General features: G+C 72.8%; 58 protein-coding genes (2 of these 58 running past the window's edge). 38 read left to right on the forward strand and 20 right to left on the reverse strand.

The window, feature by feature from the left end; all coding sequences use genetic code 11:
* From rpsB to PIR53_01975, 9 genes are all read left to right on the forward strand, one after another.
* Positions 1-749: the 3' portion of a 30S ribosomal protein S2 gene (gene rpsB, locus PIR53_01935; GenBank protein ID WZH52767.1), read on the forward strand. It extends 175 nt beyond the left edge of the window; only the last 749 of its 924 coding nucleotides appear in the window; its start codon lies beyond the left edge, outside the window; the stop codon is at positions 747-749.
* 114 nt (positions 750-863) lie between these two features.
* On the forward strand, positions 864-1,676 hold the full coding sequence (gene tsf, locus PIR53_01940) for a translation elongation factor Ts (GenBank protein WZH52768.1): 813 nt from the start codon (positions 864-866) through the stop codon (positions 1,674-1,676).
* Positions 1,677-1,958: 282 nt separating this feature from the next.
* Positions 1,959-2,675 (forward strand): UMP kinase, encoded by a 717-nt coding sequence (pyrH, locus tag PIR53_01945; GenBank protein WZH52769.1) that lies wholly within the window; start codon positions 1,959-1,961, stop codon positions 2,673-2,675.
* 124 nt (positions 2,676-2,799) lie between these two features.
* Positions 2,800-3,354, forward strand: a complete 555-nt coding sequence (frr, locus tag PIR53_01950) for a ribosome recycling factor (protein WZH54385.1) — start codon at positions 2,800-2,802, stop codon at positions 3,352-3,354.
* Between the two features lie 24 nt (positions 3,355-3,378).
* Entirely contained in the window at positions 3,379-4,260 is an 882-nt protein-coding gene (locus PIR53_01955; protein WZH52770.1) for a phosphatidate cytidylyltransferase, read from the forward strand.
* A 70-nt stretch (positions 4,261-4,330) separates the two neighbouring features.
* On the forward strand, positions 4,331-5,056 hold the full coding sequence (locus tag PIR53_01960) for a hypothetical protein (protein ID WZH52771.1): 726 nt from the start codon (positions 4,331-4,333) through the stop codon (positions 5,054-5,056).
* A gap of 70 nt (positions 5,057-5,126) precedes the next feature.
* Positions 5,127-6,272 carry a 23S rRNA (adenine(2503)-C(2))-methyltransferase RlmN gene (gene rlmN, locus PIR53_01965; GenBank protein ID WZH52772.1) on the forward strand — a complete coding sequence of 382 codons (1,146 nt, stop codon included), beginning with the start codon at positions 5,127-5,129 and terminating at the stop codon, positions 6,270-6,272.
* 252 nt (positions 6,273-6,524) lie between these two features.
* Positions 6,525-7,712 carry a glycosyltransferase family 1 protein gene (locus tag PIR53_01970; GenBank protein ID WZH52773.1) on the forward strand — a complete coding sequence of 396 codons (1,188 nt, stop codon included), beginning with the start codon at positions 6,525-6,527 and terminating at the stop codon, positions 7,710-7,712.
* Between the two features lie 21 nt (positions 7,713-7,733).
* Positions 7,734-8,399: an AMP-binding protein gene (locus tag PIR53_01975; GenBank protein ID WZH52774.1), complete on the forward strand. Its 666-nt coding sequence runs from the start codon at positions 7,734-7,736 to the stop codon at positions 8,397-8,399.
* An 89-nt stretch (positions 8,400-8,488) separates the two neighbouring features.
* Here the strand turns inward: PIR53_01975 and PIR53_01980 are convergent, their stop codons facing one another.
* Entirely contained in the window at positions 8,489-8,818 is a 330-nt protein-coding gene (locus PIR53_01980; protein ID WZH52775.1) for a putative quinol monooxygenase, read from the reverse strand.
* A 319-nt stretch (positions 8,819-9,137) separates the two neighbouring features.
* Between PIR53_01980 and PIR53_01985 the strand changes: the two genes are divergently transcribed.
* From PIR53_01985 to ispG, 3 genes are all read left to right on the forward strand, one after another.
* Positions 9,138-10,223 (forward strand): 1-deoxy-D-xylulose-5-phosphate reductoisomerase, encoded by a 1,086-nt coding sequence (locus PIR53_01985; GenBank protein WZH54386.1) that lies wholly within the window; start codon positions 9,138-9,140, stop codon positions 10,221-10,223.
* 39 nt (positions 10,224-10,262) lie between these two features.
* Entirely contained in the window at positions 10,263-11,624 is a 1,362-nt protein-coding gene (locus PIR53_01990) for a site-2 protease family protein (GenBank protein WZH52776.1), read from the forward strand.
* 61 nt (positions 11,625-11,685) lie between these two features.
* A complete protein-coding gene (gene ispG / locus PIR53_01995) occupies positions 11,686-12,837 on the forward strand; it encodes a flavodoxin-dependent (E)-4-hydroxy-3-methylbut-2-enyl-diphosphate synthase (protein ID WZH52777.1) in 1,152 nt (383 codons plus the stop codon).
* A gap of 509 nt (positions 12,838-13,346) precedes the next feature.
* On the opposite strand, the gene PIR53_02000 is transcribed toward ispG, so the two are convergent.
* Together PIR53_02000 and PIR53_02005 are read right to left on the reverse strand one after the other, a co-directional pair.
* On the reverse strand, positions 13,347-13,982 hold the full coding sequence (locus tag PIR53_02000) for a PKD domain-containing protein (GenBank protein WZH52778.1): 636 nt from the start codon (positions 13,980-13,982) through the stop codon (positions 13,347-13,349).
* Between the two features lie 200 nt (positions 13,983-14,182).
* A complete protein-coding gene (locus PIR53_02005) occupies positions 14,183-14,704 on the reverse strand; it encodes a DUF6318 family protein (GenBank protein ID WZH52779.1) in 522 nt (173 codons plus the stop codon).
* A 159-nt stretch (positions 14,705-14,863) separates the two neighbouring features.
* Here PIR53_02005 and PIR53_02010 point away from each other — a divergent pair, with 159 nt between their 5' ends.
* A complete protein-coding gene (locus PIR53_02010; GenBank protein WZH52780.1) occupies positions 14,864-15,712 on the forward strand; it encodes a GNAT family N-acetyltransferase in 849 nt (282 codons plus the stop codon).
* A gap of 9 nt (positions 15,713-15,721) precedes the next feature.
* Here the strand turns inward: PIR53_02010 and PIR53_02015 are convergent, their stop codons facing one another.
* Positions 15,722-16,786: a 2,3-butanediol dehydrogenase gene (locus PIR53_02015; GenBank protein WZH52781.1), complete on the reverse strand. Its 1,065-nt coding sequence runs from the start codon at positions 16,784-16,786 to the stop codon at positions 15,722-15,724.
* Positions 16,787-16,923: 137 nt separating this feature from the next.
* Between PIR53_02015 and PIR53_02020 the strand changes: the two genes are divergently transcribed.
* The 3 genes from PIR53_02020 to PIR53_02030 all read left to right on the forward strand — a co-directional run bounded on the left by PIR53_02020 (position 16,924) and on the right by PIR53_02030 (position 20,675).
* A complete protein-coding gene (locus PIR53_02020) occupies positions 16,924-17,301 on the forward strand; it encodes a DoxX family protein (protein ID WZH52782.1) in 378 nt (125 codons plus the stop codon).
* A 64-nt stretch (positions 17,302-17,365) separates the two neighbouring features.
* On the forward strand, positions 17,366-19,144 hold the full coding sequence (locus tag PIR53_02025) for a proline--tRNA ligase (GenBank protein WZH52783.1): 1,779 nt from the start codon (positions 17,366-17,368) through the stop codon (positions 19,142-19,144).
* 16 nt (positions 19,145-19,160) lie between these two features.
* Positions 19,161-20,675 carry an acetyl-CoA hydrolase/transferase family protein gene (locus tag PIR53_02030; GenBank protein ID WZH52784.1) on the forward strand — a complete coding sequence of 505 codons (1,515 nt, stop codon included), beginning with the start codon at positions 19,161-19,163 and terminating at the stop codon, positions 20,673-20,675.
* A gap of 292 nt (positions 20,676-20,967) precedes the next feature.
* Here PIR53_02030 and PIR53_02035 read toward each other — a convergent pair whose 3' ends face one another.
* Both PIR53_02035 and PIR53_02040 read right to left on the reverse strand, forming a co-directional pair.
* Positions 20,968-21,384: a DUF4439 domain-containing protein gene (locus tag PIR53_02035; GenBank protein ID WZH52785.1), complete on the reverse strand. Its 417-nt coding sequence runs from the start codon at positions 21,382-21,384 to the stop codon at positions 20,968-20,970.
* Positions 21,381-21,983 (reverse strand): hypothetical protein, encoded by a 603-nt coding sequence (locus tag PIR53_02040; GenBank protein ID WZH52786.1) that lies wholly within the window; start codon positions 21,981-21,983, stop codon positions 21,381-21,383. The genes PIR53_02035 and PIR53_02040 overlap by 4 nt, the downstream gene beginning before the upstream one ends.
* Before the next feature lie 115 nt (positions 21,984-22,098).
* Between PIR53_02040 and rimP the strand changes: the two genes are divergently transcribed.
* The 7 genes from rimP (at position 22,099) to PIR53_02075 (ending at position 29,596) form a co-directional block, all read left to right on the forward strand.
* Positions 22,099-22,599: a ribosome maturation factor RimP gene (gene rimP / locus PIR53_02045; protein ID WZH52787.1), complete on the forward strand. Its 501-nt coding sequence runs from the start codon at positions 22,099-22,101 to the stop codon at positions 22,597-22,599.
* Entirely contained in the window at positions 22,599-23,618 is a 1,020-nt protein-coding gene (gene nusA, locus PIR53_02050; protein ID WZH52788.1) for a transcription termination factor NusA, read from the forward strand. The genes rimP and nusA overlap by 1 nt, the downstream gene beginning before the upstream one ends.
* A gap of 83 nt (positions 23,619-23,701) precedes the next feature.
* Positions 23,702-24,058 (forward strand): YlxR family protein, encoded by a 357-nt coding sequence (locus PIR53_02055; GenBank protein ID WZH52789.1) that lies wholly within the window; start codon positions 23,702-23,704, stop codon positions 24,056-24,058.
* A 152-nt stretch (positions 24,059-24,210) separates the two neighbouring features.
* Positions 24,211-27,162, forward strand: a complete 2,952-nt coding sequence (gene infB / locus PIR53_02060; protein ID WZH52790.1) for a translation initiation factor IF-2 — start codon at positions 24,211-24,213, stop codon at positions 27,160-27,162.
* Between the two features lie 102 nt (positions 27,163-27,264).
* The gene (gene rbfA, locus PIR53_02065; protein WZH52791.1) at positions 27,265-27,729 is read left to right on the forward strand and encodes a 30S ribosome-binding factor RbfA; all 465 of its coding nucleotides are present in this window, start codon (positions 27,265-27,267) and stop codon (positions 27,727-27,729) included.
* Positions 27,726-28,616, forward strand: a complete 891-nt coding sequence (truB, locus tag PIR53_02070; protein WZH52792.1) for a tRNA pseudouridine(55) synthase TruB — start codon at positions 27,726-27,728, stop codon at positions 28,614-28,616. The genes rbfA and truB overlap by 4 nt, the downstream gene beginning before the upstream one ends.
* 44 nt (positions 28,617-28,660) lie before the next feature.
* Positions 28,661-29,596: a bifunctional riboflavin kinase/FAD synthetase gene (locus PIR53_02075; GenBank protein ID WZH52793.1), complete on the forward strand. Its 936-nt coding sequence runs from the start codon at positions 28,661-28,663 to the stop codon at positions 29,594-29,596.
* Positions 29,597-29,791: 195 nt separating this feature from the next.
* Here the strand turns inward: PIR53_02075 and PIR53_02080 are convergent, their stop codons facing one another.
* The 4 genes from PIR53_02080 to PIR53_02095 are packed head-to-tail and all read right to left on the reverse strand — an operon-like array spanning position 29,792 to position 33,993.
* Positions 29,792-30,049, reverse strand: coding sequence for an HPr family phosphocarrier protein (locus tag PIR53_02080; GenBank protein ID WZH52794.1), 258 nt, complete (start codon positions 30,047-30,049; stop codon positions 29,792-29,794).
* A 31-nt stretch (positions 30,050-30,080) separates the two neighbouring features.
* Positions 30,081-32,228, reverse strand: a complete 2,148-nt coding sequence (locus PIR53_02085) for a fructose-specific PTS transporter subunit EIIC (protein WZH52795.1) — start codon at positions 32,226-32,228, stop codon at positions 30,081-30,083.
* Positions 32,225-33,202 (reverse strand): 1-phosphofructokinase family hexose kinase, encoded by a 978-nt coding sequence (locus PIR53_02090; protein ID WZH52796.1) that lies wholly within the window; start codon positions 33,200-33,202, stop codon positions 32,225-32,227. Before PIR53_02090 ends, PIR53_02085 begins: the two co-directional genes overlap by 4 nt.
* Complete coding sequence (locus PIR53_02095) at positions 33,199-33,993, reverse strand: DeoR/GlpR family DNA-binding transcription regulator (protein WZH52797.1); 795 nt, start codon at positions 33,991-33,993, stop codon at positions 33,199-33,201. The genes PIR53_02090 and PIR53_02095 overlap by 4 nt, the downstream gene beginning before the upstream one ends.
* A gap of 73 nt (positions 33,994-34,066) precedes the next feature.
* Here PIR53_02095 and ptsP point away from each other — a divergent pair, with 73 nt between their 5' ends.
* The 4 genes from ptsP to PIR53_02115 all read left to right on the forward strand — a co-directional run bounded on the left by ptsP (position 34,067) and on the right by PIR53_02115 (position 40,134).
* On the forward strand, positions 34,067-35,770 hold the full coding sequence (gene ptsP, locus PIR53_02100; GenBank protein WZH52798.1) for a phosphoenolpyruvate--protein phosphotransferase: 1,704 nt from the start codon (positions 34,067-34,069) through the stop codon (positions 35,768-35,770).
* Positions 35,771-35,917: 147 nt separating this feature from the next.
* The gene (rpsO, locus tag PIR53_02105) at positions 35,918-36,193 is read left to right on the forward strand and encodes a 30S ribosomal protein S15 (protein ID WZH52799.1); all 276 of its coding nucleotides are present in this window, start codon (positions 35,918-35,920) and stop codon (positions 36,191-36,193) included.
* Positions 36,194-36,559: 366 nt separating this feature from the next.
* Positions 36,560-38,803 (forward strand): polyribonucleotide nucleotidyltransferase, encoded by a 2,244-nt coding sequence (locus tag PIR53_02110; protein ID WZH52800.1) that lies wholly within the window; start codon positions 36,560-36,562, stop codon positions 38,801-38,803.
* Positions 38,800-40,134 (forward strand): pitrilysin family protein, encoded by a 1,335-nt coding sequence (locus PIR53_02115; protein WZH52801.1) that lies wholly within the window; start codon positions 38,800-38,802, stop codon positions 40,132-40,134. Before PIR53_02110 ends, PIR53_02115 begins: the two co-directional genes overlap by 4 nt.
* A 54-nt stretch (positions 40,135-40,188) precedes the next feature.
* Here PIR53_02115 and PIR53_02120 read toward each other — a convergent pair whose 3' ends face one another.
* Positions 40,189-40,719, reverse strand: a complete 531-nt coding sequence (locus tag PIR53_02120; GenBank protein ID WZH52802.1) for a class I SAM-dependent methyltransferase — start codon at positions 40,717-40,719, stop codon at positions 40,189-40,191.
* An 83-nt stretch (positions 40,720-40,802) separates the two neighbouring features.
* Here PIR53_02120 and dapB point away from each other — a divergent pair, with 83 nt between their 5' ends.
* Entirely contained in the window at positions 40,803-41,585 is a 783-nt protein-coding gene (gene dapB, locus PIR53_02125; protein ID WZH52803.1) for a 4-hydroxy-tetrahydrodipicolinate reductase, read from the forward strand.
* A 3-nt stretch (positions 41,586-41,588) separates the two neighbouring features.
* On the opposite strand, the gene PIR53_02130 is transcribed toward dapB, so the two are convergent.
* The 5 genes from PIR53_02130 to PIR53_02150 all read right to left on the reverse strand — a co-directional run bounded on the left by PIR53_02130 (position 41,589) and on the right by PIR53_02150 (position 44,155).
* Complete coding sequence (locus PIR53_02130; protein ID WZH52804.1) at positions 41,589-41,903, reverse strand: AzlD domain-containing protein; 315 nt, start codon at positions 41,901-41,903, stop codon at positions 41,589-41,591.
* Positions 41,900-42,625: an AzlC family ABC transporter permease gene (locus PIR53_02135; protein WZH52805.1), complete on the reverse strand. Its 726-nt coding sequence runs from the start codon at positions 42,623-42,625 to the stop codon at positions 41,900-41,902. Before PIR53_02135 ends, PIR53_02130 begins: the two co-directional genes overlap by 4 nt.
* Positions 42,626-42,742: 117 nt before the next feature.
* Entirely contained in the window at positions 42,743-42,934 is a 192-nt protein-coding gene (locus PIR53_02140) for a hypothetical protein (protein WZH52806.1), read from the reverse strand.
* A 97-nt stretch (positions 42,935-43,031) separates the two neighbouring features.
* The gene (locus tag PIR53_02145) at positions 43,032-43,547 is read right to left on the reverse strand and encodes a GNAT family N-acetyltransferase (protein ID WZH52807.1); all 516 of its coding nucleotides are present in this window, start codon (positions 43,545-43,547) and stop codon (positions 43,032-43,034) included.
* Entirely contained in the window at positions 43,544-44,155 is a 612-nt protein-coding gene (locus PIR53_02150) for a DUF3043 domain-containing protein (GenBank protein ID WZH52808.1), read from the reverse strand. The genes PIR53_02145 and PIR53_02150 overlap by 4 nt, the downstream gene beginning before the upstream one ends.
* Before the next feature lie 244 nt (positions 44,156-44,399).
* Between PIR53_02150 and PIR53_02155 the strand changes: the two genes are divergently transcribed.
* Genes PIR53_02155 through PIR53_02175 form a run of 5 tightly spaced genes read left to right on the forward strand, consistent with a single transcriptional unit; the run spans position 44,400 to position 48,242 of the window.
* The gene (locus PIR53_02155; protein WZH52809.1) at positions 44,400-45,191 is read left to right on the forward strand and encodes a PspA/IM30 family protein; all 792 of its coding nucleotides are present in this window, start codon (positions 44,400-44,402) and stop codon (positions 45,189-45,191) included.
* Entirely contained in the window at positions 45,188-45,466 is a 279-nt protein-coding gene (locus tag PIR53_02160; GenBank protein ID WZH52810.1) for a hypothetical protein, read from the forward strand. Before PIR53_02155 ends, PIR53_02160 begins: the two co-directional genes overlap by 4 nt.
* 13 nt (positions 45,467-45,479) lie before the next feature.
* Entirely contained in the window at positions 45,480-46,406 is a 927-nt protein-coding gene (gene htpX, locus PIR53_02165; GenBank protein WZH52811.1) for a zinc metalloprotease HtpX, read from the forward strand.
* 11 nt (positions 46,407-46,417) lie between these two features.
* Positions 46,418-46,990, forward strand: coding sequence for a hypothetical protein (locus PIR53_02170; GenBank protein ID WZH52812.1), 573 nt, complete (start codon positions 46,418-46,420; stop codon positions 46,988-46,990).
* A gap of 52 nt (positions 46,991-47,042) precedes the next feature.
* Positions 47,043-48,242, forward strand: a complete 1,200-nt coding sequence (locus PIR53_02175; GenBank protein ID WZH52813.1) for a GAF domain-containing sensor histidine kinase — start codon at positions 47,043-47,045, stop codon at positions 48,240-48,242.
* A 3-nt stretch (positions 48,243-48,245) separates the two neighbouring features.
* Here PIR53_02175 and nadA read toward each other — a convergent pair whose 3' ends face one another.
* Positions 48,246-49,430, reverse strand: coding sequence for a quinolinate synthase NadA (nadA, locus tag PIR53_02180; protein WZH52814.1), 1,185 nt, complete (start codon positions 49,428-49,430; stop codon positions 48,246-48,248).
* A gap of 39 nt (positions 49,431-49,469) precedes the next feature.
* Between nadA and PIR53_02185 the strand changes: the two genes are divergently transcribed.
* Positions 49,470-50,567, forward strand: coding sequence for a glycerate kinase (locus tag PIR53_02185; protein ID WZH52815.1), 1,098 nt, complete (start codon positions 49,470-49,472; stop codon positions 50,565-50,567).
* Positions 50,568-50,714: 147 nt separating this feature from the next.
* Complete coding sequence (erpA, locus tag PIR53_02190) at positions 50,715-51,080, forward strand: iron-sulfur cluster insertion protein ErpA (GenBank protein WZH52816.1); 366 nt, start codon at positions 50,715-50,717, stop codon at positions 51,078-51,080.
* Between the two features lie 87 nt (positions 51,081-51,167).
* On the opposite strand, the gene PIR53_02195 is transcribed toward erpA, so the two are convergent.
* Positions 51,168-51,410, reverse strand: a complete 243-nt coding sequence (locus tag PIR53_02195) for a hypothetical protein (GenBank protein ID WZH52817.1) — start codon at positions 51,408-51,410, stop codon at positions 51,168-51,170.
* An 84-nt stretch (positions 51,411-51,494) separates the two neighbouring features.
* Here PIR53_02195 and PIR53_02200 point away from each other — a divergent pair, with 84 nt between their 5' ends.
* Positions 51,495-52,481 carry a carbohydrate kinase family protein gene (locus tag PIR53_02200; GenBank protein ID WZH52818.1) on the forward strand — a complete coding sequence of 329 codons (987 nt, stop codon included), beginning with the start codon at positions 51,495-51,497 and terminating at the stop codon, positions 52,479-52,481.
* A 25-nt stretch (positions 52,482-52,506) separates the two neighbouring features.
* Here PIR53_02200 and PIR53_02205 read toward each other — a convergent pair whose 3' ends face one another.
* Together PIR53_02205 and PIR53_02210 are read right to left on the reverse strand one after the other, a co-directional pair.
* Positions 52,507-52,788, reverse strand: coding sequence for a sulfurtransferase TusA family protein (locus tag PIR53_02205; protein WZH52819.1), 282 nt, complete (start codon positions 52,786-52,788; stop codon positions 52,507-52,509).
* Positions 52,785-53,960: an aminotransferase class V-fold PLP-dependent enzyme gene (locus tag PIR53_02210; GenBank protein WZH52820.1), complete on the reverse strand. Its 1,176-nt coding sequence runs from the start codon at positions 53,958-53,960 to the stop codon at positions 52,785-52,787. The genes PIR53_02205 and PIR53_02210 overlap by 4 nt, the downstream gene beginning before the upstream one ends.
* Before the next feature lie 138 nt (positions 53,961-54,098).
* On the opposite strand from PIR53_02210, the gene coxB reads away from it, so the two are divergent.
* Complete coding sequence (gene coxB, locus PIR53_02215; protein ID WZH52821.1) at positions 54,099-55,025, forward strand: cytochrome c oxidase subunit II; 927 nt, start codon at positions 54,099-54,101, stop codon at positions 55,023-55,025.
* Positions 55,026-55,108: 83 nt separating this feature from the next.
* Positions 55,109-56,553, forward strand: partial view of a cytochrome c oxidase subunit I gene (gene ctaD, locus PIR53_02220; protein ID WZH54387.1) — the 5' portion only. Its footprint extends 268 nt past the window's final position; only the first 1,445 of its 1,713 coding nucleotides appear in the window; the start codon lies at positions 55,109-55,111; the stop codon falls past the right edge of the window.

Below are 56,553 nucleotides of genomic sequence, written 5' to 3' on the forward strand. Positions count from 1 at the left end.
AGACGGTCGCCAAGGGCGGCACGATCCTCTTCGTCGGCACGAAGAAGCAGGCGCAGGAGGCCATCGCGGAGCAGGCCACGCGCGTCGGCCAGCCCTACGTGAACCAGCGCTGGCTCGGTGGCATGCTCACCAACTTCCAGACGGTGCACCAGCGGATCAACCGCCTCAAGGAGCTCGACGAGCTCGACTTCGAGAACGTCGCCGGCTCGGGCCGCACCAAGAAGGAGCTGCTGCAGCTCAAGCGCGAGCGGGACAAGCTCGACAAGACGCTGGGCGGCATCCGCGAGATGAGCCGCACGCCCTCCGCCGTGTGGATCGTCGACACCAACAAGGAGCACCTGGCGGTCGAGGAGGCGCGCAAGCTGCGCATCCCGATCATCGGCATCCTCGACTCCAACTGCGACCCCGACGAGGTCGACTTCCCGATCCCGGGCAACGACGACGCGATCCGCGCCGTCGGTCTGCTGACGCGCGTCGTCGCCGACGCCGTCGCCGAGGGCCTCATCGAGCGTTCGGGTGGCAAGGCCGGCGCGACCGCCGAGGAGCCCCTGGCCGCCTGGGAGCGCGAGCTCCTGACGGGCGACGCCGAGCAGGCTGCCGTCGCCGCGACCGGTGGCGAGGCGGGCGACACCCCGGCCGCCGAGGCCACGGGTGCCGCGTCCGAGGCCGCCCAGGCCGACGCCGCTGTCGAGGCCGTCAAGACCGAGGCCGCTCCGGCCGAGTCGACCGAGGCTCCCGCCGAGGCCTGAGCCTCAGCTCGACCTGACCAGCACCGACGTCGCGCCGGGCTCGTGGACGCGTTCCGCGGGCCCGGCGCGACGTAGCGCCACCCCCCACCCCCGAAGCCAGAGGAAGAAGACACCATGGCCAGCTTCTCTGCCGCTGACGTCAAGAAGCTCCGCGAGCTCACCGCCGCGGGCATGATGGACTGCAAGAAGGCACTGACCGAGACCGACGGCGACTTCGACAAGGCCGTCGAGCTCCTCCGCGTCAAGGGCGCCGCCAAGGCCGCCGCGCGCGGCGCCGAGCGCGAGACCTCCGCCGGCCTCGTCGCCGCGTCGGGCAACGCCCTCATCGAGCTCAAGAGCGAGACCGACTTCGTCGCCAAGAGCGAGGACTTCGTCGCCGCCGCCCAGCAGATCGCGGATGCCGCCGCGCAGGCCAAGCCGGCCGACGCCGAGGCGCTCAAGGCCGTCCCGCTCGGCGACGGCACCGTCGGTTCGCTCGTCGAGGGCCTCGCGGTCAAGATCGGCGAGAAGATCGAGCTCGGCCAGGTCGCCGTGTTCGAGGGCGACACCGTCGTCTACCTCCACCGCCGCTCGGCCGACCTGCCGCCCGCCGTGGGCGTCATCGTCGAGTACTCGGGCGACGCCGAGGCCGCCCGCGGCGCCGCCATGCAGGCCGCCGCGATGCGTCCGCAGTTCCTCACGCGTGACGAGGTCCCCGCGGACGTCGTCGAGAAGGAGCGCGAGATCGCCCAGGCGCAGGCCCAGGAGGAGGGCAAGCCCGAGCAGGTCGCCGCGAAGATCGCCGAGGGTCGCCTCAACGCCTTCTTCAAGGACGTCGTGCTCCTCGAGCAGCCCTCGGTGACGGAGAACAAGAAGTCGGTGAAGCAGATCCTCGACGCCGCCGGCACGACGGTGACGCGCTTCGCGCGCTTCGAGGCCGGCGCCTGATCCGAGGCGTCCCCTCCGGGCACGCGGGCCAGTAAGGTGTGGCCCGCTGTCCACCGGCAGCACAGACCCCGGCGGTGGTCCTCGTGATCCATCGCCACACGAGGAGGCCGGTCCGCATGACGAGTGCACCACGCCGTCACGCGGGCCGGCCTTCGTCGTGCCCGGACCACCCCCGGACCGACGCCGACCGCACCGACGCCGACCGCGTCGTCGCGAGTGCAGCCACCGCCTGACCGAGCCGCTCACGCCCACCCGCCGCAGCGCCGTACCGAAAGGAACCCCGTGCCCGCATACCGCCGCGTCCTCCTCAAGCTCTCCGGTGAGGTCTTCGGAGGAGGGAGCGTCGGCGTCGATCCCGACGTCGTGCAGGAGATCGCCGCCGAGATCGCGTCGGTCGTCGAGGCCGGCGTGCAGGTCGCCGTCGTCACGGGTGGCGGCAACTTCTTCCGCGGGGCCGAGCTGCAGCAGCGGGGCATGGACCGCTCGCGCGCCGACTACATGGGCATGCTCGGCATCGTCATGAACTGCCTGGCTCTCCAGGACTTCCTCGAGAAGCTCGGCGTCGACACGCGGGTGCAGACCGCGATCACGATGGGCCAGGTCGCGGAGCCCTACATCCCGCGCCGCGCGATCCGCCACATGGAGAAGGGCCGCGTCGTCATCTTCGGCGCGGGCATGGGCATGCCGTTCTTCTCCACCGACACCGTGGCCGTGCAGCGCGCGCTCGAGAACAAGTGCGACGCCGTGCTCGTGGCCAAGAACGGCGTGGATGGCGTCTACTCGGCCGACCCGCGCCTCCACCCCGACGCGGTCAAGCTCGACACGGTGACCTACGACGAGGCGATCAGCCAGGGCCTGCGGATCATGGACCAGACGGCCTTCGCCCTCTGCGGCGAGAACAAGCTGCCGATGGTCGTCTTCGGCATGCAGCCGCAGGGCAACATCCTGCGCGTCGTGCAGGGTGAGAAGATCGGGACGCTCGTCAGCGCCGAGAGCTGAGCTGAGTCCGCCCTGACCGGCCACGGCCCGGTTGCGGCGGGTACCGAACGTAGACCAGAGTCGCTGGGCGTCAGCCCGACGCGCGACGCGCGCAGATGATGCAGATGATGAGGAGCTAGCAGTGATCAACGAGGTCCTGAACGAGGCCGACGGCAAGATGGACAAGTCGGTCGAGGCGACCCGCGAGGAGTTCGCCGCCATCCGCGCCGGCCGTGCCCACCCGAGCATGTTCAGCAAGATCGTCGTCGACTACTACGGCTCCCCGACGCCGTTGCAGCAGCTCGCGTCGTTCACCGCCCCCGAGGCCCGCGTCATCCTCATCTCGCCCTACGACGTGGGCGCGATGAACGGCATCGAGAAGGCGATCCGCGACTCCGACCTGGGCGTCAACCCGTCCAACGACGGCAAGGTGCTGCGCTGCGTCTTCCCCGAGCTGACCGAGGAGCGCCGCAAGGAGTTCATCAAGGTCGCCCGCACGAAGGCCGAGGAGGGCCGCGTCGCCGTGCGCAACCTGCGCCGCACCGCCAAGCAGAACCTCGAGCGCCTCGAGAAGGACGGCGAGGTCGGCAAGGACGACGTCACCGGTGCCGAAAAGCGCCTCGACGGTCTCACCAAGAAGCACGTCGACGCGATCGACGAGATGCTCAAGTCGAAGGAGTCCGAGCTGCTCGAGGTCTGAGCAGCCCGGAACTACAGCGTGAGCGTGACTCCCCCCGACACCGGCGCCCCGGCAGCACCCCCCGTGAAGGACCACGGCCGGGCAGGCCGCAACCTGCCCGCCGCGGTCGCGTCCGCGGTGGTGCTCCTGGGGGCGATCGCCGCGTCCCTGGCGTTCTACAAGACGGCCTTCATGGTGATCGTGGCGGTCGCCGTCGTGGTCGCCGTGTGGGAGCTGCACCAGGGCTTCGCGGCGAAGGACATCGACCTCCCCGAGCAGCCGCTGATGGTGGGCGGCGTCGTCATGGTCGTCGTGGCCTACTTCTTTGGCCCCCCGGCGCTCGTCACCGCCACGGCGGTAACCGGTCTGGCGATCATGCTGTGGCTGCTCCACCGAGGCGTGGACGGCTACGTGCGCAACGCGTCGGCCGCGATCTTCGCCCTCATCTACATCCCGTTCCTCGGTTCCTTCGTCGCGCTGCTGCTCGCCGAGGGCGGTGCGACCGGCTTCGAGGGCTACGACGACGGGGTGCGTGGCGTCATCGTCTTCGTGCTGGTGACGATCGCCTCCGACATCGGGGGGTACGTCGCGGGGGTGCTCTTCGGCAAGCACCCGATGGCCCCCGTGATCTCCCCGAAGAAGTCGTGGGAGGGCTTCGCGGGCTCCGCCGTCGCCTGTGTGGTCGTCGGCTGGCTCCTCGTCGCGTACCTCCTCGACGGCGACTGGTGGGTCGGCATCTGCCTCGGCCTCATCACGGTCGTCATGGCGACGCTGGGCGACCTGTGCGAGTCCGTCATCAAGCGTGACCTCGGCATCAAGGACATGAGCCAGGTCATCCCCGGCCACGGCGGCCTCATGGACCGGCTCGACTCGCTCCTCGCCACCGTCGCCCCGACGTGGCTGCTCCTGCACTACCTGGTGTTCTGACCCCCGGCGCGCCGTGCGCCCGCCGCTCGCGCCGCCACTAGGGTGAGCGCCGACGAGAGGGGGCCGCACCGTGCGAGCCAAGTGGGTGGCGGTCGCCGTGGCCGGCGCCGGAGCGGCGTACGCCGCGGAGCGTGCCCGCCGCGGACGCGAGGTCGTGACGGTCGGCGCGGCAGCCCCGGTCGGGACCCCGTCGTCGGCTCCGTCGTCGGCTCCGTCGTCGGCTCCGTCGGCGACGCCGGTCGCGGCCCGTGATCCTGAGCCCGTGGCTCCGCCCGAGCCCGTGGCTCCACCCGAACCCGTCGCGGAGGAGGTGCTGACCGCCACCGGGGCGCTCGAGCCGGTCCGCGACGTACCGCCCGAGCCCGAGCCCCAGCCGGGGCCTGCGCCGGAGCCCGTCGCGCCTCCGACGGTCGAGGTGCCGGTGGCCCGCGTCGTACCGGAGCCCGAGCCGGAGCCCGAGCCCGAGCCCGAGCGGTCACAGGATCTGGAGGACCCCGACGAGGACGACGATCCGGGGTCGACGAAGGTCGCGCTCAGTGGGTTCTACGTCGGTCTGGTCTGCATGCTCTTCGCGCCGGTCCTCTACTTCAGCGCCACGGACTGGCTGTTCGACGCGGAGACCTCGGCGGAGCTGACGCCGTTCGTGCTGCTGCTCCTGGCGGTGCCCGCGATCCTCGTGGCGGTGCCGCGCACGCGGCGGTTCGGGCTCTACATGGTGCTCGGGCTCGCCCTCACCGGGGTCGTGGTGGCGGCCACCGCGATCGTCGTGCTGTACCTGCTGGTCCGCGCCGGCTGACCCCGCGAGCCTGCCGCGGGCCGCTCACGTTTCGGCGCAGGCGTGGCCGCGGTGGGATGATCGGGGGGCGATGTCCGAGAACACCCCCACGCCCGAGCCCCAGCGCACCTCCCTGCCCCTCGTCATGGAGGCCCCGCGGGGGCGCGCGAAGCCGCCGCGCCACCTGGCCGACCTCGACGAGGCCGGGCGCAAGGCGCTGCTCGAGGAGTCCGGCCTGCCGGGTTTCCGGGCCAAGCAGCTCTCGCACCACTACTTCGGGCGCCTGACCTCCGACCCGGCCGAGATGACGGACCTGCCGGCGGCCCAGCGCGAGGAGCTGGCGGCGGCGCTGTTCCCGCGCCTGCTGACGCCGGTGCGCACGATGGAGGCCGACAAGGGCACCACCCGCAAGACGCTCTGGCGGCTCTTCGACGGGGCGCTCGTGGAGTCGGTGCTGATGCGCTACCCCCAGCGGGCCACCATCTGCGTGTCGAGCCAGGCCGGCTGCGGCATGGCGTGCCCCTTCTGCGCCACCGGCCAGGGCGGCCTGCAGCGCAACATGAGCGCGGCGGAGATCGTCGACCAGGTCGTCGACGGCGCGCGGGCCATGGCGCGCGGTGAGATCGCCGGCGGTCCCGGCCGCCTCTCCAACGTCGTCTTCATGGGGATGGGCGAGCCGCTGGCCAACTACAAGGCGGTCGTGGCCGCCGTGCACCGGCTCACCGACCCGGCGCCGGCAGGCCTCGGTCTCTCGGCCCGCAACGTCACGGTCTCGACCGTGGGCCTCGTGCCGCGCATCCTGCAGCTGGCGGAGGAGGGCGTGCCGGTCACGCTCGCGCTCAGCCTGCACGCCCCCGACGACGAGCTGCGCAACGACATCGTGCCGATCAACACCCGCTACTCCGTGGCGGAGACCGTGGACGCCGCCTGGGAGTTCGCGCGTCGCACCAAGCGTCGCGTGTCGGTCGAGTACGCGATGATGCGCGACGTCAACGACCAGGCGTGGCGGGCGGACCTCCTCGCCGACGTGCTCAACGCGCGCGGCGACTGGGGCTGGGTGCACGTCAACCTGATCCCGCTCAACGAGGTGCCCGGATCGCGCTTCACGCGGTCGCGGGACGCCGACACCGCCGAGTTCGTGCGCCGGCTCGAGGCCAAGGGCATCAGCACGACGATCCGCGACACCCGCGGCGACGACATCGACGCCGCCTGCGGCCAGCTCGCCGCCGCGGAGTAGTCCGCCCGACCTCCGGTTCACCAGCGCGGTGGATCGCTGAGCACCCGCCTGCTCAGCGATCCACCGCGCTGTCGTTCCCGCCCAGGTGAACGCCGCATGACGCGGAGGCAGCGGCGTCCCGTGGAGGTTCCCGCCCGGTTCAACTGGCGTCCACCGGCACCGCCCCCCACCGTTCCGGCCCGCTCCTAGCGTCCGACCCGTCAGTGAGCGCACAGCGACGACGACTGTGCACCGACGGAGGAGGACCGCCGCATGCGGCTGCACCGTTCGAGCCCCAGCACCGTCACGCACCTCCCGCGCCGCGGCGACCGCCTGCGGGTGCTGGTCGTCAGCGAGTCGTTCCTGCCGCAGGTGAACGGGGTGACGAACTCCGTGCGCCGGGTGCTGGAGCACCTCGCGGCCGAGGGGCACGAGGCGGAGCTGGTCGCGCCGACCGGGCCCGCGACGTACGCGGGGTTCCCCGTCACGACCTGCCGCGGCGCGCACCTGCCGTTCTATCGCGACTTCCGCATCGGCCTGGAGAGCCAGCGTCGGCTGCGGGCCGCGATGGAGCGCTTCCGCCCGGACGTCGTGCACATCGCCTCGCCCGCGACGCTCGGCTACCAGGCGGCGCGGGCCGCGGCCGACCTCGGCATCCCCACGGTCGCGATCTACCAGACGGACCTCGTCGGGTTCGCGGACCGCTACGGCATTGCGGGCGGCACGCGCGCGATGTCCTACCTCACGCGCCGCATCCACACGAGCGTCGACCGGACGCTCGCCCCCTCGACCGCCAGCCTCCGTCAGCTCGAGCAGATGGAGGTGCCCGGTCTGGGCCGCTGGCCACGCGGGGTCGACCTCACGCAGTTCGACCCCGCGTGTCGCGACGACGAGCTGCGCCGCCGGCTCGCGCCGGACGGCGAGCTGCTGGTCGGCTACGTCGGTCGCCTCGCGCCGGAGAAGGAGCTGGAGCTCCTCACCCACGTCGACCGTCTCGCCGGTGTGCGCGTGGTCATCGTGGGCGGCGGCCCGGAGGAGGAGCGCCTGCGGACGCTGCTGCCCGGAGCCGCGTTCCTCGGCGTGCTGCACGGCGCGGAGCTCGCCGCGGCGTACGCCAGCCTCGACGTCTTCGTGCACACCGGTCGCCACGAGACGTACTGCCAGGCCGCGCAGGAGGCGCTGGCCTCGGGGGTGCCGGTCGTCGCGCCGCGGGCCGGTGGACCGATCGACGTCGTCGACGACGGCACCGCCGGCTACCTCTACGAGCCGGGCAACGGGGCCGCGATGGCGACCTACGTGCGGATGCTCCACGAGAACGCGCCCCTGCGCCGCCGCGCCGCGCTGGCCGCGCGCCGCAGTGTCGAGGGACGGTCCTGGGCGGCCGTGAACGCACTGCTCGTCCGGCACTACCGCGAGGTGCTCGCGGACCGCCGCGCCGTGCGGGCGGCCCGCGCGGCCTGAGCCGCCACTAGGCTCGGGAGGGTGACGAACCTCGCCTTCGACGCCCTCGACCTCCACGTCATCCGCGGCCACGCCGAGGCGCCGGCCGTCGCCACCCCCGACCGCGAGCTCGACTTCGCGACGGTGCTGGAGGAGGTGGGCGCCCTCGCGGGTGCGATGCGGGCGCTCGGCGTGACGCCCGGGGCGTCGGTCCTGGTGGCGCTGCAGGACGAGTACGACGAGCTGCTGGCCTTCCTCGCCGTCCTGCGCCTGCGGGCGGTCCCCGTGCTGGTGGACCGGGTGCACGCGGCGGTGGCGCCCGAGGTGGCTCCGGCCGCGCACCTCCCGTCGGCGGCGACCCTCGCCGTGCGGCACCGCCCCCACCTGGTCGTGTCGGCGGCGCCGTGGCCCGGCCACGTGCACCGCCCGGCGGCCGTGCTCTACCGGGGACCCGAGCCGCAGGACCCGGAGACCGAGGTCGCCTGGGAGCTGGCGCTGCGGGCCGGCCGCACCGACCCGGCGCCCGCAACCCGTGCCGAAAAGGCCGACGGGCCTGCGGCCGACGCCCACGAGGCGGCCGCCGAGGCGTGCGCGTACGTCGTCGGAAACCGCGCCGTCCTGCACCGCGAGGTGCCCGAGGTGGGCACCCAGGTCGGTCGACGGCTCGGCGGGCTGCTCGCCGGGCGCCCCGTCACGCTGGGGCGCTGACGCGGGTCCGGCGGTAGTCCCTGACGTTTCGGTCGTCCTGGATCGTTTCAACGGTCGAAAACGTCAGGGACCACCCGGAGCAGGCCGGATCAGCCCCGGTCGACGGCCATCTCGCCGAGCTCGGACCAGCCGTCGGCGTCGACGTCCTGGCTCACGATCCGCGGAGTCGACGCGAGGTAGCGCGGGAGCTTCTCCTGCGCCGCCTTGAAGTGGTCGGACTGCACGTGGGCCGCGCCGGCGTCGCCGTCGTCGAAGGCCTCGACGAGCACGTACTGGTGGGGGTCGGTCACCGAGCGCGACCAGAAGAACCACTTGCAGCCGGGCTCGGCGTTGCAGGCCTCGGTGAACTCGCGGGAGATCTCGGGCCAGTCGTCGGCGTGCTCGGGCAGGACGTCGAACACGGCGGTGATGAAGATCAAGAGGGGCCTCCTCCGGTCGGGTCTGGATCGTCGCCAGTCTGCCGGGAGACCGAAGCCGGGACGGACCCACGGGCGGTCGATCCACGGTCCGATCAGGAGGCGGTGCGGACGGACGCGCCCCAGTGCGTCCGTCCGCCCCGTGCCATGCTTGCAGATTCCTTGAAGATTCGTGGAGATCTGCTTGAGGATGTCAACGATCCCCGGCGCCGGAGGTCACGTGCCGCGGGCGGCCTGCCAGACTCCGCCCGTGACCTCGACGACCTCGTCCTCGCCGTCCGCACCCCGCACGGGGGACGGTTCCGCCCCGCGCCGCCGTGACGTGGTCGTGCTCGGATCCACCGGATCGGTCGGCACCCAGGCGCTCGAGCTGGCCCGTCGCCACCCGGACCGCTACCGGGTCGTGGGACTGACGGCCGGGGGATCCAACCCGGAGCTGTTCGAGCAGCAGGTCGCGGAGTTCGCGCCGGCGTACTCCGGGCTGGGGGAGGAGGCCTCCGTCGAGGCGGCCGGGCTCGAGGCCGATGTCGTGCTCAACGCGATCACCGGCGCGGTGGGCCTGCGCCCGACCCTCGCGGCGCTCGAGGCCGGGTCCACGCTCGCGCTGGCCAACAAGGAGTCGCTCATCATCGGCGGTCCGCTCGTGGTGGGGGCGGCCGCGCCCGGTCAGATCGTGCCCGTCGACTCGGAGCACTCCGCGGTCGCCCAGTGCCTGCGCGGCGGACGCGCCGAGGAGGTGCGGCGGCTCGTGCTGACCGCCTCGGGCGGGCCGTTCCGTGGCCGCTCGCGGGCAGAGCTGGCGGACGTCACACCCGCCGAGGCGCTGCAGCACCCGACGTGGGCGATGGGGCCGGTCATCACCGTCAACTCGGCCACCCTCGTCAACAAGGGGCTCGAGGTGATCGAGGCGCACCTGCTCTTCGGCCTGCCGTTCGAGCGCATCGACGTGGTCGTGCACCCGACGAGCGTCGTGCACTCGATGGTGGAGTTCGTCGATGGCTCGACCCTCGTGCAGGCGAGCCCGCCGACCATGATGATCCCCATCGCCCTGGGGCTCAGCTGGCCCGACCGCGTCCCCGACGCGGCGCCGGCCGTCGACTGGTCGCGGCCCGAGACCTGGGAGTTCCACCCGCTCGACGACGAGGCCTTCCCCGCGGTCGACCTGGCCCGCCGGGCCGGCACGGCGGGGTCGACCGCCCCGGCCGTCTACAACGCCGCCAACGAGGTGTGCGTCGAGGAGTTCCTGGCCGGTCGCCTGCCGTTCGTCGACATCGTGCCGACGGTGGCCAACGTTCTGGGGCGGCACGACGTACCCTCGATCGAGCCGCTCACCGTCGACGCCGTCCTGGACGCCGATGCCTGGGCTCGCGAGACCGCCCGGTCCCTGCTCGGGACGGCCTCGGCCTAGCAGACCCGCACGACCCGCTCCGCACACCGAAGGACCGTCATGACCGCCGCCCTGCTGTACACCCTCGGTGTCGTCGTCTTCGTGGTGGCGATCCTGGTCTCGATCGCCCTGCACGAGCTCGGCCACATGATCCCGGCGAAGGCGTTCGGCGGGAAGGTGACGCAGTACTTCGTCGGCTTCGGCCCGACGGTCTGGAGCAAGCAGGTCGGCGAGACGGAGTACGGCGTCAAGGCGATCCCGCTCGGCGGCTACGTCAAGATCGTGGGGATGCTGCCGCCCGGCGCCGACGACCTCGCGGAGCAGGCCGGGGTGGACCCCGGCGGCGAGCCCGTCTACCGGGTCCGCAAGTCCAACACCGGCATGTTCACGCAGCTCGTGAGCGACGCGCGGGCCGCCGAGTGGGAGACCATCGGTCCGGAGGACGCCGACCGGCTCTTCTACAAGATGCCGCCCTGGAAGAAGATCGTCGTGATGGCGGCCGGCCCGACCGTCAACATCGCGATCGCCTTCGGCATCTTCGCGGGCGTCTTCGCGACGTACGGCAACCCCGACGACGTGCGCACCACCACGACGGTGGGGGCGATCTCGCAGTGCGTCGTGCCCTACGCCGAGTCCGGTCGCGAGTGCACGGCGGACGACCCGGTCACGCCGGCCGTGGCCGCCGGGCTCCAGCCCGGCGACGAGATCGTCGCCTTCAACGGCACCCGGATCCGCGACTGGCGCCAGATGCAGGACCTCATCCGCGGCAACTCCGACGGGCAGGCGCAGATCGTCGTCGAGCGCGACGGCCGCGAGCTGACGCTGACGACGAACACCACCGTCACGGCGCGCCCCAGCAACGACGAGGACGCGGACCCGGCGGCGACCACGGAGGTCGGCTTCCTCGGCGTGACGCCGACCACCGAGCTCGGGACCGGCGGGCCGCTCTACACGGTGGACCAGATGGGCACGATGGCGGTGCGCACCGTCGAGGCGCTCGTGCAGCTGCCGGCGAAGGTCTTCGGGGTCGGCAAGGCCATCGTCGGTCTCCAGGAGCGCGACCCGGAGAGCCCCGTCTCGATCGTGGGCGGCGGCCGGATCGCCGGCGAGACCACGGCGCTGGAGCAGTTCCCGGTGCAGGAGAAGGTCGTCTTCCTGCTCCTGCTCATCGCCGGCTTCAACTTCTTCATCGGCATGTTCAACTTCATCCCGCTGCTGCCGCTCGACGGCGGCCACATCGCGGGCGCGGCGTACGAGGGCGTCCGTCGCCGGCTCGCCCGCCTGCGGCGTCGCCCCGACCCCGGGTACGTCGACGTGGCCCGGCTCCTGCCGGTGGCGTACGTCGTCGGGTCCGCCATCCTCGTCATGGGCATCGTGCTCATCGTCGGCGACCTCGTGGTGCCGCTCAGCCCGTACTCGTGAGCGCGGCCCACAGCACCTTGCCGAGTCGGTGGGGTGGGGGAGTGCCGCGTAGCATCGAGCCATGAGCTCTGTCGCCCTCGGCATGCCCGAAGCCCCGCCGCCGGTGCTCAGCCCGCGCCGCACCACCCGTCAGATCAAGGTCGGTTCCGTCGGCGTCGGCAGCGACCACCCGATCTCGGTGCAGTCGATGACGACGACGCTGACGTCCGACGTCAACGCGACCCTCCAGCAGATCGCCGAGCTGACCGCCTCGGGCTGCGACATCGTGCGCGTCGCGTGCCCGAGCCAGGACGACGCCGACGCACTGCCGGCGATCGCGCGGAAGTCGCAGATCCCCGTCATCGCCGACATCCACTTCCAGCCGAAGTACGTCTTCGCCGCCATCGAGGCCGGCTGTGCCGCCGTGCGCGTCAACCCCGGCAACATCCGGAAGTTCGACGACCAGGTCAAGGAGATCGCGCAGGCGGCCACCGACCACGGCACGTCCATCCGGATCGGCGTCAACGCGGGCTCGCTCGACAAGCGCCTGCTGGAGAAGTACGGCAAGGCGACTCCCGAGGCCCTCGTGGAGTCGGCCGTCTGGGAGGCCTCGCTCTTCGAGGAGCACGGCTTCCGCGACTTCAAGATCTCGGTCAAGCACAACGACCCGGTCGTCATGGTGCGCGCCTACGAGCTGCTCGCCGAGGCCGGCGACTGGCCCCTGCACCTCGGTGTGACCGAGGCCGGCCCGGCCTTCCAGGGCACCATCAAGTCGGCGACCGCCTTCGGTGCCCTGCTCAGCCAGGGCATCGGCGACACGATCCGCGTCTCCCTCTCCGCCCCGCCGGTGGAGGAGGTCAAGGTGGGCCTGCAGATCCTCGAGTCGCTCAACCTGCGCCCCCGCCGGCTCGAGATCGTCTCCTGCCCGAGCTGCGGCCGCGCGCAGGTGGACGTCTACACGTTGGCCGAGCAGGTCACCGCGGGCCTCGACGGCCTCGAGGTACCGCTCCGCGTCGCCGTCATGGGCTGCGTCGTCAACGGGCCCGGCGAGGCCCGGGAGGCCGACCTCGGCGTCGCCTCGGGCAACGGCAAGGGCCAGATCTTCGTCAAGGGCGAGGTCATCAAGACCGTGCCCGAGAGCCAGATCGTGGAGACCCTCATCGAGGAGGCCATGCGGATCGCGGAGAGCATGGAGCCTGTCGAGGGCTCCGGCGCCCAGGTCTCCGTCTCCTGACCCGCTGGTACGGCGCGCGTCCGCGCCGGTCGCCGTTCTAGCGGCACACGTCGAGGGACGGGCCGGAGTCGGCGGATCGGGGCCCAGCACGGGTGTCGACCGGGGCGGGATCGCCGTGGCGCCCGGAACTGGGACGTTGGTGCGTCCGTCATGGAGCCGAACCTGTCCCATCCGCACATCTCGCGTGGCCGCGGTGGGGCGGGGTTGAGCCTAGGCCGCGTCCGCGTCCGCGATCGGTTCGGATGAGGTGGGCCAGCCCAGCCCAGCGCAGTCGCCCTCGCGCGCTGTGCCCCGAGCGCCGAGCGCCGAGTCCCGAGCCCAGAACTGGGACGTTGGTGCGTGCCCGATGGGGTGGATGGGTCTCCAGCTGCACAGTTCGCGCGGGCGGGCCTGGGCCTCGGCTTGGGGGTCTCCGTGGAAAGGGTCACGAACGACGGTGCTTCGGTGGGGATGGGTGTCGTTGGTGACCCTTTTCGGGGGTGGTGGGCGTTCTGGTTCTGGTGGGTGGCCTATCCGGTGAGGACGGGGGTGGCTTGGCGGACCTGGAGGTCGAGGGTGGGGCTGGTCATGTCGACGGTGCCTTGGACGCGTTGCCAGGGGCGGTCGGCGACGCGGAAGTCGGCGGACCAGGTGGTGGTGAGGCGGGTGGGGTAGGTGCCGGTGCGGGTGTAGGCGTGGGTGATGTCGAGGTGGGGGTAGGGGGCGCCGGGGGTGGTGGTGGTCGTGGTGGTGCCGTCGCCGAAGTCCCAGGTGTAGATGGTGGGGGTGATGTCGAGGTCGACGGTGTAGCCCAGGACGGTGAGGGTGGTGGTGAAGGGTTCGGCGGTGGTGAAGAAGTTGGTCTCGAGGTTGACCAGGGTGGTGCCGTCGGGGGGTTGGATGTGCAGGACGGTCTCGGGGAGCGGTACCTCGCGGAAGGCTTGGTAGACGGCGGCGTTGACGACGGCGGCGGGGTCCTCACCGGGGGTGGGGGTGCAGTTGGTGGGGCGTCCGGTGCCGGTGGCGAGGTAGGGGTTCTGGAGGTAGCGGCCGAGGGTGTTCTCGTCGCAGGCGGTGCGTCCGGCGCAGATGTTGCCGAGTGTGAGGCCCGCGATCGAGGAGGGCAGGCAGATGGAGGCGTCGACGTAGGACTGCCGCGCAGCCATGACCTGAGCCTGGGAAGGTCTACGGGAGTCGGACCCCCTCGGTGCTGCACCCTCAGCGCGAACGGCGTCTGAGCGCTCGACGGTGACGAGGAAGTGCTGTTGCCTCGCTGCGACCGGCGAGTCGTCTTCGTCTGCGACCGCGGAAAGGCCAGAGGCCAGATCGGATCCGCCGAGAACGAGAATCGCGGCCGCCAGGGCTGTCAGTACTGCTCGGTGAGAAGCCACGAGACGCTCCAGCCGTTCTCATCCTGCGTGAGCCCCAATGCGAGCGAGCCGAATGGCGAGGACTCTGAGCCGCTGATGTCCACGTCCCCAGTGACCACTAGATCGGACGGGACAGGGTCGTCGGGAACCGGCCCACGGGTCTCGAGGTCAACCGTCGACCATGCGCCGTCAGTCGATGAAAGCGGTTGACCGTCCATCGACGCGTACAGCGACTGGCAGACCTCGCATTCGGCGCCGGTGATTTGTTCGATAGCAGACACGTCCCCCGAGATAGCTGAGTAGTTCACCAGCTCCACCCAGTGCTCCACGAACGCCACGGCGGCCGCGTCGTCGTCGCCCCGCGCCTCGTCCGGCAGCACCGGAACGGCCGCCTCCGACGAAGAAGACACCACCGGCGACGACGGCGACGACGGCGCCTCCGACGCACCCTCTTCCGCACCACCCCCGCCCCCGGTGCACGCCGCGAGCAGCGACGTACCGACGACGAGTCCGACCAACCTGCCTCCACGGCCCTGCATGCGGTCCTCCGACGAGCCCGGGTCGACGCGCCCGATCGCGTCGACAACCGCGCCCAATCTAGGACAGCCCCGACCTACTCGACCACCCTCGTGCGGCCGACCTGTGGACGACGGGGCGGACTCGCCTAGGCTCGCATCGTGGTGCTGACGAAGCAGGGGGTCCGGGTGCTGGGCCCGGCCGACCTCGACGAGTTCCTGGCACTCGTCGAGCGCGACCCTGTGATCAACGTCTTCGTCGACCACCGGGCCCGCACGACGCGCCTCCAGCCGCGCTGGTTGGGCGGTGAGGTGTGGGGCCACTACGACTCCGGCGACCTGGTCGCGGCGTGCCACGTCGCGGCGAACCTGGTGCCGGTCAACGCCGATGCGGAGGCGGTCCGCGCGTTCGCGGCCCACGCCCCGCAGCGCATCCGCTCCGTGTCGACCATCGTGGGTCCGCAGCCCGCGGTGGACGCCTTCTGGAGCAGCGTCTCCCCCCGCTGGGGGGCTCCGCGCGAGATCCGCTTCGCCCAGCCGCACCTGGAGATCGGCGACGCTCCCCTCGTCGCGCCCGACCCCGAGGTGCGCCGCACGACGACGGAAGACATGGACGCGCTGTACCCGGCGTGCGTGGCGATGTACACCGAGGAGGTCGGCGTCTCGCCCGAGCGCGGGGGAGGCGCGGAGCTCTACCGCGCGCGGGTGGCCCAGCTCGTCGCGCGCGGCTGGTCCTTCGCCCGCTTCGACGACCGGGGCCGCGTCATCTTCAAGGCGGAGGTGGCGTGCACGTCGCCCCACGCCGCGCAGGTGCAGGGGGTCTGGGTGGCGCCCGAGCACCGGCGCGCCGGGCTGGCGACGGCCGGCATGGCGGCCGTCGTGGAGAGGGTCCGCGCCGAGATCGCCCCGGTGGTCTCGCTCTACGTCAACGAGTGGAACACCGGGGCGCGGCTGGCCTACGAGCGCGTCGGCTTCGTCGAGACGGCGCGCTTCACGACCGTGATGTTCTGAGGAAGCCGCTCAGCGCCGCGGGTCGACGAGGATCTTGACCGCGGTCTCGTTGCGGTGGATCAGCGTGTCGAAGCCGGCGTCGACGAGCTCGTCCAACCCGATGACGCCGGTGATGAACGGCTTGAGGTCGACCTTGCCCTCGCGCGCCAGCGCGATCGTGGCCGGGTGGGAGTTGACGTAGGCGATCGTGCCCCGCAGGTCGAGCTCCTTGAGCACCAGCTTCTGCACGTCCAGCTCGCCGCGGTGGCCCCAGATCGAGACCACGACGACGACGCCCCGCGGCTTCGTCGCCTCGACGAGCGTGTCGAGGGCCGGCTGCACGCTCGTCGCCTCGAAGGAGATGTCGGCCCCGACCCCGTCCGTGAGGGCCAGCACCTCGGCGACGACGTCCTGCGCCGTCGGGTCGAGCACGTGCTGGGCGACGCCGGTCTCGAGGGCCTTCTGCCGGCGCAGCGGGCTGGGCTCCGAGACGATGACGGTGGTGCCCTCGGCCCGCAGCACGGCCGCCGTCAGGAGCCCGATCGGGCCGGCGCCGGTGATGAGGGCGACGTCGCCCCGCTGCCCGCCCGAGCGCTGGAAGGCGTGGTAGCCCACGGCCAGGGGCTCGATGAGCGCCGCCTCGTCGAGCGGCAGGTCGCCGACGGGGTGCACCCAGCGCCGCTCCACCACGATGCGCTCCGCCAGGCCGCCGCCGCGGCCGCCGAGCCCGATGAAGTTCATGTCGGGGGAGAGGTGGTAGGAGTCGTTGGCGCTGCTCGTGTCGACGTCGTCCCGCACGATGTAGGGCTCGACCACCACGCTGTCGCCGACGGCGAGGTCCTCGACGCCCTCGCCGAGCGCGTAGACCGTCCCCGACATCTCGTGCCCCAGCGTGATCGGCGCCGCCTCGCCCGAGATTGGGTGCGGGTGGCCGTGCGGGGGCACGAAGATCGGACCGTCGAGGTACTCGTGCAGGTCGGTCCCGCAGATGCCGCAGAACGCGACCTCGATGCCGACCGTGCCCGGCGCGACCGCCGGTTCCGGCACCTCCTCGATGCGGATGTCGCCCCGGTCGTGGTAGCGCGCTGCCTTCATCTCGGTGCCCTTCGTCGCGGGTGGGTGGGGATCACCGACGCACGCTAGGTACGCCGCGGTGCCGGCGACAGCGCTGCGCGACGTTGCACGGGATCGGTCCCGGTGGCCGCTGGTGACCCACCGGTAACCTCCGGGCCATGACCTCGACCGACGTCCAGCCGCTCAGCCCGACCGCCCGCGGGCTCGCCGCCGCCTTCGCCGTCTCCGGCGTCGTCCACCTCGTGCGCCCCGAGACCTTCGCGCCGCTGATGCCGAAGGCCCTGCCCGCGCACACCGAGCTCATCAAGGGGTCCGGCGTGGCCGAGCTGGCGTGCGCCGCGGGGCTGCTCCACCCCCGCACGCGGCGGGCGGCCGGCCTGGCCAGCGCGGCGCTCCTGGTCGGCGTGTTCCCGGGCAACGTCACGATGGCCTGGCGGGCCCGCCGGAGCCGCAACGCGGCGTACCGCTGGGGCACCGTCGCGCGCCTGCCCCTGCAGGTGCCGCTCGTGCGCGCCGCCCTGCGCGCCGGGCGCTGACGCCGCGGGGCGGCTGTGGAAACCCGTGCGCGCCGCCGCCGCACCCGCCAGTAGCCTTCGTCCCATGATCCTGCGCATGTCCCAGCTGTTCGTCCGCACGCTCCGCGACGACCCCGCCGACGCGGAGGTGCCGAGCCACCGGCTGCTGGTCCGCGCGGGTTACATCCGTCGTGCCGCGCCGGGCATCTACACCTGGCTGCCGCTGGGCCTGCGCGTCTACCGCAAGGTCGAGCAGATCGTGCGCGACGAGATGGACGCCATCGGTGCGCAGGAGCTGCAGTTCCCCGCGCTGCTGCCCAAGGAGCCCTACGAGGCGACGAACCGGTGGACGGAGTACGGCGACGGCATCTTCCGCCTGCAGGACCGCAAGGGCGCCGATTACCTCCTCGGTCCCACCCACGAGGAGATGTTCACCCTCACGGTGAAGGACCTCTACTCGTCCTACAAGGACCTGCCCGTCTGGCTCTACCAGATCCAGACGAAGTACCGCGACGAGGCGCGTCCCCGCGCCGGCCTCATGCGCGGCCGCGAGTTCGTCATGAAGGACTCCTACTCCTTCGACGTCGACGACGCCGGCCTGGAGCGGTCCTACGAGGCCCACCGCTCGGCGTACGTCCGCATCTTCGACCGCCTCGGCTTCGACTACGCGATCGTGAAGGCGACGTCCGGCGCGATGGGCGGCTCGCGGAGCGAGGAGTTCCTCGCGCGGCTCGACGTGGGCGAGGACACCTACGTGCGCAGCCCCGGGGGGTACGCCGCGAACGTCGAGGCCGTCACGACCCCGGCGCCCGACCCCCTGCCGTACGACGACGTGCCCGCCGCCCACGCCGAGGACACGCCCGCGACCCCGACCATCGCGACGCTGGTCGACCACCTCAACGAGGCGTTTCCCCGCGAGGACCGGCCCTGGACCGCCGCGGACACGCTGAAGAACGTGCTGCTCATGCTGACGCACCCCGACGGCACCCGGGAGCCGCTCGCCGTGGGTCTGCCCGGTGACCGCGAGGTCGACCAGAAGCGGCTCGAGGGCCAGCTCGAGCCGATCGAGGTGGCCCCCATGACCGACGAGGAGCTGAAGGAGTTCCCGGCGCTGGTCAAGGGCTACATCGGTCCCGCGCACGAGGGCCGCACCATCCTGGGCGAGGAGTCCGAGTCGGGGATCCGCTACCTGGTCGACCCCCGCGTCGTCACGGGCACGCGCTGGGTGACCGGCGCGAACGTCGAGGGCCAGCACGTCATCGACCTCGTCGCCGGCCGTGACTTCACCCCCGACGGCACCATCGAGGCCGCCGAGGTCCGCGCCGGCGACCCCGCCCCCGACGGGTCCGGTCCGCTCGAGCTCGCCCGCGGCATCGAGATGGGCCACGTGTTCCAGCTCGGCCGCAAGTACGCCGAGGCCCTCGGCCTCAAGGTGCTCGACGAGAACGGGAAGCTCGTGACGGTGACCATGGGCTCCTACGGCATCGGCGTCTCCCGGGCCGTCCCCGTCATCGCGGAGTACAACCACGACGAGGCCGGTCTCGTGTGGCCCCGTGAGGTGGCCCCGGCGGACGTGCACGTGGTCGCGGCGGGCAAGGGCGAGGAGCTCTTCGCCGCCGCGGAGCGGATCAGCGCCGAGCTGTCGGCCGCGGGGCTCGACGTCGTCTACGACGACCGGGCCGGCAAGGTCAGCCCCGGCGTGAAGTTCAAGGACGCCGAGCTCATCGGCATCCCGACGATCGTCGTGGTCGGCAAGGGCCTGGCGGACGGCGTGGTGGAGATCAAGGACCGCCGGAGCGGCGACCGCGAGGAGGTCGCGATCGACGCCGTGGTCGAGCGCACCCTCGCCGCCGTCCGCGGCTGACGCCGGGAGTCGCTCGATGGGCCACTCGGACCGCATCACCTGCCCCGTCCTGTCCACGCGCGTCACGACGGCCGAGGAGGCGGCGCGGCACGTCGAGCACGGCATGTCGGTCGGCATCAGCGGCTTCACCGGCGCCGGGCACCCCAAGGCCGTGCCCGGTGCGCTGGCCGACCGGATCGCGGTCGCCCACGACCGCGGGGAGGACTTCCGCATCGGGCTGTGGTCGGGGGCCTCCACCGCGCCCGAGGTCGACGGACGTCTCGCCGAGGTGCACGGGCTCGACAAGCGGCTGCCCTACAACGGCGACCCGACCCTGCGGCGGCTCATCAACTCCGGCGAGGTCGACTACGTCGACGCCCACCTCTCCCACACCGCCCAGCAGGCGTGGTTCGGCTTCTACGGTCCGCTGGACCTCGCGATCGTCGAGGTCGCGGCCGTGCTGCCCAACGGGCTCCTCGTCCCCGGCAGCTCGGTCGGCAACAACAAGGCGTGGCTGGAGCGGGCCGAGAAGGTCGTGCTCGAGGTCAACCACTGGCAGCCGCGGGACCTCGAGGGGTTCCACGACGTCTACTACGGCACCGCCCTGCCGCCGCACCGGCTGCCGATCCAGATGACGCACCCCATGCAGCGGATCGGCGACCCCTACCTGCGGGTCGACCCCGCGAAGGTGGTCGCGGTCGTGGAGACGAACGCCCCCGACCGCAACTCCCCGCTCAGCGCGCCCGACGACGCCTCGCGCGACATGGCGGGCTTCCTCGTCGACTTCCTGCGCCACGAGGTCGCCGCCGGCCGCATCCCGCCGAGCCTGCTGCCGCTGCAATCGGGGGTGGGCAACGTGGCCAACGCGGTGATGGAGGGCCTGCTCACGGCGGAGTTCACCGGCATGACCGCCTTCACCGAGGTCATCCAGGACGGGCTGCTCGACCTGCTCGACGCCGGCAAGCTCGACGCGGTGTCGGCGACCTCCTTCGGTCTGTCCGAGGACGGGGCCCGACGCTTCCTCGCCGACCCCGGGCACTACAAGGGCCGGATCCTGCTGCGCAGCCAGGAGATCTCCAACCACCCGGAGCTCGTGCGCCGGCTCGGGGTGATCGCGATCAACGGGATGATCGAGGCGGACGTCTACGGCAACGTCAACTCCACCCACCTCATGGGCAGCGCGATCATGAACGGCATCGGGGGCAGCGGGGACTTCGCCCGCAACGCCTACCTCAACTTCTTCGTCTCGCCCTCGACGGCAAAGGGCGGCAGCATCTCGTCGATCGTCCCGATGGTCAGCCACGTCGACCACACGGAGCACGACGTGCACGTGCTCGTGACCGAGCGCGGCCTGGCGGACCTCCGCGGGCTCTCGCCGACCGACCGGGCAGACCGCGTCATCGAGCACTGCGCGCACCCGGACTACGCCGATCGGCTCCGCGACTACGTCGACCGGGCGAAGGCGTCCCGGCCCGAGGCCCGGCACACCCCCCACCTGCTGGACGAGGCCCTGGGATGGCACCGGGCGTTCCTCCGCGACGGCCGGATGTGAGACCGGAGGCACCTTCACATTCTCGCAATGCAGAAAGTTGCAACGCATCAGCCGTTTACGGGAGGCGGCGGCGCGTTACAAACTTCTGCAGACGGAACGAACTGACGGACGTTTCGCAGCAACGACGGACTCGGCTCCTTCGGGGGAGATCTCGGGACTTCCTCGGAGGAGCCGAGTCCGACGTCGCACTTCTCGGGGAATCTCGCGGATCGGGCCGCGAGTCATGAAGGGCCTCGGCCAGCTGGCCGAGGCCCTTCGTGCGTCTCCGAGCACCCCAGCCGGGCCGTCGGGCTCAGTCCGCGCCGGGCAGGTCCTCGGCGCCGCCGCCGAAGCCGAGACCGCGCACGGCGGCGTCCCGCAGCGCGGCCACGGCCGTGCGGCGCCGCTCGCCGCTGGTGCTCGCCACCACGAACCCGTACGTCGCGGCTGCGGCCCCCTCCGCAGCGACGGCCGCCGCCCGTACCTCGTCGGACGTCGTCAGGGGTGTCGGCGCGACGTACGAGGCGGCGGCCGCCACAGGCTCCGCCCCGTCGTCGAGCACGAGGGCGGCGAGGGTGTCGCGGCGGGCGCGATGGGCGACGTACGCGCTCGTGAGGGCGGTGTGGAGCTCCGGCTCGGCCGAGGCGGACGTCCGCGCGCCGAGCAGGGCGTAGAGCCAGACGGCCGCGTGCTCGGCCTCGAGGGCGGTCTGGAGCGCCTCGGTCGTCATGCGGACGCCCGGGCGAGGAGGAGCAGCTGCTGGTCGACGGCGGCGGCCATCGCGGCGAGGGTACGGGCCAGCGGGCCGCTGTCGGCCGCGACCGCGAGCTCCGTGAGCGTCGCGGCGAGGTCGTTCTCGGCCGTGCGCACCTCCGCGAGCGCGGCCGCCGGGTCGAGCACGGGGTCCGCGGAGGTCCCCGCCCCCTCGGTCGTGCCCGCACCGGTCGGCGCGCCGGTGTCGTCGGTGCGGTCGTCCGAGCCGGCCGCCTCGGCGAGCAGGCCGAGGTGGACGTCGTGGACGTCGAGCAGGGGCGTCAACGCGGGCGCGAGGGTCGCGTGGGTCGCGCGGGCGGTCGCGGCCAGGTCTCGCGCCGTACCTATCGCTGCCACGGCCTCGTCGACCCGCTCCACGTCGGCGGACGTGCCGTCCTCCGTGGCGGTCACCACACCGTCGGGCGTGCCGGGGTCGCCGTCGCAGGCGGCCAGCAGGGGCACGGCGACCAACGCGGCGGGCGCGGCGACCACGGCCCGGCGCGAGGTGCGCCGGGCGGCCGGCGCCAGGGCCGGAGACAGCGCCGGGGCCGACGGACGGGACGGGGCAGGGACCACGCGGGGAGGTTAGCGTCCGCTCCGTTTCGGGGGGCGCCCCGGCTGCCTTATGGTGGTCGACGGCGCGCATGCGTGTGCGCCGGGCAGCACGACAACAGCACAGGAGGCAGCAGGCGTGAGCAGCAAGCAGGACGCCGTCGTCGGCGCCGTGGAGTCGGCGATCGCCGGCCCTCTCGCGGAGCTGGGGATGGACCTGGAGGCGGTGGAGCTGACGCCCGCCGGCAAGCGCAGGGTGCTGCGGATCGCGGTCGACAAGGACGGCGGGGTGGACCTCGACGAGGTCGCTGCCGCCACGAAGGCCATCTCCACGGTGCTGGACGACGCGGACGTGCTGGGCGAGCAGCCCTACACCCTCGAGGTCACCTCCCGCGGCGTGGACCGGCCCCTGACCCACCCCCGCCACTGGCGTCGCAACGCGGACCGGCTGGTGCGCGTCTCGCTCGTCGAGGGCGGCGACCTGGTCGGGCGCATCGTCGGCAGCGACGAGACCGGCGCCCTCGTGGACCCGGAGACGAAGGGCGCGGAGCCCGCCCGCGTGGAGTACGCCGACATCGCGCGCGCCGTCGTGCAGATCGAGTTCAACCGGCGGCGTGCCGCCGAGGAGGAGAACGCCTGATGGACATCGACATGAGCCTCCTGCGCGTCCTCGAGCGCGAGAAGGAGATCCCCTTCGACGTGCTCGTCGAGGCCATCGAGCAGGCCCTGCTGACGGCCTACCAGAAGTCCCCGGGCGCGAGCTCCAAGGCGCGGGTCGACCTCGACCGCAAGTCCGGCCGGGCCCGCGTGCTCGCGACGGAGCTGGACGACGAGGGCAACCCGGTGGGCGAGTTCGACGACACCCCCGCCGGCTTCGGTCGCATCGCTGCGACGACGGCGAAGCAGATCATGCTGCAGCGCCTGCGGGACGCCGAGGACGAGATCAAGTTCGGCGAGTTCTCCGGCCGTGAGGGCGACATCGTCTCCGGCGTCATCCAGCAGGGCCGCAACCCCGACGACGTGATGGTGGACCTCGGACGCCTCGAGGCGCTGCTGCCGCCGGGCGAGCGGGTGCCGGGGGAGCGGTACGTGCACGGCGAGCGCATCAAATGCTTCGTCGTCTCGGTGCGCAAGGGCATGCGCGGCCCGCAGGTCACGCTGTCGCGGACCCACCCCCACCTCGTCACCAAGCTGTTCGCCCTCGAGGTGCCGGAGATCGCCGACGGCACCGTCGAGATCGCGGCGATCGCCCGCGAGGCCGGTCACCGCTCCAAGATCGCGGTGCGCACCACCGTGCCCGGCGTCAACGCCAAGGGCGCCTGCATCGGCCCCGTCGGCCAGCGCGTGCGCAACGTGATGTCGGAGCTGAACGGCGAGAAGATCGACATCGTCGACTGGGCCGACGACCCCGCGCGTCTCGTGGCCAACGCCCTGTCGCCCGCCCAGGTGACGAGCGTGACCGTCGTCGACGCGGCCGCGCGCGCCGCCCGTGTGGTCGTGCCCGACTTCCAGCTCTCCCTCGCCATCGGCAAGGAGGGGCAGAACGCCCGGCTCGCCGCGCGGCTGACCGGCTGGCGCATCGACATCCGCTCCGACGAGGAGACCCCGGAGGACGCACCGGAGATCGCTCCGGAGAGCGGCTCCGCGACCGAGGACTGAGGTCCGCGGGCCCGCCCGCGCCTCGTCCGCTGCTCCCCGACGCGGTTTCGGTCCGCGAGCGGCGGAGGAGTAGAGTGTGACGAGTGGCTCGCGGTCGGGATGCTGACGCGGGTACGGACGGAGCGCTCGACCCCCTCGAGGGGACGGGCCCGGTCCGGACCTGCATCGGGTGCCGGCGACGGGCCACGAAGAGCGAGTTGTTGCGGGTGACCGTGCGGCTCGGCGCCGACGGCCAAGAGGTCGTGGCGCCGGATCCGTCGGCGACCGCACCCGGGCGGGGCGCCCACCTGCACCCCGTGCGCGAGTGCTACGACCTCGCGGTCCGGCGGAAGGCATTCTCCCGTGCCCTGCGGCGCGGAGGGCTGCCCGTCGACGCCGTGGGGGAGCACCTCGACACGCTCGCCACCACCCCCTCGCGGAGCGGTGGAAGCACGACCTGACCGACCGACGAGGTCGCCCGCCGTGGGCGACCGCGACCAGAAGCTGGAGCAAGCAGCTCATGAGCACTCGATGAGTAACTCGCAATGAGTTTGCAACACCCACCAACGGTCTGAGACCCCCCGGAACCGGGTCGCAGGCCAGAAGGAGAAACGTGGCCAAGACCCGAGTTCACGAGCTCGCCAAGCAGTACGGCGTCGAGAGCAAGTTCGTTCTCGACAAGCTCAAGGAGATGGGGGAGTTCGTCAAGTCGGCTTCCTCGACGATCGAGCCGCCTGTCGAGATGCGGTTCAAGAAGCAGTTCGGCAACGAGCTGAAGACGGCCGGCGGCGCTGCCCCGGCCGCCCCCGCGCAGCCTGCGGCCCGCCCGGCCGCGCCCGGTCCCCGCCCCTCCGGCGGTGCCCCGGCGACCCCCGGCCCGCGTCCCGCGACGCCGGGTCCCCGCCCTGCGCCCAAGCCGGCGACCCCGGCGCCCGCCGCGCCTGCTGCTCCGGCGGCCCGTCCTGCGCAGCCCGCTCCCGCGGCGCCCGCGCAGCCGGCGGCCCCTGCCCAGCCTGCCCAGCCCGCTGCCCGTCCGGCAGCGCGCCCGGCCGCCCCGGCCCAGCCGTCGGCTCCGGCCGCGCGTTCCGGTGGCTCGGGTGCCCCGACGCCGGGTCGTCCCGGCCCGTCCGGCGGTGCCCCGTCCGGCGGTGCGCCGCGTCCCGGTCCGGCCGGTGGCGGTTCCCGCCCGGGTCCGAAGGGTCCCGGCCCGCGTCCCGTCGGTCGCCCCGGCTCGCCCCGTCCGGGCAACAACCCGTTCGCTTCCAACCAGGGCATGGGCCGTCGGCCCGCCGCCCCGGCTGCCGGCGGCGGTGCGCCTGCCGGTGCGGGCAACGACCAGCGTCCCCCGCGGCCGCCGGCCGCCCGTGAGGGTGGCGCTCCGGGTCGTCCGGGCATGCCCCGGCCCAACCCGGCGATGATGCCGAAGTCCCCGGCTGCGTTCGGCTCGGGCCCCGGCGCCCGTCCGGCCCCCGGTCGCGGAGGCCCCGGCGGTCGTCCCGGTGGTCCGGGTCGCCCCGGCGGTCCCGGTCGTCCGGGCGGTGCTCCCGGCGGCGGTGCCCCGGGTCGCGGTCCCGGCGGGTACGGCGGTGGCCCCGGTGCCGGTCGTCCCGGCGGTGGTCGTCCCGGCCAGCGCGGTGGCACGCAGGGCGCCTTCGGTCGTCCCGGTGGCCCGTCGCGTCGCGGTCGCAAGAGCAAGCGCGCTCGGCGTCAGGAGTTCGAGGCCATGCAGGCCCCGACGCTCGGCGTCAAGGGCGTGCGCAAGGGCAACGGAGAGACGATCCGTCTCTCCCGTGGCGCCTCGCTGACCGACTTCGCCGACAAGATCGGCGTCGACGCGGCCCAGCTCGTGCAGATGCTCTTCCACCTGGGCGAGATGGTCACGGCCACCGAGTCGGTCAACGACGACGTGCTGCAGCTGCTCGGCGACGAGCTCAACTACGAGGTCCAGGTCGTCTCCCCGGAGGACGAGGACCGCGAGCTGCTCGAGTCGTTCGACCTCGAGTTCGGCAGCGACGAGGGCGACGAGGGCGACCTGGTTGTCCGCCCGCCGGTCGTCACGGTCATGGGTCACGTCGACCACGGAAAGACCAAGCTGCTCGACGCGCTCCGCAACGCCAACGTGGTGGACAAGGAGGCCGGTGGCATCACGCAGCACATCGGCGCCTACCAGGTCGCCACGACGGTGGACGGCGCCGACCGTCGCATCACCCTCATCGACACCCCGGGTCACGAGGCGTTCACCGCCATGCGTGCCCGTGGTGCGCAGGCGACCGACATCGCGATCCTCGTGGTCGCGGCGGACGACGGCGTGATGCCGCAGACGGTGGAGGCGTTCAACCACGCCAAGGCCGCCGGCGTGCCGATCGTGGTCGCGGTGAACAAGATCGACAAGCCGGACGCCGACCCGACCAAGGTCCGTGGCCAGCTCACGGAGTACGGCCTCGTTCCCGAGGAGTACGGCGGCGACACGATGTTCGTCGACGTCTCGGCCAAGGCGGGGCTCAACCTCGAGGGTCTGCTCGAGGCCGTCGTCCTCACGGCCGACGCCTCGCTCGACCTGCGGGCGAACCCGACGCAGGACGCGCAGGGCCTCGTGGTCGAGGCGCACCTCGACCGCGGTCGCGGTCCCGTGGCCACGGTCCTCGTGCAGCGCGGAACGCTCCGCGTGGGCGACTCGATCGTCGCCGGTCCGGCCTACGGCCGCGTCCGGGCGATGCTCGACGAGCACGGCAACGAGCTCACCGAGGTCGACCCCGCCCGTCCGGCGATGGTCCTGGGCCTCTCGGCGGTGCCGGGTGCGGGCCAGAACTTCATCGTGGTCGAGGACGACCGGATGGCGCGTCAGATCGCCGAGAAGCGTGAGGCCCGCGAGCGGGCGGCGCTGCAGGCGAAGCGTCGCGTCCGTCGCACGCTCGAGGACTTCATGGCCTCCATGGAGAAGGGCGAGAGCCAGGAGCTCAACCTCATCCTCAAGGGCGACGTGTCCGGTTCGGTCGAGGCCCTCGAGGACGCCCTCGCGAAGATCGACGTGGGCGACGAGGTCAACCTGCGGGTCATCGACCGCGGTGTCGGTGCGATCACCGAGACCAACGTCGACCTCGCGGCGGCCTCCGACGCGATCATCATCGGCTTCAACGTCCGCCCGCAGGGCAAGGCGACCGAGATGGCCGACAAGGAGGGCGTGGAGATCCGGTACTACTCGGTGATCTACCAGGCCATCGAGGAGATCGAGGCGGCCCTCAAGGGCATGCTCAAGCCGGAGTACGAGGAGCACACGCTCGGCCAGGCGGAGATCCGTGCGATCTTCCGCAGCTCCCGCATCGGCAACATCGCGGGCTGCATGGTCACCAGCGGGTCGATCCGTCGCAACGCCAAGGTGCGCGTGCTGCGCGACAGCAAGGTCGTGGCCGACAACCTCGACCTGGCGTCGCTCAAGCGCGAGAAGGACGACGCGTCCGAGGTCCGCGAGGGCTTCGAGTGCGGTCTGGTGCTGCGCAACTTCCAGGACATCAAGGAAGGCGACATCGTGGAGGCGTTCGAGCTCCGCGAGATCCCGCGCGGCTGACACCAGCGGCGTACAGGCACGACACGATCGCGGGCCGGAGCCCGGGGCGACAGCCCTCGGCCCCGGCCCGCGGTCGGTTTCCACGACACAGGAGAGAACGAGATGAGCAACCCCCGATCGCGGCGGATCGCGGACCGGGTCCAGGTCGTGGTGGCCCAGATGCTGGAGCGCCGGCTCAAGGACCCGCGCCTCGGCTTCGTCACCATCACCGACGTCCGGGTCACGGGCGACAACCAGCACGCGAGCGTCTTCTACACGGTGCTCGGCGAGCAGGACGACCTCGCGGGCACGGCGGCGGCGCTCGAGTCGGCGAAGGGCCTGATCCGCTCCGAGCTCGGCAAGCAGCTCGGGATGCGCCACGTCCCGACGCTCGAGTTCATCGCCGACGCGCTGCCCGAGTCGGCGCGCCAGCTCGACGAGGTGCTCGCCCGCGCCAAGGCGCAGGACGAGGCCGTCGCGGCCGCGCGGGGCTCGGCGTACGCCGGCGAGGAGGACCCGTACAAGAAGCCGCGGGACGAGGACGACGACCTCGAGGACGACCTCGACGGGGACGACGCCGCGCGATGACGGAGCCCGCTGCCGGTCTCGTCGTCGTCGACAAGCCGGCGGGCCTCACGTCGCACGGTGTCGTCGCCCGTGTGCGGCGGCTGGCCGGCACGCGCAAGGTCGGGCACGCCGGCACCCTGGACCCGATGGCGACCGGCGTGCTCGTGCTCGGCATCGGGCGCGCCACCCGGCTCCTCGGCCACCTCATGCTGACGGAGAAGGGGTACGCCGCGACGATCCGTCTCGGCGTCGCCACCACCACCGACGACGCGGAGGGCGAGGTGACGGCCACGGCGGAGCCCGGCGCCGTCGCGGCGGTCGACGAGTCGGCGGTGCGCTCGGTCCTCGCGGGCTTCATCGGCGAGATCGACCAGGTCCCCACCGCGGTCTCGGCGATCAAGGTCGACGGCAAGCGGGCCTACCAGCGGGTGCGGGACGGCGAGGAGGTCGCCCTGGCCGCGCGCCGGGTGACGGTCCACGAGCTGGTGGTCGGCGACGTGCGGCGTCTGCACGCGGACGGGGTGGACGTCGTCGACGTCGACGTCACGCTGCGGTGCTCGAGCGGCACCTACGTCCGCGCGATCGCGCGCGACGCCGGGGCGGCCCTCCGGCTCGGCGGGCACCTCACGGCCCTGCGCCGCACCGCGGTGGGGCCCTACGGCCTCGCGCAGGCGCGCACCCTCGAGCAGCTCGAGGAGGACTACGTCGCGCTGCCCCTCGCCGACGCGGCCCGGGCCGCGTTCCCGGCTCGCGACCTCGACCCGCGCGAGGCCGGGGCGGTCCGCGTGGGCCGCGCGCTCGACGTACCGCTGGAGGGGTTGACGGCGCTGTTCGCGCCCGATGGCGAGTTCCTGGCGCTCTACGAGCCGCGCGACGGGGCCGCGCGCGCCGTGGCGGTGTTCTGTTGAGCGCGCTCGCGGGCGGCGAGGGCGCGCGGTCTAGGATCGGCGCCGTGACGACGTGGCGATCGTGGAGCGAGGTCCCGGCGGACATCGGTCCCACCGTGGCGGTGATCGGCAACTTCGACGGGGTCCACCTCGGGCACCGGCAGGTCGTGCGTCGCGCCCGCGAGCTCGCGGCCGAGCTGGGGGTCGAGGACGTCGTGGTCGTCACCTTCGACCCGCACCCGATGGCCGTGCTGCGTCCCGAGCACGCGCCGCTCGCCCTCACCACGGTCGACGAGCGGCTCTCGCTGCTCTTCGCGGCCGGGGTGGACCACGCGCTGGTGGTGCCCTTCGACCGCTCCGTCGCCGCGTGGACGCCCGAGGAGTTCGTGCAGCGCGTCCTCGTCGACGCGCTCCACGTGAAGGGTGTCGTCGTCGGGGCGAACTTCCGCTTCGGCGCGCGCGCCGCGGGCGACGTGGCGAGCCTGCGCGCCCAGGGCGAGCAGGACGGCTTCGTCGTCGAGGGCATCGCGCTGGACGGGGGCCCGCAGGTCTGGTCCTCCACCTACATCCGCACGTGCCTCGCCGCCGGCGACGTCGAGGGGGCCGCCGAGGCGCTCGGCCGGCCCTTCACGGTCCGTGGCGTCGTGGTGCAGGGCGACCAACGTGGCCGCGAGCTGGGGTACCCGACGGCGAACGTCCCCACCTCGGCCCTCGTCGCGGCTCCCGCCGACGGCGTGTACGCCGGGCGCCTGCGCCGCGTCGACACCGGCGAGGAGCTGCCCGCGGCGATCTCGGTCGGGACCAACCCGACGTTCGAGGGGGACCGGGAGCGGCGCGTCGAGTCGTACGTGCTCGACCGCCACGACCTGGAGCTGTACGGCGTCGAGGTGGAGGTCTCGTTCGTCGCGCACCTCCGCGGGATGGTGCGGTTCGACGGCGTCGACGCCCTCGTCGCGCAGATGGCCGACGACGTCGAGCGCGCCCGCGCCCTGCTGGGCTGAGCGGGGCCGACACTTTCCCCGGTCAGCCGGGGAACACGCCGCTTTGACCATCAAATTTGATGGTCAAAGTGGTCGGTTCCCCGGCTGACCGGGGAACCGACCGCTGTGGACGTGAACCGACCAGGGGGCCCGGACGGGCCCGCACGACGAACGGCCCGCACCCGAGGGGTGCGGGCCGTTCGCGTCAGGCGCGGATCAGGCGTCGAGGTCCTTCTCGACCAGCGCGACGATCGCGGCGACGGCCGCCTCGTCGTCGCCGGCGACCTCGACGGTGTCGCCCTTGCCGGCGCCCAGCGTCATGATCATCAGGGCGGAGGCGGCGTCGACGGGCTCGTCGCCCGGGAGGCCGATCGTCAGGTCGGCGTCGAGCTCGTCAGCGGCGTCGGCGATGAGGCCGGCGGGGCGGGCGTGCAGTCCGTCGGCGGAGCCGACGACGGCGGTCACGGTGGGCATGTCGTTCCCTTCCTGGGTGTGCTCGGTCGGTTCAGGCCGAGGCGGTGGCCCGGCGGGACCGGGCGGTCTCCGGGCTGGTGAGCGGGATGGCCGGGTCGGTGTCGACGTCGCCCGCGACGGCGGCCGGGGTGGCGCCGAAGAAGGTCTTCGCCGCGAGGACGGCCAGGGCCGCGACGACGGTGCCGGCGGCCAGCGAGATCAGGAAGCCGAGCACGTTGCCGACCGCGAAGAGCACGAAGATGCCGCCGTGGGGCGCACGGACCGTGACGTCGAGGGCCTGCGAGAGACCACCGGTGACGGCACTGCCGAGCATGATCGAGGGGATGACGCGCAGCGGGTCGGCCGCGGCGAACGGGATGGCGCCCTCGGTGATGAAGGAGGCGCCGAGCAGCCAGCCGGCCTTGCCGTTCTCGCGCTCCGCCTGCGTGAAGAGGCGCGGGCGCAGCACCGTGGCGAGGGCCAGGGCGATCGGGGGCACCATGCCGGCCAGCATGACGGAGGCCATGATCTTCAGCTCGGGGGCGTCGCTGGCGAGGCTCGCGGAGCCGACGCCGACGGCGGCGAAGCTGTACGCGACCTTGTTGAGCGGGCCGCCCATGTCGAACGCCATCATGAGGCCGAGGATCACGCCGAGCAGGATCGCGTTGGAGCCGGAGAGCGAGTTGAGGCCGTCGGTTAGGTTCGTCATGAGCCAGTTGATCGGCTTGCCGAGCACCATGATCATCAGCAGGCCGGCGACGACCGACGTGACGAGCGGGATGATCAGCACCGGCATGAGGCCGCGGAGCCAGCTGGGCACCTTGCGCACGGCGAGCCAGTGGGCGATCACGCCGGCGAGCACACCGCCGACGATCGCGCCGAGGAAGCCGGTCGCGGGGAGCGACGTGGCCTGCTCGGCCCCGTCGGTCACGTTGAAGATGTTCATCGCGAGACCGCCGACGATGAAGCCGGGGGCGATGCCCGGGCGGTCGGCGATCGCGTAGGCGATGTAGCCCGACAGCGCCGGGATGAAGAACATGAAGGCGGTCTTGCCGATGATGAAGAGCAGGGCGCCGAGGTAGGCCATGAGGCCCGAGTCGAAGAGCACGTGCTCGAGGCCGTAGTCGGCCGGGTTCGGCAGGTTGGTGAGGGTGTGGTCGACGGCGATCGCGCCGTACGCGTTCGTGATGTCGTAGCCGCCGAACAGGAAGCCGAGCGCGATGAGCAGGCCGCCGGCCGCGACGAACGGGATCATGTAGGACACACCGGTCATGAGCACGCGGCGCGTGCGCCCGCCCCACGACTCGGTCGCCTGGTCGTCGTCGCCGGCGGAGCTGCCGGAGCCGCCCTCGACGCGGCGCGCGGACGGGTCGCTGGCGGCGCGGAGCGCCTCGGCGATCATGGCGTCGGCGTCGTCGATCGGCCGCTTGACCGAGGAGCGCACGAGGGGCTTGCCCGCGAAGCGGCCCTGGTCGCGCACCCCGACGTCCACCGCAAAGATCGCGGCGTCGGCGGCGGCGATGACCGAGGAGGCCAGCGGCGTGGAGCCGGCGGAGCCCTGCGTCTCGACGTGGATGGTGACACCGGCGCGAGCGGCGGCGGCCTCGAGGGCCTCGGCCGCCATGTAGGTGTGCGCGATGCCGGTCGGGCAGGCGGTGACCGCCACGATCGAGGGCGGCGTGGACGACGCGGCGGCAGCGGCCGGGGCGGCGGCAGGAGCGGCGGCCTCGGCGGGCAGCGTCACGGCGGACTCGACGGCGGCCACGACCTCCTCCGGCGTGGTCGCGGCGCGCAGCGCCTGCGTGAACGCCGGCTTGGCGAGCGCGCGGGCGAGCTGCTGCAGGATCTTCATGTGCAGCGAGCCGCCGCCCTCGGGCGCGGTGATGAGGAACGCCAGGTCGGCGGCGCCGTCCTTCGCGCCGAAGTCCACGGGCGGCGCCAGCCGCGCGAAGGTGAGCGTCGGGTGCTCGACACCCGCCGTCCGGCAGTGGGGGATGGCGATCCCGCCGGGCAGGCCGGTGCTCGACTTGGCCTCGCGGGCCATGACGTCGTCGAGCACGACGGCGGCGTCCCGGGCGCGACCTGCGTCGGCCAGGACCGTGACGAGCGCACGGATGGCGCCGTCCTTGTCCGTCCCGAGGTCGGCGTCGAGCCGGACCAGGTCGGGCGTGATCAGCGCGGGGCTGGTGTCGTGGGTCATGCGTCACCTCGGGTGAACTGGACGGTGCGGGTGATGACCAGGTCCGGGCGGACCTGGTCGGGGTGGGGGATGGTCGTGCCGGGGAGCCCGGCGGCGGCGCTGCCGTACGCGACGGCGAGGGCCAGGCGCTCCTGCGGGGGCAGGGAGCGCCGGTGGCCGAGCAGGTAGCCGAAGAGGCTGGAGTCGCCCGCGCCCACGGTGCTGACCACGGTGGTCGGCGGTGGGGACGCGTGCCAGGCGCCGACGGTGCCGTCGACGCCCCGTTCGAGGAGGACCGCGCCGTGGCCACCGAGGGTGGCGAGCACGGTGTCGACGCCGCGGTCGAGCAGGTGGCGCGCGGCTCCCGCCGCGGCCTCCGGCTCCGCCTCGAGCGTCGTTGCGTCGAGCCCGGTGAACGAGGCGAGCTCGTCCGCGTTGGGCTTCATCAGGTGGGGAGCGGAGCCCGGGAGGGCCGCGACGAGCGCCTTCAGCGGGGCGTCGCTCGTGTCGACCGCGACGCGGGTGCCGCGGGCCCGGAGCCGGGCGGCGAGCGCGGCGTACCAGTCGACGGGCGCCCCCGGCGGCAGGGACCCGGCGAGCACGGTCCAGTCGGCGGTGGCCGCCAGGTCCTCGAGCTCGGCGGTGAGCCGCTCGAGCACGGCGGTGGAGATCTCCGTGCCGGGGCTGTTGAGCTTGGTGGTGGTGCCGTCGGGCTCCGCGATCGTGACGTTGACGCGCACGGCGCCCCCGGTCGGCACGGCGCGCAGCTCGATGCCGCTGGCCGCGAGCTCGAGCACGAACGGGTCGTCGGCGTCGGCGGGCAGCACCGCGACCGACGGCTCGCCGGCCGCGACCGAGGCGCGCGAGATGTTGACGCCCTTGCCGCCGGACTGCGACGTGGTGGTCGCGACGCGGTGCACGGCGCCGCGCTCGAGGTGCTCGGAGAGCGCGATCGTCTCGTCGACGCTCGGGTTGGGGGTGAGGGTGAGGATCATGCGAGGTCGATCTCCAGTCCGCTGGCGCGCAGGGCCTCCAGCTCGTCGTCGTCGGCGTCGCCGGTGGTGACCAGCGTGTCGACGTCCTCGATCGCGGCGAAGCGGCGGATGTGCTCCTCGCCGATCTTGCTGCCGTCGGCGAGCACGACGACCGAACGGGTCGCGCCCACGATGGCGGCCTTGACGTGCGCCTCGTCCGCGTCGGGCGTCGAGAGACCGTGGTCGGTCGACACCCCGTTGGTGCCGACGAAGGCGACGTCGACCCGCAGCTGGTCGAGGGCCCGCACCGTCTCGGTGCCGACGGCGGCGAGCGTCGTGGGGCGCACCCGCCCGGGCAGCACGTGCAGCTCGACCTGCGCCAGCCCGGCGAGGCGGGCGGCGATCGGGACCGAGTGGGTCACGACGGTGAGCCGGTGTGCCGGCGGGAGCGCCGCGGCGAGGGCCGCGGTGGTGGTGCCCGCATCGAGCAGGATCGTGCTGCCGGGCGCCGGGAGGTAGCGCAGCGCCCGCTGGGCGATCGCGTCCTTCTCCGTGGGCCGGGTGCGTGCCCGGTCCTGCACGCCCGCCTCGATCACGTGCAGCGCGCTGGACGGCACGGCGCCGCCGTGGACCCGGCGGATGAGGTCCTGGCGCTCGAGCGAGGTGAGGTCGCGCCGAACGGTCTCGGTGGTGACGTCGAACTCCTTCGCCAGGGCCGCGACCGAGAGCCGACCCTCCGTCGCGATGCGCTGGGCCATCGCGTTCTGACGTTCCTCGGCGTACATGTTCACCTCCTGGCGATCTTGGTTCATGTGGCTGAAACCTGTGTTTGTGTTGTTCTATGCCCGATTGTGTTGACTGTCAAGGGGGGTAGGGGGGTAATTTGTGAGCGTGCTCACCGCTGCTGACTCCACCGACGCCCCCGTCCTCCGCGGCACCCCCGTCGTCCCGGGTGTTGCCCACGCGCCCGTGCTGCGGGTCGCGACCGAGGTGGACCCCGCCGCCGTGGCCCGGTTCCGGGCCGCCGCGCCGGCCGACGAGGAGGGCGCTCTCGCGGCGTACGACGCGGCAGCCGCCGCCGTCGCCGACGGGTTCTCCGAACGGGCGGGGCGCGTGGAGGGGGCCGCGGCCCAGGTGCTGACCGCCAGCGCGGGCCTCGCCCGTGACCGCGGTCTGCGCTCCGCGGTCCGCAAGCAGCTGCGGGCGGGGGCCGACCTCCTCGGTGCGGTCGAGGCCGCGGTCGACACGTTCGTCGCCCTCTTCGAGCAGCAGGGCGGGCTCATGGCCGAGCGGGTCACCGACCTGCGCGACATCGAGCGCCGCCTGGTGGCGCGGCTCGCCGGCGCGCCGGAGCCGGGCGTGGTCATGCCGAGCAGCCCCGTGGTGCTCGTCGCCGCGGACCTCGCCCCCTCCGACACGGCCGGGCTCGACCCGACGGTCGTGGTGGGCCTGGTGACCGAGCGCGGCGGCGCCACCAGCCACACCGCGATCATCGCGCGCCAGCTCGGCATCCCCTGCGTGGTCGGCGTCGCCGGGGTGCTCGCCGTCGAGGCGGGCGTCGACGTGCTGGTCGACGGCACGGCCGGCGTGCTCGAGGTGCGGCCCGACCCCGCCTCCGCCGAGCGCCGGGTGCGCGACGACGCCGAGCTCCGCGCCACGACCGCGGCCTGGACCGGGCCGGCGGCGACCAGCGACGGCGTGCGCGTCAAGCTCCTCGCCAACGTCGCGGACCCGGCGTCCGCCCGGGCGGCGACGGAGGAGCCCGTCGAGGGCGTCGGCCTGTTCCGCACGGAGCTCTCCTTCCTCGACCGCCCGACCGAGCCCACCACCGCGGAGCAGGCGGAGCTCTACAAGGCCGTCTTCGCGCCGTACGCGGAGGCCGGCCACCACGTGGTCGTCCGCACGCTCGACGCGGGCTCCGACAAGCCGATCGCCTTCGCGACCCACGAGGGGGAGGAGAACCCGGCGCTCGGCGTCCGCGGCCTCCGGCTCGCGGCCGACAACCCCGGCCTCCTCACCCACCAGCTGGACGCCGTCGCCGACGCGGCGGCCGCGACCGGCGTGGAGGCGTGGGTGATGGCGCCGATGGTCGCGACCCGCGACGAGGCCGAGGCCTTCGCGGAGCAGGTCCACGCCCGCGGGCTCAAGGCCGGCGCCATGGTCGAGGTCCCGGCCGTCGCGGTGCTCGCCCACCGCGTGCTCGAGGTCGTCGACTTCCTCTCGATCGGCACCAACGACCTGACGCAGTACACGATGGCCGCCGACCGGCTCGCCAGCGACCTCGCCCACCTCACCGACCCCTGGCAGCCCGCTGTCCTGCACCTCGTCGCCATCACGGCGGCGGCGGGCCAGCAGGCCGGGAAGCCCGTCGGCGTCTGCGGCGAGGCGGCGGCGGACCCGCTGCTCGCCTGCGCGCTCGTCGGCATGGGCATCACGTCGCTGTCGATGGCGCCCAGCGCCGTGCGCGCGGTCGGGGCGCAGCTGGCGCGGGTGACGGCGGAGCAGTGCCGGGAGGCGGCCGACGCGGTGCTCGGGGCGGTCGACCCGACGGCGGCGCGGGCCGCGGCCCGCGCGGTGCTCGTCGGCTGATCCCGGCTGATCCCGGCTGGTCCCGGCGTTTTGGGGGGCCTCCCCGGGGGCTGCTACCTTTCTGCGGTTGCCGTCAGAACGGCCGCGGATCGTAGTGCCCGGGTGGACAGGCCCCGGCGCGCCGCGCAACGAGCGAGAGGAGCCCGCATGTCGATCGGAACCGATGCGGAGACCAAGAAGAAGATCATGGCCGAGTACGGCACGACGCCCGGTGACACGGGCTCGCCCGAGGTCCAGATCGCACTGCTGAGCCACCGGATCTCGCACCTGACGGAGCACCTCAAGCAGCACAAGCACGACCACCACAGCCGTCGTGGTCTGCTGCTGCTCGTCGGCCAGCGTCGCCGCCTGCTCAACTACCTGAACAAGACGGACATCAACCGTTACCGCTCGATCATCGAGCGCCTCGGCCTCCGTCGTTGATCGCGCCAGGAGCGGTCGCCCAGCCCGGGCGGCCGCTCCTGCTGCATCCGGCCTGCTCCACTTCGGCGGGACGACCCGCTAAGGTCGGAGCCGGTGCACCACCGCACCACCTGCACCACTGATCGACTGAGTTCCATCCACACCAGGAGCGGCCCGCACCGTCCGGCCCGGTCCTCGGTAGTGGCCCTCGGATCCCCGGTGGCCTCCTCACGGAGGCCGCCCGGATGCTCCGCGGGCCTCGATCGAAGACCGGCACGCAGCACCGCGGGAACCACTACTACCGGCCCCGCCGTGCGCGGACGGCCACCACGCGGCGAGTGCCGGGTGGGCATCGCGGCTCGCTCCGCACACAGAACAGGGATCTCCTTGACCGAGACCACTCCTGCCGGCCCCGTCATCTCGGCGGTCGAGACCGTCCTCGACAACGGCCGCTTCGGCAAGCGCACCATCAAGTTCGAGACGGGCCTGCTGGCCCGTCAGGCCGCCGGCTCCGTGACGGCCTACCTCGACGACGACACGATGCTGCTGTCCGCCACCACCGCGGGCAAGCACCCCAAGGACCACTTCGACTTCTTCCCCCTGACGATCGACGTCGAGGAGCGGATGTACGCCGCGGGCCAGATCCCCGGCTCGTTCTTCCGCTCCGAGGGGCGCCCGGGCGAGGACGCGATCCTCGCCTGCCGGCTCATCGACCGCCCGCTGCGCCCGACCTTCAAGAAGGGCCTGCGCAACGAGGTCCAGGTCGTCATCACCGTCATGGCGCTCAACCCCGACGCGCCCTACGACGTGCTCGCGATCAACGCCGCGTCGATGTCGACGCAGCTCTCGGGCCTGCCCTTCTCCGGCCCCGTCGGCGGCGTGCGCGTCGCCCTCATCGAGGGCCAGTGGGTCGCGTTCCCGACGCACACGCAGCTCGAGGACGCGGTCTTCGACATGGTCGTCGCCGGCCGCGTCACCGAGACCGGCGACGTCGCGATCATGATGGTCGAGGCGGAGGCCACCGAGGGCAGCTGGAACCTGGTGCGCAGCGGCACGCAGGCGCCGACCGAGGAGGTCGTCGCCGGCGGTCTCGACGCGGCCAAGCCCTTCATCAAGCAGCTCGTCGAGGCCCAGGCGGAGCTCGCCAAGGCCGCCGCGAAGCCGGTCGTCGACTTCCCGATCTTCCTCGACTACGAGGACGACGTGTACGCCGCGGTCGAGGGCGCCGTCTCCGAGCAGACCGCCGCCGCGCTGACCATCGCCGGCAAGCAGGAGCGCGAGGAGCGCCTCGACGCCGTCAAGGCCGAGCTCGTCGAGAAGATCGGTGCGGACTTCGAGGGTCGTGAGAAGGAGGTCGGCGCCGCGTTCCGCTCGCTGACCAAGCAGCTCATGCGCGAGCGCGTGCTGCGCGACAAGGTCCGCATGGACGGGCGCGGCCTCGCCGACATCCGGCCGCTGCACGCCGAGGTCGGCGTGATCCCGCGCGTCCACGGCTCGTCGCTCTTCGAGCGCGGCGAGACCCAGATCCTGGGCGTCACCACCCTCGGCATGCTCAAGATGGAGCAGCAGCTCGACACGCTGTCGCCGGAGAAGCACCGCCGCTACATGCACAAGTACGTCTTCCCGCCGTTCTCCACCGGTGAGACGGGCCGCGTCGGCTCGCCCAAGCGCCGCGAGATCGGCCACGGTGCGCTCGCCCGCCGCGCGCTCCTGCCGGTGCTGCCGTCGCGCGAGGAGTTCCCCTACGCGATCCGCCAGCTCTCCGAGGCCATGGGCTCCAACGGCTCCACCTCGATGGGCTCGGTCTGCGCCTCGACGCTCGGCCTGCTCCACGCCGGCGTGCCGCTCAAGGCGCCGGTCGCGGGCATCGCGATGGGCCTCATCTCCGGTGAGGTCGACGGCCAGACGCAGTACGTCGCGCTCACCGACATCCTCGGCGCCGAGGACGCGATGGGCGACATGGACTTCAAGGTCGCCGGCACGCGCGAGTTCGTCACGGCGCTGCAGCTCGACACCAAGCTCGACGGCATCCCGGCGCAGGTCCTGGCCGGCGCCCTGACGCAGGCCCGCGACGCCCGTCTCGCGATCCTCGACGTCATGGCCGGCGCCATCGAGGCCCCGGCGGAGATGTCCTCGACCGCGCCGCGGATTATCACCGTGAAGATCCCCGTCGACAAGATCGGCGAGGTCATCGGCCCCAAGGGCAAGGTCATCAACCAGATCCAGGACGACACGGGCGCCCAGATCTCGATCGAGGACGACGGCACGATCTACATCGGTGCCAACGAGGGCTCGGCCGCCGAGGCCGCCCGCTCCGCGATCAACGCGATCGCCAACCCGACGATGCCCGAGGTCGGCGAGCGCTACCTCGGCACCGTCGTGAAGACGACGAACTTCGGTGCGTTCGTCGCCCTGATGCCGGGCAAGGACGGCCTGCTGCACATCACGAAGCTGCGGGCTCTCAACGACGGCAAGCGCGTCGAGTCCGTCGACGACGTCGTCTCGGTCGGCCAGAAGATCCAGGTCGAGATCGGCGAGATCGACGACCGCGGCAAGCTGTCGCTGGTCCCGGTCGTCGAGGACGCGGACGCTCCCGCGGCGGACGCCGAGGGTGGCGACTCCGCCGAGTGACCTCGCTCCACGAGCACGCCCCGGCCGGTCAGCAGCTCCCTGCTGACCGGCCGGTCGCGTTGCAGCCGCTGCCCGCGGGTGTGCGACGCACGGTGCTCCCCAGCGGGCTGAGGATCGTCACGGAGCACGTGGCGGGCGTGCGGTCCGCCGCGATCGGCGTCTGGATCGGCGTGGGCTCTGCCCACGAGACCCCGGCGCTCCACGGCGGCTCGCACTTCCTCGAGCACGTGCTCTTCAAGGGCACCGACACGCGGTCGGCGCTCGACATCTCGGTGCAGCTCGACGAGGTGGGCGCGGAGGTGAACGCCTTCACGGCGAAGGAGTACACGTGCTTCCACGCGCGGGTGCTCGACACCGACGTGCCGCTCGCCGTCGACGTGCTCGGCGACATGCTCACCTCCTCGGTGATCACGGACGAGGACGTCGAGGCGGAGCGCGAGGTGATCCTCGACGAGATCGCGATGCACGACGACGACCCGGACGACGTGGTGCACAACCTGTTCGCCGAGCAGGCGTGGGGGGACACGCCGTACGGCCGGCCCATCGCCGGGACGGAGGACTCGATCGCCGCCCTCACGGCGGAGCAGGTGCGCGACTTCTGGCGCACGCACTACCGGGCCCCCGGGATCGTCGTGTCCGCGGCCGGCAACGTCGACCACGACGAGGTGGTGCGCCTCGTGCTCGCAGCCTTCGGCCGCCGCGGGTTCCTGGACCAGGTCGCCGACCCGGTCCCGGCGCCGCTCCTGCACGCGCCCGCGCGGCCGGCGGCGCAGCCCGTCAACGCCGGCACGATCGTCGCCGAGCGGGGCTTCGAGCAGGTCAACGTGGTGCTCGGTCGCCGCGGCCTGGCTCGCGGCGACGAGCGCCGCTTCGCGATGGGCATCCTCACCACCGGGCTCGGCGGCGGCACGTCGTCGCGGTTGTTCCAGGAGGTGCGCGAGCGCCGCGGCCTGGCCTACTCGGTCTACTCCTTCACGACCCAGCACGTCGGCGCAGGCCTCGTGGGGGTCGGCGTCGGGGTGCTGCCGTCCAAGCTGGACGCCACGCTCGACGTGGTGCGCCGCGAGCTCGAGGTCGTCGCCGAGCGTGGTCTCGACGCCGACGAGGTACGCCGCGGGGCCGGCCAGCTGCGGGCCGGGCTCGTCATGGGGCTGGAGGACACCGCCTCCCGGATGCACCGCCTCGGCAAGGCCGAGATCATCGGCGACCGCCTGCTGGACGTCGACGCCGTCATCGCCCGCATCGACGCGGTCACGCCGGAGGACGTCGCCGCGCTCGCGGCGGAGGTGCTGCGGGGGCCCGAGGTGCTGGCGGTCGTCCGCCCCGGCTGAGACCCGTGCCGGTGCTGGAGCCGGGGCCGGTTCGCCGGTCCCGGCTCAGCCCGCTCAGTCCTGGGCCGTCACGCGCTGGCCGATGACGGCGAACGCGGCGGGCTGCTGGCTCTGCAGCACCGACACGCGGAACCCGCCGTCGGCCAGCGCGGTCGTGGCGGCCTCGATGACGCGCGCCCTGCCCTCGGGCATGGTCGCCTCGTAGAAGAGGTACGCCCGGCCGCCGGGCAGCAGCTTCTCGTGGAGCAGGGCGATCTCGTCGGTGGCCTGGCGCACCCAGAACAGGTTGACGTTGAACGCGAAGGCCTTGTGCAGCCGCTTGACCGGCACGCGCAGCGTCGCGAGGTCGATCTGGCGCACCGTGAGGCGCCCCGCCTCGACGTACTGCGCGCAGCGTCGCTTCGTGCGGTCCACCCCCGACTCCGAGCGGTCGATCGCGAACAGCTTGCCCGACTCGAGACGGGAGCAGACGAGCTCGGCGGCCGCGCCGGGACCGCAACCGATCTCCAGCAGCTGGTCGCCGGGCTGGACGTCCATGACGTCCACGCCCCAGCGGATGCGCGCGGGGATGGTCTGCTGCCTCATGCGGTACAGCCTGCCACCTCGCCGGAGCGGTTGCACCGACCGCCTCGCCCTGCGGCGTCCCGCGTGCCCTAGGTTGGGGCCTCGTGAGCGACAACGCAGCGGGTACGACGACGTCCAGCCCCCTCCGTGTCGGCGTGCTCGGCGCGCGGGGCAAGGTGGGTCGGGAGATCTGCGCCGCGGTGGACGCGGCCGACGACCTGGCCCTCGTCGCGGAGGTCGACGCCGGTGACGATGTCGACGTGCTGCGCACCAACGGGGCGCAGGTCGTCGTCGACTTCACCCACCCCGACGTCGTGATGGCGAACCTGGAGTTCTGCATCGCGCAGGGCATCCACGCGGTCGTGGGCACCACGGGCTTCGACGACGACCGGCTCGCGACCCTCCGCGGCTGGCTGGCCGACGCGCCGGCCACCGGCGTGCTCATCGCGCCCAACTTCTCGATCGGCGCGGTGCTGATGATGCGCTTCGCGGCCGAGGCCGCCCGCTTCTACGACTCCGTCGAGATCGTCGAGCTGCACCACCCCACGAAGGCCGACGCCCCCTCGGGCACGGCCCGGCGCACCGCCGAGCTGGTCGCCGCCGCCCGCCGGGCGGCGGGCAGCCCGCCCATGCCCGACGCGACGTCCACCGGGCTGGAGGGTGCGCGCGGGGCCGACGTCGACGGCGTCCGTGTCCACGCCCTGCGGATCCGCGGGATGATCGCCCACCAGGAGGTCGTGCTGGGGGGACCGGGGGAGACGCTCACCATCCGCCACGACTCGATGGACCGCGCCTCGTTCGCCCCGGGCGTGCTGCTGGGCGTCCGCGCGATCGCCGACCACCCGGGCCTCACGGTCGGTCTCGAGCACCTGCTCGAGCTCGACTGACCCTCAGCCGAGCCCGGCGGCGCGCAGCCCGGCGGCCGTGGCCGCCGCGAGCACGACGACGACGAGGAAGCCCGCGCGCAACGTCAGCGCGACGGCGGCCACCGCCAGCGCCGCCAGGCGTGCGTCGACGACCAGGCGGGCGCCGTCCGCCGCTGCCTGCACCGCGACGAGCGCGGCGAGCAGGGCCACGGGCAGGGTGAGCGCGATGCGCCGCACCAGCGGTCGCTCCAGCACCCCGGACGGCAGGGACAGGCCCGCGAGCTTGAGCGCGTAGCAACCGCCGGCGAGCACCAGGATCGCCGCCCACGTCGAGCTCATGCGGCCGCCCCGGACGCCCCGGACGCCCCGGACGCCCCGGACCCCGGCGGCGTTCGGGTGGGCAGGAGCGCGGCGACCACGGCGACGGACGCCGCGGCGAGCACCGGCACCCCGGCGGGCGTGAACGGCACCAGGGCCAGCGCGAGGGCCCCGGCGGCGAGCGCCACGGCGACGGCGGACCCGTCGGCGAGCCGGGGCCAGAGCAGCGCGAGGAACGCGGCGCCCACGGCGGCGTCCAGCCCGAAGGTGCGGGGGTCGCCGAGGGCCGTGCCCGCGAGGGCGCCGACGAAGGTCATGAGGTTCCACAGCACGAACACCGCGCCGCCGGTGACGAGGAAGCCGAGCCGTGCCAGCGGCCGGTCGTCCTGGACGGTCGCGACGGCGCTCGACTCGTCGATCACGAGCTGGGCGGCCCCGGCCCGGCGAAGTCCGCGCCACCGGAGGCGGTCGGCGAGACCGAGCCCGTAGAGCGTGTTGCGGGCGCCCAGCATGAGCCCGGTCGCGGCGCCCGACCACGGCGACCCGCCCGCGGCCAGCACGCCCACGAAGGCGAACTGCGAGGCGCCCGTGAACACCAGGAACGACAGGGCGCAGGTCTGGAGGACGCTCAGGCCGGAGGCGACGCCCACGGCGCCGAAGGACGTGCCGTAGAGGCCCGTCGCGACCCCGATCGCGAGACCCTGACGCACGAGGGCGCGGCGTTCGGCGGTCGGGTCGGGCACCCCGCGAGGCTAGGTCACGCGGTCGCCCGGGCGCGGGCCGGGTCGCCCGGTCCCCCGGGTCGGTCGGGTCGGTCGGGTCGGTCGGGTCGGTCGGGTCGGTCGGGTCGGTCGGGCCCGTCAGCCGTGGTGGGGGTCGCGCACGAGCACGACGGCGGCGAGCAGGCCGGCGGCGATCCCCGCGGCCAGGCCGGTCGGCACGACCACCGGTACGGCGCTGCCGATGCCCGCGAGCAGACCGGCGGCCACGCCTGCCACGAGGGCGACGAGCACGAGGAGGTGGCGGTGACGCCGGGGCAGGGGACCGAGCACGCGCTTCCTCCTCGGGTCTGAATGGGTGACGGGGGTCACATCATGCCCGATCGGGCCGCGGAGACCAACCTCCCTCGGGGTGATCCGCGGGCTCACCTCAGACCAGGGAGGTGTGCAGGCGGACCTGGGTCACCTCGGTGCCGTCCTCGTCGGCGAGCGCCCGGTGCGCCCCGTCCGGCGCCCATCCGGCCGCGGCGAGGAGCGCGCGCCGCGGGTCGTCGGTCGACTCGAGCCAGGCGGTGGCGTGCTCGAAACCGTCGGCGCGCCAGGTGTCGACGCAGGCGTGGAGGAGGCGGGAGCCGTGCCCGCGGCCGCGCGCCGAGGGCGCGACCGCGATCTCCGCCAGCTGGGCGTCACGAGCCGGCGAGGCGTCGGGGTCGGGATCGGGGCCGACCACGGCGTATCCCACGAGCCGGTCGCCCTCGAGGGCGACCAGCACGCGGAGCCGGGCGTCGCCCGGGGCGGTGAGCGAGCGTCGCCAGGCGGTGGCGACGTCGGAGGCCTCGGGAAGGGCGTGGGGCGCGGTGAGGCGCTCCGTCCAGGCGGCGAGCTGCAGCTCGGCCAGCGCCTCGGCGTCGCGGGCCCAGGCGACCCGCACGCCGTGGTCGGTCACCGGTAGGTGTCCGCCATCCGCTCACCGATCTTGCGCTGCGGCTTGGGCAGGCGCAGCGGCTTGATCTGCATCGAGCGCGTCACCGCGTAGAACATCAGGCCCTTCGCCGAGGGGTCCTCGAGACGCTTGCGGGCCTCGCGCGCCAGCCGGATCCGCAGCCAGGTCAGGTCGAGCACGATGAGCAGCAGCAGGGCGGTGAAGATGAGGTAGCCCGCGCTGACCATGCTGGCGTTACCCGACCACTGGAGCACCAGCGAGAGGAGCATCAGCGGCAGCACGAGCTCGGTGAACCCGAAGCGGGTGTCGACGAGGTCGCGGACGAACCGCTTGCGGGGACCGCGGTCGCGCGCGGGCATGAACCGGTCGTCGCCGGTGCGCATGGCCTCGCGGACCTTGTTCTGCCGGGCCATCCGCTCCTCGCGGGCCTTGGCGTTCAGCTCCTTGCGGGAGCGCGCGGGCTTGGCGCGGGCACGGGCGGCGGCCTCGGCCTCGCGCCGCGACGGGGTGGGGCGTCCCTTGCCCCCGGGGCGCGGTGCGTCGCCGGCGGCGACCTCCTCCGCGGGGGAGGGGGTGGACTTCTCGCTGGCGGTGGAGCTGCGACGGAACAACGGGGCCTCACGGGACGAGCGGCCCGCGCGGCGGACCGGTGGATCGGGCGGGACGGGCACGCCGCACCGGCGCGCCACACGTGCGCATCCTAGCGGTCGGCCCCCTCCGCGGAGCCCGGCACCGGTGTCGCCCCCGCTTGAGGTTTGCCCCTAGTGTGGAGCGGGAAGCCGCAGCGGCGGCCGGCCGCGTCGTCGCGGCCGATCGTCCGCTCAGGTCGCGAGCCGTTCGAGGAGAGGCACCCCGATGAGTCTGATGAAGCGCATGAGCCTGATCTTCAGGTCGAAGGCGAACAAGGCCCTCGACCGTGCCGAGGATCCTCGCGAGACGCTCGACTACAGCTACCAGCGCCAGATCGAGCTCCTGAGCAAGGTACGACGCGGTGTCGCCGACGTCGCCACGAGCCGCAAGCGGGTCGAGCTGCAGATCAACCAGCTCCAGCAGCAGGCCGACAAGCTCCAGGACCAGGCGCAGAAGGCCATCCAGGTCGGGCGCGAGGACCTGGCGCGCGAGGCGCTGACCCGCAAGTCGGGCCTCGGCCAGCAGATCGCCGACCTCCAGACCCAGCACACGCAGCTCCAGGGCGAGGAGGAAAAGCTCGTTCTCGCCCAGCAGCGCCTGCAGGCGAAGGTCGAGTCCTTCCGCACGCGCAAGGAGACCATCAAGGCGACCTACACGGCCGCCGAGGCGCAGACGCGCATCAACGAGGCGATGTCCGGCATCGGCGAGGAGATGGGCGACGTCGGCATGGCCATCCAGCGGGCCGAGGACAAGACGGCGCAGATGCAGGCGCGCGCCGGCGCGATCGACGAGCTGCTCGCCTCCGGCGCGCTCGACGACGCCTCGTCCCTCAACCGCGGCGACGACATCGCCCGCGAGCTCGACGCGCTCAGCTCGTCCGCCGACGTCGAGGCGGAGCTCGCGGCGCTGAAGGGTCTCTCCGCCCCGTCCTCGCCCCAGGCCATCGAGGGTGGGGCCGGCAGCGGCGACATCCTGCAGGGCGAGGCCCAGAAGCAGAAGGAGGGCGGGCAGGCATGATCGTCCGCATCCTCGGCGAGGGCCAGTTCGACATCACCGACGCCTGCTTCGAGTCGCTGAACGTGCTCGACGACGCGGTCGAGAAGGCCGTGGAGGACGGCGACGAGGCGGCCTTCCGCCCCGCGCTCGCGGCCCTGCTGGCCGGCGTGCGCGCGGAGGGCGTGCCCCACGACCCGGAGTCGCTCGACGAGTCCGACCTCATCCTGCCCCCGGAGGACGCCTCGATCGACGAGGTGCGGGAGATGCTGGGTGACGAGGGCCTGATCCCCGGCTGACGCCGGGTCGCCGATGGCGCGCACGCGCTTCCTCCACGACTCCGGGCTGACCGCCCGGATGACGCTGGTGATGTTCCTGCTGGGCGGCCTGTTCGTCGCCCTCGTGGTCGCCCTCATGGTGGCCGTGCGGAGCCCGGGTCTCGCGATGGTCGTGGGCATCGCGGGACTGGCCATCGCCTTCTTCCAGTGGTGGACCTCCGACACCATGGCCATGCGGGCGATGCGGGCCCGCGAGGTCAGCCCGCAGGAGGCCCCGGAGCTGCACGGCATGATCGACCGGCTCTGCGCGCTGGCGGACATGCCCAAGCCGCGCGTCGGGGTCGCCGACATGGACATCCCCAACGCGTTCGCCACGGGACGCTCGCCCAACCGGGCCGTCGTCTGCGTGACGACCGGCATCCTGCGCCGCCTCGACGCGGAGGAGCTCGAGGCGGTGCTCGCCCACGAGCTGTCCCACGTGGCCCACCGGGACGTCATGGTCATGACCATCGCCTCGTCGGCCGGCATCGTCGCCGGCATGGTGACGCGGGGTGCGCAGTTCGGTGCCTTCTCCGGCGCCGGGCGGAGCCGCAACGACAAGAACAGCGGCGCCCTGCTGCTGGTGGCGCTCGTCGTCTCGCTCGTCGTCTACGCGATCAGCTTCTTCCTGACGCGCCTGCTGTCGCGCTACCGCGAGCTGTGCGCGGACCGTGCGGGTGCGTACCTGACGATGAAGCCGGCCAAGCTCGCCTCGGCGCTGCAGAAGATCACGGGCGAGATGGCCTCCATCCCGCAGCGCGACCTGCGCACGACCAGCGCGATGAACGCGTTCTTCATCGCCCCCGCCATCAGCGGGGCGTCGCTGTCGACCCTCACCTCGACGCACCCCTCCCTCGAGCAGCGGCTCGAGCAGCTGGCGCGCATCCAGGCCGACCTGAGCCGGCCCGGTCCGGGCGCCTGAGCGGGACGACGATGGGATTCTGGGACGCGATCCGGGGCCGCCGCGCGCCCCGGCAGGCGAACCTCGACGCGCTGTTCGGGGTGCCGAGCGCGGCGATCACCCTCGAGACGGGGCTCGGGATGCGGGCGACCGGAGTGGGCTCGGTCTGCTTCCGCGCCGCCGAGGGCGCCGCCTTCGCGGCGACGCAGCACGACATCGAGGCGCTGCTCGAGGCCGACCCGCGCACGCCGCCGGTCGAGCGCACCGTGGACGACTTCGGGTTCACCTGGCTGGTCGTCCGCCGGGACCCGGAGGACGTCGCCGGCCTGTGCACCGACCTGCACGCCGTCAACGTGCTGCTCGAGGAGCAGGGCTTCGGGCCGGCACTCCTGTGCTCCGTCGTGGGCTTCGCCGGCGCCGACGGCCGCGCGGTCGGGCTCGTGTACCTCTACAAGCAGGGCACCTTCTACCCGTTCGCGCCCACCGGACCCCAGCAGCGTGACAACCTTCTGGAGATCAACGTGCGCGACCAGCTGGCCGGCGAGCTCCCCGTCGAGGAGAGCCTGCAGCGTTGGCTGGCGCTCTGGGGAGCACCGGGTCTCTAGGTGAGGCAGTGACGTCGGCGGGATGCGGCTGGGGCCGCGGGGAGGAACGGGCATGACGCAGGAGCAGCTGCGGCGGGTGGACGAGGCGATCGCCAGCTACGCCATCATCTCGGACCCTCCTCCGAAGGAGCTCCAGGCGGTCGTGGAGATGGCCGCGTACGTCGCGCGCGTCCCCATGGCGACCGTCAACGTCATCACCTCCCACGAGCAGCACCAGGTGGCCGCGGTCGGCTTCGAGGCCTCCGTCTGCCGTCGCGAGGACTCGATGTGCGCCATCTCGCTGTCGATCGGCGGCCAGGTCGTGGTCCCCGACGCCAGCAAGGACGAGCGCTACCGTGACAACCCGTTCGTGAGCGGCCCCCTCGGTGACGTCCGCTTCTACGCCGCGCAGCCGCTGCTGACCCCGGACGGCTTCGCGATCGGCACGCTCTGCATCTTCGACACCGAGCCGCGCGAGCTCGACGAGGACCAGAAGACGGCCCTCCGCACGATGGCGGAGCGGATCGTCGACATCCTCGAGCTCTCGCGCCGCACCCGGGCCCTCAATGACTCGCTCGAGCGGATGGAGGAGATGCGCGACGAGCTCGTGCGCTCCAACGAGCACCTGGCCGCGTTCGCCGGGCAGGTCAGCCACGACCTCCGCAACCCGCTCTCGACCGTCGCGATGTCGCTCTACCTGCTGCAGGAGGAGCTCGACGAGGAGGAGGTGCCGGCCGGGGCCAGCACCGTCGAGCGGGCCCTGCGCGGCACGAAGCGCATGCAGGCGCTCATCGAGGACCTGCTGGCCTTCGCCCGGGTCGGGGGATCGCTCCGCCGGGAGGACGTCCACCTGGCGGCCGAGGTCCCCGTGATCCTCGCTGACCTGGCCGGAGCGCTCCGGGGCGCGGACGTCACGCTGGGCGACCTGCCCACCGTCTGCGGCGACGCCACGCAGCTCCGCGCGGTGCTGCAGAACCTCGTCGCCAACGCGGCCAAGTTCACCCGGCCCGGCCAGCCGGCCGAGATCACCATCACCGGCAGCCGGTCGGGGGAGGGGTGGCGCATCGAGGTCGCCGACCGCGGTCGCGGGATCGACGCGGCGGACGCGGAGCGGGTGTTCGAGCCGCTGGTGCGCCTCGACGAGGGCGCCGACGGCTCCGGCATCGGTCTCGCGACCTGCCGCCGGGTCGTGCAGGCCCACGGTGGCAGGATCGGGATCGAGCCGCGCGAGGGCGGCGGCGCCGTGGCGTGGGTCTGGCTGCCCGACGCCTGAGCGTCAGCGGGCCGTGCGGCCGGGGAGGTCGAGCATCCGCTGCAGCGCGACCCGCGCCCACTCCTGCGTCTCGGCGTCGACGGCGATGACGTTCGGGACCTGCCCGGCCACGAGCGACTCCAGCGCCCACACGAGGTGGGGCAGGTCGATGCGGTTCATCGTCGAGCAGTAGCAGACCGTGCGGTCGAGGAACGAGATGTTCTTGTCGGGGTGGGCGTCGGCGAGCCGCTTCACCAGGTTGAGCTCGGTGCCGATCGCCCACGACGAACCGGGCTCGGCCGCCTCGATGGTGCGGATGATGAACTCGGTCGAGCCCACGAGGTCGGCGCGGGTGACCACCTCGTGGCGGCACTCGGGGTGCACGAGGATGTTCACCCCGGGGACGGTCGCCCGCAGCTGGTCGACGGACTCGGCGGAGAACCGGCCGTGGACCGAGCAGTGGCCCTTCCACAGGATCATCTTGGCGTTGCGGAGCTCATCGGCGGTGAGGCCACCGTTGGGGCGGTGCGGGTTCCAGACCACGCACTCCTCCAGCGCGATGCCCATCTGCAGCACCGCGGTGTTGCGACCGAGGTGCTGGTCGGGCAGGAACAGCACCTTGCCCGTGTCCTCGGGGCGCTGGTCGAAGGCCCACTCGAGCGCGACGTCGGCGTTCGAGGACGTGCACACGGCGCCGCCGTTGCGGCCGCAGAAGGCCTTGATGTCGGCCGAGGAGTTCATGTAGGTGATCGGCACGACGTCGTCCGCGATCCCCGCGTCGACGAGCGCGTCCCACGCGTCCTCGACCTGTCCGATGAGCGCCATGTCGGCCATCGAGCACCCGGCCGCGAGGTCGGGCAGGATGACCTGCTGCGCGTCCGTCGTCAGGATGTCCGCCGACTCGGCCATGAAGTGCACGCCGCAGAAGACGATGTACGGCGCGTCCGGGCGCCCCGCGGCGTCGCGCGCCAGCTTGAAGGAGTCGCCGGTGACGTCCGCGAACTGGATGACCTCGTCGCGCTGGTAGTGGTGGCCCAGCACGAAGACCTTGTCGCCCAACGCCTCCTTCGCGGCGCGGGCGCGCTCGACCAGGTGTGGGTCGGACGCCGGCGGGAGGTCGCCGGGGCACTCGACGCCCGGCTCGGTGGCCGGGTCGGAGCCGCGGCCGAGGGGGAGCAGGGGGAGATCGACGGTCGTCACGGGCTCCATCCTAGAGGGGTGGCTCCGGCCGTGGGTGAGGATGGACCCGTGCGCGTGCTCCTGGCTCCCGACCGCTTCGACGGCACGCTGACCGCGGCGGAGGCGGCCCGCGCCATGGCGGAGGGGTGGCGTCGGCGCGCCCCGGACGACGAGGTCGACCTCGCCCCCGTCGCCGACGGCGGTCCCGGCTTCCTCGACGTGCTCCACCACGCGCTCGGCGGATCGCTCCTCGGCGTGACGACGCGCGACCCGTTCGGCGCGCCCGTCCCCGGCGCGGTGCTCGTGGTGGAGGAGGAGGGCGGCCCCGCGGCGTACGTCGAGGCCGCGCAGGCCTGCGGCCACGCGGTGGCGGACCCCGCCCGCGTCCTGACGGCCTCGTCCGCCGGGGTGGGGGACCTCGTGGGGCACGCCGTCGCCGCCGGGGCGCGACGGGTGGTCGTCGGCCTGGGCGGCTCGGCCGTGCTGGACGGCGGCGCCGGTCTGCTCGCCGCGCTGGGGGCGACCGCTGACGCCCCGCTGGAGGCCGGCCCGCTCGCCCTGGCCGATGTCCGGGACGTCGACCTGACCGCCCCCCGCCGCTTGCTCGAGGGGGTGACGGTCACCGTGGCCGTCGACGTCGCATGCACCCTGACCGGGCTGTTCGGCGCCGCGAAGACGTTCGGGCCCGATCTCGGCCTCGGCGACGACGGCGTGCTCGCGGTCGACCACGCGCTCGAGGCCTGGGCGCACGCGACCGACCGTCGGCTCTCGTTGCGGGAGGGAACGGGGGCGGCCGGGGGCGTGGGGTTCGGCCCCCTGCTCCTGGGCGCCGGATACCGGCCGGGGGCCGAGCTGGTGCTGGACGCCGTGGGCCTGGCGGAGCGCTGCCGGCGGGCCGACCTCGTGGTGACGGGCGAGGGGCGCTTCGACTTCGCCAGCCGCGCCGGGACGGTGCCGCACGGCGTCGCGCTCCTCGCGGCCGCCGCGGTGCGCCCGTGCGTGGTGGTCGCCGGTGAGGTGCTCGTCGGCACCCGCGAGATGCGGGCGCTGGGGGTGGAGGCGGCGTACTCCGTCGTCGACGAGGTGGGCCGGACGGAGGCGGTCGAGGCGGCGTACGACGCGCTCGTGCGCACGACGGAGCGCGTCGCGCGGACCTGGTCACGCTGACGCCGCGCGAGCGGACCGCGGTCCGGATAAAGTGCCCCCACGACCTCGGGAATAGGGCACCGGTGTGCAACCATTGATGACGTTGCACGACGCAGAGGACCGCGCCGCAGCACCACCGATCGTCGAGATCCCGTAGGGAGAACGCACATGACCGAGCAGGTCGACACCCAGGCGACCGAGCGTCGCACCGACCAGATCAACCTGAGCGCGACGGCCGCGAGCAAGGTCAAGAGCCTGCTGGAGCAGGAGGGTCGCGACGACCTCGCGCTCCGCATCTCCGTGCAGCCGGGCGGCTGCTCGGGCCTGCGCTACCAGCTCTTCTTCGACGAGCGCACGCTCGACGGCGACATCGTGACCGACTTCGACGGCGTCTCCGTCGTCGTGGACCGGATGAGCGTGCCGTACCTCAACGGTGCGGAGATCGACTTCGTCGACACCATCGAGAAGCAGGGCTTCACCATCGACAACCCGAACGCGACGGGCTCCTGCGCCTGCGGCGACTCGTTCCACTGAGTCGTCCGGCCGCGCGCCGCTGACGCCGAACGGCCCCCGTCCTCCGCGAGGAGGGCGGGGGCCGTTCGCGTGCGGCGGTGGGGCCGCTCAGTCCTGGTAGAGAGCCGCGGCGATGCGGGCGGCCGCCTCGCTGACCTCGATCTGCGGCTTGAGGTCGCGCCGCTGGTCGGCCCAGTCGAGGGACGGCGCCGGGCGGCGGGCAGCGGCGGCGATCGCATCCGTGCCGCTCGAGCGGAGCGCGGCGCGCGTCTCGCGGCAGTCGCGCTGCAGGTCGGCGGGGGCCGCGTGGTCGTCGTACGCGAGCCGGTCGGTGGGGGTCGTGGTGCTCATGACCTCGACGGTAGGCACTACCGCCGGGTAGGCCGAGGGGTACCGATCGGTAGTGTTCGCGCGCGTCGCGTAGGGTCGGCCGACGTGTCGCTCCTCATCACCGGCTCCATCGCCACCGACCACCTGATGACCTTCTCGGGCAAGTTCTCGGACTCGCTCGTGGTGGACCAGCTGGACAAGCTGTCGGTCTCGTTCCTGGTCGACGACCTCGAGGTCCGGCGGGGCGGGTGCGCGGCCAACATCTCCTTCGGTCTCGGCAACCTCGGCCTGCGGCCGGTGCTCGTCGGCGCCGTCGGCGAGGACTTCGTCGACTACCGCGCCTGGCTCGAGCGCCACGGGGTCGACTGCGACTCCGTCCACGTCTCCGAGACGCGCCACACCGCGCGCTTCGTCTGCACCAACGACGCCGCCATGGCCCAGTTCGCGACCTTCTACGCAGGGGCGATGAGCGAGGCGCGCGAGATCGAGCTGAAGCCGATCGTCGACCGCGTCGGCCCGGTCGACTTCGTGCTGGTCGGCCCGAACGACCCGGACGCGATGGTCCGCCACACCGAGGAGTGCCGCCAGCGCGGCTACGCGTTCGTCGCGGACCCCTCGCAGCAGCTCGCGTTCGGTGACGGCGACCTGATCCGCCCCCTCATCGACGGAGCGGCGATCCTCTTCTCCAACGAGTACGAGGCCGCCCTCATCGAGTCGAAGACCGGCTGGAGCCACGAGGAGGTCCTCGACCGCGTGGGCACCTGGGTCGTCACGCTCGGTCCCGACGGCGTCCGCCTCGAGACGAAGGGCGCCGAGCCCGTCGTGGTGCCGGCCGTCCCCGAGATCGCCAAGGTCGAGCCGACCGGCGTGGGCGACGCCTTCCGGGCCGGGTTCCTCGCCGCGCTCAGCTGGGGCCTCGACCAGGAGCGCGCCGCCCAGCTGGGGTGCCTCCTCGCCGTGTACGTCGTGGAGCAGGTGGGCACCCAGGAGTACGTGCTCGGCCGCACGGCCTTCCTGGAGCGCCTCGAGGCGGCGTACGGCGCGGACGCCGTCGCCGACGTCGCGGCGCACCTGCAGACGTTCCGCGACTGACGGCGACCCCGCACTGCGGGGCTCCTCAGACGGCGCCGCCGAGCCGCACCACGTGGCGAGCGACGCCGTCGTCGGCGCTGTCCGCCCCTAGGTAGGCGTGCCCGCGCATCCGGCACCACGCCGGCACGTCGACCCGCGCCGCGGGGTCCTCGGCCACCACCGCCAGCACCGTGCCGGCCGCCTCGTCCCCCCGGGCGCGGGCGGCCTTCGCGAGCGCGAGCACGGGCGCGGGGCAGGGGAGCCCCCGGCAGTCGAGCTCCGCGTCGACCGCGACGCCGGGCGCACCGCCGAACGCGGCGGCGCTCACAGGCCGACCTCCGCCCGCAGGCGGGCGACGATCCCGGGCAGCACCCCGAGGAACCGGTCCACGTCGTCGTCGCTCGTGCCCGGGTGCAACGACAGCCGCACGTTGCCGTGGGTCAGCGCCCCCATCGCGGCCAGCACGTGGGACGGCTCGTGGGTGCTGGCCGTGCAGGCGGACCCGCTGCCGATCCCGAACCCGGCGCCGTCCAGGGCGGTCACCAGGGCCTCGCCCTCGACGTACAGGCAGGAGAACGTCAGCAGGTGCGGCAGCCGGTCGACGGGGTCGCCGACGACGTCGACGTCCGGCACGAGGCGCGGCACCTCGGCGCGGAGGCGGTCGACGAGGGCCGCCGCCCGGCGTCCGGCCTCCTCGGCCTCCGCCAGCACGGCCTGGAGCGCCGCCGCGGCGGCGAACGCGCCGGGCACGTCCTCGAAGCCGAGCGCACGGCGGTCGCCGCGGTCGTCGGCGGGGGAGGGGTCGCGCCAGCGCGCGCCCTTCCGGACGGCCAGCACGCCGACGCCGGGCGGACCGCCCCACTTGTGGGCCGACGCCGCGGCGACCGACCAGGCCGTCGGCAGCGGCTCCCAGCCGACGGACGCGCAGGCGTCGACGAGGAGGGGGACGTCGCCGTACGCCGCGGCGAGGCGCGCGACGTCGGCGAGCGGCTGGCGGGTGCCGACCTCGTGGTTGGCGCTCTGCACGGCGAGCAGCGCGACGTCGCGGGGGGCGAGGGCCGCGGCCACGGCGTCCAGGTCCACGCGGCCGCGCGGGTCGACGTCGACGACGCGGGTCGTGGTGCCGTGCTCCGCGGCCGAGAAGTCCGCCGCGTGCAGCACCGCGGAGTGCTCGACGGCCGTGTGGGCGACCACGCCGCCCGCGCGCCGCCGGCCGCGGGCCAGCCCGAGCAGGCCTCGGTGCACCGCCTCGGTGCCCGACCCCGTGAAGGTGATCTCGTCCGGCCGCGCGCCGAGGGAGGCCGCCACGACCTCGCGGGCGTTGTCGAGCAGCTGCCGCGCGCGGCGACCGGCGTGGTGCAGCCGGCGCGGGTCGGCGTAGCCGTGCTCGTGGGCCAGCAGGAGCGCCTCGCGGGCGGCCGGGTGGAGCGGTCGCGCGGACGCGCTGTCGAGGTCGGTCCACGGCGGCGGAGGGGGCGCGGCGGGGGGTCCTGAGGTCACCTGAGGACCGTATCCGCAGGCGGGACGCGGGATCGACGACATCGCGTAGTAGATGAGGCCACCCTGTGCGCGACCTGAGGGCTACATTCAGATAAAGTCACGTCCGTCGTGTGATCATCTCGAAAGAGAGGCTCGTTCGTGGGTCTGCAACTCTCCCGGTCCGGCGCCGGTGCCGTTCGGCGTAGCGCCGCGAGCGCGCCCCGACGCGTCGCGCTGGCCGCGTCCCTGGGCGCTGCCCTCGTCCTCCTGAGCGGTTGCTCGGAGGAGACGCAGTACCAGCTGAAGCACTTCGGCCTGCCTGGTCAGGCCACCGAGGAGGCGCCTCACATCGCCGACCTCTGGATCTGGTCGTGGGTCGCCGCCCTGGCCACCGGCATCCTCGTGTGGGGCCTGATCTTCTGGGTCGTCGTGCGCTACCGCCGCCGCAGCGCGGACGAGGTCCCGGTGCAGACGCGCTACAACCTGCCGCTGGAGATCTTCTACACGATCGCCCCGGTCATGATGGTGATCGTCTTCTTCTTCCACACGGTGCAGGTGCAGAACACCGTGCTGGACGACTCCGAGCCCGACCTGACGCTGGAGATCGTCGGCCAGCAGTGGTCGTGGACCTTCAACTACCCGACCGACGGCGTCGGTGGCGGGGACCGTGAGGAGGTCGAGAGCTCCGAGTACGCGTACCTTGTGGGCACCGCCTCGCAGATCCCGACCCTCGTGCTCCCCGTCGGCGAGACGGTGCGGTTCAACCTGCACTCGCCCGACGTGATCCACGGCTTCTGGATCCCCGGCTTCCTCATGAAGATGGACGTCGTCCCCGGGCGCCTCAACCACTTCCAGGTGACGCCCACCGAGGAGGGCACGTTCGCCGGCAAGTGCACCGAGCTCTGCGGCGTCTACCACTCCCGCATGCTGTTCAACGTCGAGGTCGTCTCCCCGGAGGAGTACGACGCGTACGTCGAGGAGCTCGCCGACAACGGTGACGTCTCCGCGAACGGCCCGCTGGTCGGCGGCGAGGACGCCCGCACCACGCGTGGTCTGCACAACGACGACAACGGAGGCTCCGAGTGACCGCCACTGTTCCTGCACCGGCGGCGAGCCAGCCGTCGGAGCCGTCCGAGACGCTCGTCCCCGGACGCAAGCCGCTCGGCGAGATGGTCGTCAAGCTCCTGACGACGACCGACCACAAGCTCATCGGCAAGATGTACCTCGTCACCTCGTTCGCCTGGTTCTGCATCGGCGGCGTCATGGCGCTGGTCATCCGGTCCGAGCTCGCGTTCCCCGGCCAGCAGGTCGTGAACGACGAGGTCTACAACCAGATGTTCACGATGCACGGCACGATCATGCTGCTGCTGTTCGCGACGCCCCTGTTCTTCGGGTTCTCGAACGTCATCATGCCGCTGCAGATCGGCGCGCCCGACGTGGCGTTCCCGCGCCTCAACATGTTCAGCTACTGGCTGTTCCTGTTCGGCGGCATCATCGCCGCGAGCGGCTTCTTCACCCGCGAGGGCGCGGCCAGCTTCGGCTGGTTCGCCTACACCCCGCTCTCCAACGAGGTGCGCAGCCCCGGCGTCGGTGGCGACCTGTGGATCATGGGTCTCTACATGGCCGGTCTCGGCACGATCCTCGGTGCGGTCAACTTCATCACCACGATCATCTGCATGCGCGCGCCCGGCATGACGATGTTCCGGATGCCGCTGTTCGTCTGGAACACGCTCATCACGAGCCTGCTCGTGCTCATCGCGTTCCCGATCCTGGCCGGCGCGCTGCTCATGCTCGAGGCCGACAGGACCATCGGCACCCACGTGTTCGACGCGTCCCACGGCGGGCCGATCCTGTGGCAGCACCTGTTCTGGTTCTTCGGCCACCCGGAGGTCTACATCATCGCGCTGCCGTTCTTCGGCATCGTGACGGAGATCCTCCCGGTGTTCAGCCGCAAGCCGATCTTCGGCTACGTCGGTCTCGTCGGCGCCACGCTGGGCATCGCGATCCTGTCCGTCGCCGTGTGGGCTCACCACATGTTCGTGACGGGTGCGGTGAACCTGCCCTTCTTCTCCGGCATGACGTTCTTGATCGCGGTGCCGACAGGCGTGAAGTTCTTCAACTGGATCGGCACGATGTGGGGCGGGTCCATCTCGTTCGACAACCCGATGCTCTGGTCGATCGGCTTCCTCACGACCTTCCTCTTCGGTGGTCTGACGGGTGTCCTCCTGGCCAGCCCGCCGCTCGACTTCCACGTCTCGGACTCCTACTTCGTGGTGGCGCACTTCCACTACGTGGTGTTCGGCACCGTGGTGTTCGCGATGTTCGCCGGCTTCTACTTCTGGTGGCCGAAGATGACCGGCAAGATGCTCGACGAGCGTCTCGGCAAGGTGCACTTCTGGCTGCTGTTCGTCGGCTTCCACACGACGTTCCTCGTGCAGCACTGGCTCGGCGTCGAGGGCATGCCGCGGCGCTACGCCGACTACCTCGAGGGTGACGGTTTCACGCTGCTCAACCAGATCTCGACGGTCGGTGCCTTCATCCTGTCGGCCTCGATGCTGCCGTTCTTCTACAACGTGTACGTGTCGGCGAAGGGTCCGAAGGTCGAGGTGGACGA

The sequence above is a fragment of the Nocardioides alkalitolerans genome (assembly GCA_038184435.1).
Lineage (GTDB): Bacteria > Actinomycetota > Actinomycetes > Propionibacteriales > Nocardioidaceae > Nocardioides > Nocardioides alkalitolerans_A.

Coding starts and splice junctions, on each gene's coding strand:
- PIR53_02085 (WZH52795.1), bottom strand. CDS start 32,228: ATGACCCACGACACCAGCCCCGCGCTGATCACGCCCGACCTGGTCCGG.
- PIR53_02155 (WZH52809.1), top strand. CDS start 44,400: ATGAGTCTGATGAAGCGCATGAGCCTGATCTTCAGGTCGAAGGCGAAC.
- PIR53_02035 (WZH52785.1), bottom strand. CDS start 21,384: ATGACGACCGAGGCGCTCCAGACCGCCCTCGAGGCCGAGCACGCGGCC.
- tsf (WZH52768.1), top strand. CDS start 864: ATGGCCAGCTTCTCTGCCGCTGACGTCAAGAAGCTCCGCGAGCTCACC.
- PIR53_02015 (WZH52781.1), bottom strand. CDS start 16,786: ATGAAGGCAGCGCGCTACCACGACCGGGGCGACATCCGCATCGAGGAG.
- PIR53_02000 (WZH52778.1), bottom strand. CDS start 13,982: ATGGCTGCGCGGCAGTCCTACGTCGACGCCTCCATCTGCCTGCCCTCC.
- PIR53_02025 (WZH52783.1), top strand. CDS start 17,366: ATGATCCTGCGCATGTCCCAGCTGTTCGTCCGCACGCTCCGCGACGAC.
- PIR53_02160 (WZH52810.1), top strand. CDS start 45,188: ATGATCGTCCGCATCCTCGGCGAGGGCCAGTTCGACATCACCGACGCC.
- truB (WZH52792.1), top strand. CDS start 27,726: ATGACGGAGCCCGCTGCCGGTCTCGTCGTCGTCGACAAGCCGGCGGGC.
- htpX (WZH52811.1), top strand. CDS start 45,480: ATGGCGCGCACGCGCTTCCTCCACGACTCCGGGCTGACCGCCCGGATG.
- nadA (WZH52814.1), bottom strand. CDS start 49,430: ATGGAGCCCGTGACGACCGTCGATCTCCCCCTGCTCCCCCTCGGCCGC.
- PIR53_02090 (WZH52796.1), bottom strand. CDS start 33,202: ATGATCCTCACCCTCACCCCCAACCCGAGCGTCGACGAGACGATCGCG.
- PIR53_02080 (WZH52794.1), bottom strand. CDS start 30,049: ATGCCCACCGTGACCGCCGTCGTCGGCTCCGCCGACGGACTGCACGCC.
- PIR53_02170 (WZH52812.1), top strand. CDS start 46,418: ATGGGATTCTGGGACGCGATCCGGGGCCGCCGCGCGCCCCGGCAGGCG.
- PIR53_02120 (WZH52802.1), bottom strand. CDS start 40,719: ATGAGGCAGCAGACCATCCCCGCGCGCATCCGCTGGGGCGTGGACGTC.
- PIR53_02195 (WZH52817.1), bottom strand. CDS start 51,410: ATGAGCACCACGACCCCCACCGACCGGCTCGCGTACGACGACCACGCG.
- rlmN (WZH52772.1), top strand. CDS start 5,127: ATGTCCGAGAACACCCCCACGCCCGAGCCCCAGCGCACCTCCCTGCCC.
- erpA (WZH52816.1), top strand. CDS start 50,715: ATGACCGAGCAGGTCGACACCCAGGCGACCGAGCGTCGCACCGACCAG.
- PIR53_02020 (WZH52782.1), top strand. CDS start 16,924: ATGACCTCGACCGACGTCCAGCCGCTCAGCCCGACCGCCCGCGGGCTC.
- PIR53_01990 (WZH52776.1), top strand. CDS start 10,263: ATGACCGCCGCCCTGCTGTACACCCTCGGTGTCGTCGTCTTCGTGGTG.
- nusA (WZH52788.1), top strand. CDS start 22,599: ATGGACATCGACATGAGCCTCCTGCGCGTCCTCGAGCGCGAGAAGGAG.
- PIR53_02130 (WZH52804.1), bottom strand. CDS start 41,903: ATGAGCTCGACGTGGGCGGCGATCCTGGTGCTCGCCGGCGGTTGCTAC.
- PIR53_02095 (WZH52797.1), bottom strand. CDS start 33,993: ATGAACCAAGATCGCCAGGAGGTGAACATGTACGCCGAGGAACGTCAG.
- rbfA (WZH52791.1), top strand. CDS start 27,265: ATGAGCAACCCCCGATCGCGGCGGATCGCGGACCGGGTCCAGGTCGTG.
- PIR53_02030 (WZH52784.1), top strand. CDS start 19,161: ATGGGCCACTCGGACCGCATCACCTGCCCCGTCCTGTCCACGCGCGTC.
- PIR53_02175 (WZH52813.1), top strand. CDS start 47,043: ATGACGCAGGAGCAGCTGCGGCGGGTGGACGAGGCGATCGCCAGCTAC.
- PIR53_01970 (WZH52773.1), top strand. CDS start 6,525: ATGCGGCTGCACCGTTCGAGCCCCAGCACCGTCACGCACCTCCCGCGC.
- ispG (WZH52777.1), top strand. CDS start 11,686: ATGAGCTCTGTCGCCCTCGGCATGCCCGAAGCCCCGCCGCCGGTGCTC.
- rpsO (WZH52799.1), top strand. CDS start 35,918: ATGTCGATCGGAACCGATGCGGAGACCAAGAAGAAGATCATGGCCGAG.